56 protein-coding genes and 1 tRNA gene (2 of these 57 cut by a window edge) are annotated in these 54,499 nt (G+C 70.9%); 28 read left to right on the top strand and 29 right to left on the bottom strand.

The features are described 5' to 3' along the window. The 4 genes in view from ccoP to ccoN are tightly spaced (at most 13 nt apart) and all read right to left on the bottom strand, a layout consistent with a single transcriptional unit that may run on beyond the window. Nucleotides 1-318 carry the 5' end (the start) of a cytochrome-c oxidase, cbb3-type subunit III gene (gene ccoP / locus G3576_RS19935; protein ID WP_164696189.1) on the bottom strand. The gene continues 555 nt to the left of window position 1, outside the view, so the window shows 318 of its 873 coding nt (coding positions 1-318); the start codon lies at nucleotides 316-318; its stop codon lies off the left edge, out of view. 13 nt (nucleotides 319-331) lie between these two features. Then, complete coding sequence (locus G3576_RS19930; RefSeq protein ID WP_164696188.1) at nucleotides 332-499, bottom strand: cbb3-type cytochrome oxidase subunit 3; 168 nt, start codon at nucleotides 497-499, stop codon at nucleotides 332-334. 11 nt (nucleotides 500-510) lie between these two features. After that, a complete protein-coding gene (gene ccoO, locus G3576_RS19925) occupies nucleotides 511-1,239 on the bottom strand; it encodes a cytochrome-c oxidase, cbb3-type subunit II (RefSeq protein ID WP_164696187.1) in 729 nt (242 codons plus the stop codon). 13 nt (nucleotides 1,240-1,252) lie between these two features. Further along, a complete protein-coding gene (gene ccoN, locus G3576_RS19920; protein WP_164696186.1) occupies nucleotides 1,253-2,752 on the bottom strand; it encodes a cytochrome-c oxidase, cbb3-type subunit I in 1,500 nt (499 codons plus the stop codon). A gap of 169 nt (nucleotides 2,753-2,921) precedes the next feature. Between ccoN and G3576_RS19915 the strand changes: the two genes are divergently transcribed. Then, nucleotides 2,922-3,701: a DUF2189 domain-containing protein gene (locus tag G3576_RS19915; RefSeq protein WP_164696185.1), complete on the top strand. Its 780-nt coding sequence runs from the start codon at nucleotides 2,922-2,924 to the stop codon at nucleotides 3,699-3,701. Here G3576_RS19915 and G3576_RS19910 read toward each other — a convergent pair whose 3' ends face one another. Together G3576_RS19910 and G3576_RS19905 are read right to left on the bottom strand one after the other, a co-directional pair. After that, nucleotides 3,702-6,239 carry a calcium-binding protein gene (locus tag G3576_RS19910; protein WP_164696184.1) on the bottom strand — a complete coding sequence of 846 codons (2,538 nt, stop codon included), beginning with the start codon at nucleotides 6,237-6,239 and terminating at the stop codon, nucleotides 3,702-3,704. A 72-nt stretch (nucleotides 6,240-6,311) separates the two neighbouring features. Next, entirely contained in the window at nucleotides 6,312-7,082 is a 771-nt protein-coding gene (locus tag G3576_RS19905) for a sulfite exporter TauE/SafE family protein (protein WP_164696183.1), read from the bottom strand. Nucleotides 7,083-7,206: 124 nt separating this feature from the next. Between G3576_RS19905 and pdxA the strand changes: the two genes are divergently transcribed. Continuing rightward, the gene (gene pdxA / locus G3576_RS19900) at nucleotides 7,207-8,193 is read left to right on the top strand and encodes a 4-hydroxythreonine-4-phosphate dehydrogenase PdxA (RefSeq protein ID WP_328729391.1); all 987 of its coding nucleotides are present in this window, start codon (nucleotides 7,207-7,209) and stop codon (nucleotides 8,191-8,193) included. Continuing rightward, nucleotides 8,190-8,921, top strand: coding sequence for a pyridoxine 5'-phosphate synthase (locus tag G3576_RS19895; RefSeq protein ID WP_456237349.1), 732 nt, complete (start codon nucleotides 8,190-8,192; stop codon nucleotides 8,919-8,921). Before pdxA ends, G3576_RS19895 begins: the two co-directional genes overlap by 4 nt. A gap of 6 nt (nucleotides 8,922-8,927) precedes the next feature. Here G3576_RS19895 and G3576_RS19890 read toward each other — a convergent pair whose 3' ends face one another. Beyond that, nucleotides 8,928-9,281: a hypothetical protein gene (locus G3576_RS19890; RefSeq protein ID WP_164696181.1), complete on the bottom strand. Its 354-nt coding sequence runs from the start codon at nucleotides 9,279-9,281 to the stop codon at nucleotides 8,928-8,930. A 258-nt stretch (nucleotides 9,282-9,539) separates the two neighbouring features. Between G3576_RS19890 and G3576_RS19885 the strand changes: the two genes are divergently transcribed. Next, nucleotides 9,540-10,562 carry a dipeptidase gene (locus G3576_RS19885; protein WP_164696180.1) on the top strand — a complete coding sequence of 341 codons (1,023 nt, stop codon included), beginning with the start codon at nucleotides 9,540-9,542 and terminating at the stop codon, nucleotides 10,560-10,562. Between the two features lie 154 nt (nucleotides 10,563-10,716). On the opposite strand, the gene G3576_RS19880 is transcribed toward G3576_RS19885, so the two are convergent. Both G3576_RS19880 and G3576_RS19875 read right to left on the bottom strand, forming a co-directional pair. Next, complete coding sequence (locus tag G3576_RS19880; RefSeq protein WP_164696179.1) at nucleotides 10,717-13,077, bottom strand: xanthine dehydrogenase family protein molybdopterin-binding subunit; 2,361 nt, start codon at nucleotides 13,075-13,077, stop codon at nucleotides 10,717-10,719. Nucleotides 13,078-13,133: 56 nt separating this feature from the next. Further along, nucleotides 13,134-14,120, bottom strand: coding sequence for an NAD-dependent epimerase/dehydratase family protein (locus G3576_RS19875; protein WP_164696178.1), 987 nt, complete (start codon nucleotides 14,118-14,120; stop codon nucleotides 13,134-13,136). Between the two features lie 74 nt (nucleotides 14,121-14,194). On the opposite strand from G3576_RS19875, the gene G3576_RS19870 reads away from it, so the two are divergent. Next, nucleotides 14,195-15,382, top strand: a complete 1,188-nt coding sequence (locus G3576_RS19870) for a BaiN/RdsA family NAD(P)/FAD-dependent oxidoreductase (RefSeq protein ID WP_164696177.1) — start codon at nucleotides 14,195-14,197, stop codon at nucleotides 15,380-15,382. Nucleotides 15,383-15,515: 133 nt separating this feature from the next. Here G3576_RS19870 and G3576_RS19865 read toward each other — a convergent pair whose 3' ends face one another. Further along, nucleotides 15,516-15,989, bottom strand: a complete 474-nt coding sequence (locus G3576_RS19865) for an Lrp/AsnC family transcriptional regulator (protein WP_164696176.1) — start codon at nucleotides 15,987-15,989, stop codon at nucleotides 15,516-15,518. 117 nt (nucleotides 15,990-16,106) lie between these two features. Here G3576_RS19865 and hppD point away from each other — a divergent pair, with 117 nt between their 5' ends. From hppD to G3576_RS19840, 5 genes are all read left to right on the top strand, one after another. Further along, on the top strand, nucleotides 16,107-17,213 hold the full coding sequence (hppD, locus tag G3576_RS19860; RefSeq protein ID WP_164696175.1) for a 4-hydroxyphenylpyruvate dioxygenase: 1,107 nt from the start codon (nucleotides 16,107-16,109) through the stop codon (nucleotides 17,211-17,213). 118 nt (nucleotides 17,214-17,331) lie between these two features. Then, a complete protein-coding gene (locus tag G3576_RS19855; RefSeq protein ID WP_164696174.1) occupies nucleotides 17,332-18,480 on the top strand; it encodes an acyl-CoA dehydrogenase family protein in 1,149 nt (382 codons plus the stop codon). Between the two features lie 91 nt (nucleotides 18,481-18,571). After that, on the top strand, nucleotides 18,572-18,856 hold the full coding sequence (locus G3576_RS19850; RefSeq protein WP_164696173.1) for a hypothetical protein: 285 nt from the start codon (nucleotides 18,572-18,574) through the stop codon (nucleotides 18,854-18,856). A gap of 75 nt (nucleotides 18,857-18,931) precedes the next feature. Next, entirely contained in the window at nucleotides 18,932-20,332 is a 1,401-nt protein-coding gene (locus G3576_RS19845; RefSeq protein ID WP_164696255.1) for a M20/M25/M40 family metallo-hydrolase, read from the top strand. 244 nt (nucleotides 20,333-20,576) lie between these two features. Next, complete coding sequence (locus G3576_RS19840; RefSeq protein WP_164696172.1) at nucleotides 20,577-21,119, top strand: EF-hand domain-containing protein; 543 nt, start codon at nucleotides 20,577-20,579, stop codon at nucleotides 21,117-21,119. A 66-nt stretch (nucleotides 21,120-21,185) separates the two neighbouring features. Here G3576_RS19840 and G3576_RS19835 read toward each other — a convergent pair. Beyond that, nucleotides 21,186-21,260 (bottom strand) — tRNA-Val (locus G3576_RS19835). 99 nt (nucleotides 21,261-21,359) lie between these two features. Here G3576_RS19835 and G3576_RS19830 point away from each other — a divergent pair. Further along, nucleotides 21,360-22,145, top strand: a complete 786-nt coding sequence (locus tag G3576_RS19830) for a DUF3108 domain-containing protein (protein ID WP_164696171.1) — start codon at nucleotides 21,360-21,362, stop codon at nucleotides 22,143-22,145. On the opposite strand, the gene G3576_RS19825 is transcribed toward G3576_RS19830, so the two are convergent. After that, on the bottom strand, nucleotides 22,119-22,769 hold the full coding sequence (locus G3576_RS19825; RefSeq protein ID WP_164696170.1) for an HAD-IA family hydrolase: 651 nt from the start codon (nucleotides 22,767-22,769) through the stop codon (nucleotides 22,119-22,121). The genes G3576_RS19830 and G3576_RS19825 overlap by 27 nt on opposite strands. Nucleotides 22,770-22,832: 63 nt before the next feature. Between G3576_RS19825 and glmU the strand changes: the two genes are divergently transcribed. The 6 genes from glmU (at nucleotide 22,833) to G3576_RS19795 (ending at nucleotide 30,342) form a co-directional block, all read left to right on the top strand. Further along, entirely contained in the window at nucleotides 22,833-24,140 is a 1,308-nt protein-coding gene (gene glmU / locus G3576_RS19820; RefSeq protein ID WP_164696169.1) for a bifunctional UDP-N-acetylglucosamine diphosphorylase/glucosamine-1-phosphate N-acetyltransferase GlmU, read from the top strand. Nucleotides 24,141-24,197: 57 nt separating this feature from the next. Then, on the top strand, nucleotides 24,198-25,676 hold the full coding sequence (gene gabD, locus G3576_RS19815) for an NADP-dependent succinate-semialdehyde dehydrogenase (RefSeq protein WP_164696168.1): 1,479 nt from the start codon (nucleotides 24,198-24,200) through the stop codon (nucleotides 25,674-25,676). Nucleotides 25,677-25,689: 13 nt separating this feature from the next. After that, complete coding sequence (locus G3576_RS19810) at nucleotides 25,690-26,331, top strand: hypothetical protein (RefSeq protein ID WP_164696167.1); 642 nt, start codon at nucleotides 25,690-25,692, stop codon at nucleotides 26,329-26,331. An 11-nt stretch (nucleotides 26,332-26,342) separates the two neighbouring features. After that, nucleotides 26,343-27,719, top strand: coding sequence for a glutathione-disulfide reductase (gene gorA / locus G3576_RS19805; protein WP_164696166.1), 1,377 nt, complete (start codon nucleotides 26,343-26,345; stop codon nucleotides 27,717-27,719). A 62-nt stretch (nucleotides 27,720-27,781) separates the two neighbouring features. Next, nucleotides 27,782-29,164, top strand: coding sequence for a class II 3-deoxy-7-phosphoheptulonate synthase (locus G3576_RS19800; RefSeq protein WP_164696165.1), 1,383 nt, complete (start codon nucleotides 27,782-27,784; stop codon nucleotides 29,162-29,164). Nucleotides 29,165-29,166: 2 nt separating this feature from the next. Then, nucleotides 29,167-30,342, top strand: a complete 1,176-nt coding sequence (locus G3576_RS19795; RefSeq protein WP_164696254.1) for a beta/alpha barrel domain-containing protein — start codon at nucleotides 29,167-29,169, stop codon at nucleotides 30,340-30,342. Nucleotides 30,343-30,411: 69 nt separating this feature from the next. On the opposite strand, the gene G3576_RS19790 is transcribed toward G3576_RS19795, so the two are convergent. Further along, the gene (locus G3576_RS19790) at nucleotides 30,412-31,446 is read right to left on the bottom strand and encodes a 2OG-Fe(II) oxygenase family protein (RefSeq protein WP_164696164.1); all 1,035 of its coding nucleotides are present in this window, start codon (nucleotides 31,444-31,446) and stop codon (nucleotides 30,412-30,414) included. A gap of 57 nt (nucleotides 31,447-31,503) precedes the next feature. On the opposite strand from G3576_RS19790, the gene G3576_RS19785 reads away from it, so the two are divergent. The 3 genes from G3576_RS19785 to G3576_RS19775 are packed head-to-tail and all read left to right on the top strand — an operon-like array spanning nucleotide 31,504 to nucleotide 34,506. Then, nucleotides 31,504-32,409: a DMT family transporter gene (locus G3576_RS19785; RefSeq protein ID WP_164696163.1), complete on the top strand. Its 906-nt coding sequence runs from the start codon at nucleotides 31,504-31,506 to the stop codon at nucleotides 32,407-32,409. Nucleotides 32,410-32,440: 31 nt separating this feature from the next. After that, nucleotides 32,441-34,105, top strand: coding sequence for an NAD+ synthase (locus G3576_RS19780; protein WP_164696162.1), 1,665 nt, complete (start codon nucleotides 32,441-32,443; stop codon nucleotides 34,103-34,105). Beyond that, nucleotides 34,102-34,506, top strand: a complete 405-nt coding sequence (locus G3576_RS19775; RefSeq protein WP_164696161.1) for a hypothetical protein — start codon at nucleotides 34,102-34,104, stop codon at nucleotides 34,504-34,506. Before G3576_RS19780 ends, G3576_RS19775 begins: the two co-directional genes overlap by 4 nt. Nucleotides 34,507-34,516: 10 nt before the next feature. On the opposite strand, the gene G3576_RS19770 is transcribed toward G3576_RS19775, so the two are convergent. Then, on the bottom strand, nucleotides 34,517-34,906 hold the full coding sequence (locus tag G3576_RS19770; protein WP_164696160.1) for a hypothetical protein: 390 nt from the start codon (nucleotides 34,904-34,906) through the stop codon (nucleotides 34,517-34,519). Nucleotides 34,907-35,052: 146 nt separating this feature from the next. Here G3576_RS19770 and gltX point away from each other — a divergent pair, with 146 nt between their 5' ends. From gltX to G3576_RS19740, 6 genes are all read left to right on the top strand, one after another. Then, complete coding sequence (gene gltX, locus G3576_RS19765) at nucleotides 35,053-36,387, top strand: glutamate--tRNA ligase (protein ID WP_164696159.1); 1,335 nt, start codon at nucleotides 35,053-35,055, stop codon at nucleotides 36,385-36,387. 5 nt (nucleotides 36,388-36,392) lie between these two features. After that, nucleotides 36,393-37,787, top strand: a complete 1,395-nt coding sequence (gene cysS, locus G3576_RS19760) for a cysteine--tRNA ligase (RefSeq protein WP_164696158.1) — start codon at nucleotides 36,393-36,395, stop codon at nucleotides 37,785-37,787. A 68-nt stretch (nucleotides 37,788-37,855) separates the two neighbouring features. Then, nucleotides 37,856-38,206, top strand: coding sequence for a CopM family metallochaperone (copM, locus tag G3576_RS19755; RefSeq protein WP_164696157.1), 351 nt, complete (start codon nucleotides 37,856-37,858; stop codon nucleotides 38,204-38,206). Nucleotides 38,207-38,285: 79 nt separating this feature from the next. Further along, nucleotides 38,286-39,116 carry an RNA methyltransferase gene (locus G3576_RS19750; RefSeq protein ID WP_164696156.1) on the top strand — a complete coding sequence of 277 codons (831 nt, stop codon included), beginning with the start codon at nucleotides 38,286-38,288 and terminating at the stop codon, nucleotides 39,114-39,116. Further along, nucleotides 39,113-39,979, top strand: coding sequence for an alpha/beta fold hydrolase (locus tag G3576_RS19745; RefSeq protein ID WP_164696155.1), 867 nt, complete (start codon nucleotides 39,113-39,115; stop codon nucleotides 39,977-39,979). Before G3576_RS19750 ends, G3576_RS19745 begins: the two co-directional genes overlap by 4 nt. After that, nucleotides 39,979-40,947, top strand: coding sequence for a Bug family tripartite tricarboxylate transporter substrate binding protein (locus tag G3576_RS19740; protein ID WP_164696154.1), 969 nt, complete (start codon nucleotides 39,979-39,981; stop codon nucleotides 40,945-40,947). Before G3576_RS19745 ends, G3576_RS19740 begins: the two co-directional genes overlap by 1 nt. 70 nt (nucleotides 40,948-41,017) lie before the next feature. On the opposite strand, the gene G3576_RS19735 is transcribed toward G3576_RS19740, so the two are convergent. Further along, nucleotides 41,018-41,218, bottom strand: coding sequence for a hypothetical protein (locus G3576_RS19735; protein ID WP_164696153.1), 201 nt, complete (start codon nucleotides 41,216-41,218; stop codon nucleotides 41,018-41,020). 220 nt (nucleotides 41,219-41,438) lie between these two features. Between G3576_RS19735 and rpsD the strand changes: the two genes are divergently transcribed. Further along, the gene (gene rpsD / locus G3576_RS19730) at nucleotides 41,439-42,056 is read left to right on the top strand and encodes a 30S ribosomal protein S4 (RefSeq protein WP_164696152.1); all 618 of its coding nucleotides are present in this window, start codon (nucleotides 41,439-41,441) and stop codon (nucleotides 42,054-42,056) included. A gap of 253 nt (nucleotides 42,057-42,309) precedes the next feature. Continuing rightward, nucleotides 42,310-43,554, top strand: a complete 1,245-nt coding sequence (locus tag G3576_RS19725) for a GAF domain-containing sensor histidine kinase (RefSeq protein ID WP_164696151.1) — start codon at nucleotides 42,310-42,312, stop codon at nucleotides 43,552-43,554. A gap of 19 nt (nucleotides 43,555-43,573) precedes the next feature. On the opposite strand, the gene G3576_RS19720 is transcribed toward G3576_RS19725, so the two are convergent. The 14 genes from G3576_RS19720 to purB all read right to left on the bottom strand — a co-directional run. Next, the gene (locus G3576_RS19720) at nucleotides 43,574-44,290 is read right to left on the bottom strand and encodes a lysophospholipid acyltransferase family protein (RefSeq protein WP_164696150.1); all 717 of its coding nucleotides are present in this window, start codon (nucleotides 44,288-44,290) and stop codon (nucleotides 43,574-43,576) included. Beyond that, a complete protein-coding gene (locus G3576_RS19715) occupies nucleotides 44,287-45,252 on the bottom strand; it encodes a phosphatidate cytidylyltransferase (protein WP_164696149.1) in 966 nt (321 codons plus the stop codon). Before G3576_RS19715 ends, G3576_RS19720 begins: the two co-directional genes overlap by 4 nt. Continuing rightward, nucleotides 45,249-45,896: a CDP-alcohol phosphatidyltransferase family protein gene (locus G3576_RS19710; protein WP_164696148.1), complete on the bottom strand. Its 648-nt coding sequence runs from the start codon at nucleotides 45,894-45,896 to the stop codon at nucleotides 45,249-45,251. Before G3576_RS19710 ends, G3576_RS19715 begins: the two co-directional genes overlap by 4 nt. A gap of 267 nt (nucleotides 45,897-46,163) precedes the next feature. Continuing rightward, nucleotides 46,164-47,138 carry a glycosyltransferase family 2 protein gene (locus tag G3576_RS19705; RefSeq protein WP_164696147.1) on the bottom strand — a complete coding sequence of 325 codons (975 nt, stop codon included), beginning with the start codon at nucleotides 47,136-47,138 and terminating at the stop codon, nucleotides 46,164-46,166. A 165-nt stretch (nucleotides 47,139-47,303) separates the two neighbouring features. Further along, nucleotides 47,304-47,642, bottom strand: a complete 339-nt coding sequence (gene grxD / locus G3576_RS19700) for a Grx4 family monothiol glutaredoxin (protein ID WP_164696146.1) — start codon at nucleotides 47,640-47,642, stop codon at nucleotides 47,304-47,306. 23 nt (nucleotides 47,643-47,665) lie between these two features. Beyond that, nucleotides 47,666-47,905, bottom strand: a complete 240-nt coding sequence (locus tag G3576_RS19695; protein ID WP_164696145.1) for a BolA family protein — start codon at nucleotides 47,903-47,905, stop codon at nucleotides 47,666-47,668. After that, nucleotides 47,905-50,124, bottom strand: coding sequence for a phosphoribosylformylglycinamidine synthase subunit PurL (gene purL, locus G3576_RS19690; protein ID WP_164696144.1), 2,220 nt, complete (start codon nucleotides 50,122-50,124; stop codon nucleotides 47,905-47,907). Before purL ends, G3576_RS19695 begins: the two co-directional genes overlap by 1 nt. After that, complete coding sequence (gene purQ / locus G3576_RS19685; RefSeq protein ID WP_164696143.1) at nucleotides 50,121-50,819, bottom strand: phosphoribosylformylglycinamidine synthase subunit PurQ; 699 nt, start codon at nucleotides 50,817-50,819, stop codon at nucleotides 50,121-50,123. Before purQ ends, purL begins: the two co-directional genes overlap by 4 nt. 72 nt (nucleotides 50,820-50,891) lie before the next feature. Then, nucleotides 50,892-51,119: a hypothetical protein gene (locus G3576_RS19680; RefSeq protein ID WP_164696142.1), complete on the bottom strand. Its 228-nt coding sequence runs from the start codon at nucleotides 51,117-51,119 to the stop codon at nucleotides 50,892-50,894. A gap of 6 nt (nucleotides 51,120-51,125) precedes the next feature. Further along, complete coding sequence (purS, locus tag G3576_RS19675) at nucleotides 51,126-51,365, bottom strand: phosphoribosylformylglycinamidine synthase subunit PurS (protein ID WP_164696141.1); 240 nt, start codon at nucleotides 51,363-51,365, stop codon at nucleotides 51,126-51,128. Further along, nucleotides 51,362-52,126: a phosphoribosylaminoimidazolesuccinocarboxamide synthase gene (gene purC / locus G3576_RS19670; protein WP_164696140.1), complete on the bottom strand. Its 765-nt coding sequence runs from the start codon at nucleotides 52,124-52,126 to the stop codon at nucleotides 51,362-51,364. The genes purS and purC overlap by 4 nt, the downstream gene beginning before the upstream one ends. A 145-nt stretch (nucleotides 52,127-52,271) precedes the next feature. Beyond that, nucleotides 52,272-53,015, bottom strand: coding sequence for an NRDE family protein (locus G3576_RS19665; protein WP_164696139.1), 744 nt, complete (start codon nucleotides 53,013-53,015; stop codon nucleotides 52,272-52,274). Between the two features lie 16 nt (nucleotides 53,016-53,031). After that, a complete protein-coding gene (locus G3576_RS31305; protein ID WP_207622918.1) occupies nucleotides 53,032-53,352 on the bottom strand; it encodes a hypothetical protein in 321 nt (106 codons plus the stop codon). Between the two features lie 101 nt (nucleotides 53,353-53,453). After that, nucleotides 53,454-54,499: the 3' portion of an adenylosuccinate lyase gene (purB, locus tag G3576_RS19655; protein ID WP_164696138.1), read on the bottom strand. It continues 301 nt past the right edge of the window; the window shows 1,046 of its 1,347 coding nt (coding positions 302-1,347); its start codon lies beyond the right edge, outside the window; the stop codon is at nucleotides 53,454-53,456.

Below are 54,499 nucleotides of genomic sequence, written 5' to 3'. Positions count from 1 at the left end.
GGCGCGGAGTTCCGGATCCGCCGCGATGGTCTTCGGGTCGGAAGCCCGGATGCGCGCCAGCATCGGCTCCATCCGCGACTGCGCGGCGCGCACATCGCCGACCACCGCTTCCCGCGCGATCCAGCCCGTGACGCCCGTCGCGCCCTGGAAAGGGAAGGCGGGGTAGAGCACGACCCAGACGGCGGCGAAGGCGATGGTCGCGTACATCACGTAGAGCCACCACTTCGGCAGCGGCGTGTTCAGTTCCTTCAGCCCGTCCCACTCATGGCCCGTGGTGTCGGTGCCGGTGAGGCTGTCCTTCTCGATCTTGGTGGGCATGGTGTCACACTCCTCAGGACAGGCGGTCGCGCGGGTCGTCGCGGAAGGGGATGTCCCCCGCCTCGTCGAAGCCTCGCTTGCGCTTGGGAGCCAGCACGTAGATCAGGATCCCGGTGAACAGGACGAAGAACCAGACCACCCAGAGGGTGGAGAAGAGCGGTTGCAGCGCGACGAGGTTCATGGCGCCGTCCCTCACTGCTGGCGCAGCTGGTCGGGCGTCACGTCGCTGAAGCGGACGAGCGTCCCGAGCATCTGCAGATAGGCGACCAGCGCATCCATCTCCGTCACCACGCCGGCATTGCCGTCGAACACGCCCTGGCGGGCGCGGGCGTAGCGGGTGCCGAAGCCAGCCGCGTCACGGTCGGGGCGCGCCTGCGTCTCCAGGTCGGCGCGGGCATTGGCGATCATCTCGTCCGTGTAGGGGACGCCGACGCTGCGCTGCGCGCGCAGGTGGTCGGCGATGTCGCCATAGGCCAGCGGCCGGTCGAGGAAGGCGTAGGGCGGCATGATGCTTTCCGGCACCACGGCGCGCGGGCTGCGGAGATGCGCGGCGTGCCAGTCATCGGAATACCGGCCGCCGACGCGCGCCAGGTCGGGACCCGTGCGCTTCGATCCCCACTGGAAGGGGTGGTCGTACATGCTCTCCGCCGCCAGGCTGTAGTGGCCGTAGCGCTCCAGCTCGTCGCGGAAGGGGCGCACCATCTGGCTGTGGCAGGTGTAGCAGCCCTCACGCACGTAGATGTTGCGGCCCATCAGCTCGAGCGGCGTGTAGGGGCGGATGCCCTGCACACGCTCGATCGTGCTCTCCACCGTGAAGAGCGGCACGATCTGCGCGAGGCCGCCGATGGAGACCGTGATGAGCGTGAGCACGCCCATCAGGATCAGGTTCTTCTCGATGATGGCGTGGTTGAACCAGCGCATTGCCCGGTCCTCCTTATTCGGCCGGAGCCGGGACGGGCATGGCGGAGGCGACGGGCAGCGCGGCCGCTTCCTCGCTCTCGCCACGGGTCACGGTCATCCAGAGGTTGTAGACCATGATGAGCGCGCCGCTGAGGTAGAGCACGCCGCCCAGCACGCGGATCACGTAGTAGGGGTGCATCGCGGCCACGGTCTCGATGAAGCTGTACTGCAGGAAGCCGAGCTCGTCATAGGCGCGCCACATCAGGCCCTGCAGGATGCCCGACACCCACATCGCGGTGATGTAGAGGACGATGCCGAGCGTCGCGATCCAGAAGTGCCAGGACACCAGCTTCTCGCTGTACAGGCCCTTCTTCGCCCAGAGGCGCGGGAACAGCCAGTAGAGCGCGCCGAAGGTGACGAAGCCGACCCAGCCCATGGCGCCACTATGCACATGGCCGATGGTCCAGTCGGTGTAGTGCGACAGCGCGTTCACCGCCTTGATGGACATGACCGGCCCTTCGAAGGTGGACATGCCGTAGAAGCCGACCGCGGTGACGGAGAAGCGGAGGCCGGGATTGGTGCGGAGCTTATCCCAGGCGCCCGAGAGGGTCATGATCCCGTTGATCATGCCGCCCCAGCTCGGCATCCACAGCATCACGCTGAACACCATGCCGAGCGTCTGCGCCCAGTCCGGCAGCGCGGTGTAGTGCAGGTGGTGCGGGCCGGCCCAGATGTAGAGGAAGATCAGCGACCAGAAGTGCACGATCGACAGCCGGTAGGAATAGACCGGCCGTTCCGCCTGCTTCGGGATGAAGTAGTACATCATGCCGAGGAAGCCCGCGGTCAGGAAGAAGCCCACCGCGTTGTGGCCGTACCACCACTGGATCATCGCATCCTGCACGCCGGACGCCGCGCCGTAGCTCTTCGCATGGCCGAGCGTGATGGGCAGCGCCAGGTTGTTGCCGATATGCAGCATGGCGACGGTGACGATGAAGGCCAGGTAGAACCAGTTCGCCACGTAGATGTGGGGCTCTTCCCGCCGCAGGATCGTGCCGCCGAAGGCGATGAGGTAGTGCACCCACACGACCGTCAGCCAGAGGTCCACGTACCACTCGGGCTCGGCATATTCCTTGCCCTGGGTGACGCCCAGCACATAGCCGAGTGCCGCGGTGACGATGACGAACTGGTAGCCCCAGAACAGGAACCAGCCCATGTTCTCGCCGCCGAAGAGCCGTGCGCGGCAGGTGCGCTGCACGACGTAGAGGCTGGTGCAGAACAGCGCGTTTCCGCCGAAGGCGAAGATCACGGCGCTGGTGTGGACGGGCCGGAAGCGGCCGAAGGTCGTCCATTCGAGATCGAGGTTCAGCAGCGGCCAGGCCAGCTGCGAAGCGATCACGACGCCCACCAGGAAGCCGACGACTCCCCAGAAGACGGTTGCAATCGCGAAGGCACGGATCGGTGCCTCCACATAGGGCTCGTGCCGCGCAACCGTGGCCGTTCCGGCCTGGTTCGCGGCGTAGCCTGCTACAGCCATCGCATCAGTCTCCCCTGCGCACGCCACGGTCGCGATCGGACCGGCGCTGTGGGGGGGAGATGACAGCTTCCCAGTGTGGGCGTCCTTGATGCGGATCAATTCCCGGGGAGGGGTCGTGCCGCTATGGTCGCGGCCGAGGAAGGCGCCCCCGGAAGATGGAACCCAGACGATGAGCGGCGACACCGCGCCCATGGCGAAGACCAGGATGCCCGACATCGTCCTGGTGCCGAATGACCGGCCCTGGCGGTGGCTCGCGGCCGGGTGGCAGGACCTGATGGCGGTGCCGCATCTCGGCTTCGTCTATGGCGGCGCCATCGTCGTCGCGGGCTGGGCGCTGGTGGTGGTGCTGCTGCAACTCGGCAGCGCCTGGGCGATCCTGCCGGCCACGGCGGGCTTCTTCGTCGTGGCGCCGCTGCTGGGCGCCGGGCTCTACGAGGTCAGCCGGCGGCGCGAGGCGGGGGAGGAGACGAGCTTCATGGCCTGCGCCTCCGCCTTCCGCCGCAACGGCACGCAGCTCGCGCTGATCGGTGCCGCGCTGCTGCTGATCCATCTCTTCTGGATCCGCATCGCGGGGCTGCTCTTCGCGCTGTTCTTCGGCCTCGGCTTCTCGCCGGCGATCGAGACGCTGCCGATCGCCATGCTGCGCTCCGACAATTTGCTGCCCTTCCTCATCATCGGCACGGGCTTCGGCTTCGTCCTGGCCTGCGTCTCCTTCGCCATTTCCGCCGTCTCCATCCCGATGATCATCGACCGCGACATCTCGGCCTTCGAAGCCGTCGTCGTCTCCGTCACCGCGGTGACCCGCAACTGGCGGGCCATGGCGCTCTGGGCCGGGCTGATCGTGGTGTTCACGGCGATGGCGCTGGTGCCCTTCTTCTTCGGCATCGCGCTGGTGCTGCCGCTGATCGGGCATGCGACCTGGCATGCCTATCGCGACGTCGTCAGGTAGTCAGAGGATCACGATGTCGGCGGCGCCGAGCGTCGTCGGCGACACGCCCAGCAGCAGCACGCTGTGGCCCGAACCCAGCGCCAGCAGGGCGCCATCGGCGCTGGCCTGGAAGGCCGCCAGGACGGCGGCGGAGGAGGCGTAGAGGCTGGCCGGCACGCCCAGCCGGTCCTCGCCCCGGGTGAAGTCGGTCACGCGGTCATGCCCGCCGCCGGTCTCCATCAGGAAAAGGTCGTTGCCCGCGCCGCCCGCCAGCGTATCGGCGCCGCCGCCGCCGGCCAGCGTATCCGCGCCACCCAGGCCCAGCAGAAGATTCGCGGCCGCGTTGCCGCGAATGACGTTCGGCAGCGCATTCCCCTGGCCGGTGACCAGGGTGCCCAGCAGCAGCAGGTTCTCCACCTGGGCGGGCAGGATGTAGCCGCCGCCGGTCAGGTCGGCCTGCACCCAGTCCGTGCCGCCGCCAGGCTCCTCCACCACCAGGTCGCGCGTCGAATCGATCAGATAGACATCGTCATCCGCGCCGCCGATCAGCAACGATCCCAGCCTGTCCGCCGCACGGGCATCCAGCGTGTCGTTGCCCGCGCCGCCGCGCAGCTCATCCCCCCCGCCGGCGCCCGCCACCAGCAGGTCGTTGCCCGCATCGCCCTGCAGCCAATCGGCGCCGTCCTGGCCGTCCAGGCTGTCATGGCCGGCGCCGCCCGCCAGCACATCCCGCCCCGTGCCGCCATAGCCGAGATCGTCGCCTTCGCCGCCGGAAAAGCTATCGTTTCCCGCCCCGCCCAGCAGGGTATCCGCCCCCGCACCGCCGAAGCCGCGATCCGCGCCATCGCCGCCGTTCAGCGAATCGGCACCATCGCCGCCTGCCAGCAGGTCCCCTCCGGCGCCGCCATCCAGCGTATCGGCGCCGGATCCGCCGAGCAGCGCGTCATCCCCCGTGCCACCCGCCAGCGAATCGGCGCCATCCCCGCCATCCGCCAGGTCGTTGCCGGCCCCGCCCGAGAGCGCGTTCGCGCCCTCATTCCCGAACAGGCTGTCCCCCCCGGCGGCGCCGAACAGGGCGATGTCGCCCGCGCCGGTGGCGGCACGCAGGCGTTCGATCTCCTCGGGGATCGTCATCGCGCCCGCGGTGACGATCTCGTCGGTCCCGCCACCCGGTAATTCCGCCCAGCTGTCGCCGACGCCGAGGACATAGGTGTCGTTGCCCGCGCCGCCCAGCAGGCTGTCGGCGCCATTCCCGCCATCCAGCCAGTCATGGCCATCGTTGCCCTGCAGGGTATCGAGCCCATCGCCGCCGGAAAGCGTGTCGGCGCCGGTGCCGCCATCCAGGATGTCATTGCCTGCGCCGCCGTTCAGCCCATCGTTGCCGTCGCTTCCGGCCAGCGTGTCGTCGCCGTCCCCGCCGATCAGCCAGTCATCATCCGCGTCGCCGTCCAGGACATCCGCTTCCGTCCCGCCATCCAGCGTGTCGGCACCTGGCCCGCCGCGGAGCGAATCCGCCTCCGACCCGCCGGAGAGGGAATCCGCGCCGGCGCCGCCATCCAGCGTATCCGACTGCGACTGGCCATCCAGCATGTCGTTGCCGTCCTCGCCCAGCAGGCGATCGGCGTCGGACCCGCCGCGCAGGGTATCGTTCCCCGTGCCACCAAGCACGGTATCGGCGCCGCCGCCGCTGATGACGATGTCGTTGCCCGCTCCGCCATCGATGGAATCGGTGCCCGTATTGCCCAGCAGCGAATCATTGCCGTCGCCGCCCAGCAGGGTGTCGTTGCCGGTGCTGCCGTCCAGGCTGTCGGCGCCCGCGCCGCCGGCCAGGCTGTCATTGCCGGCGCCCGCGGCGACGGTATCGTTCCCGCCATGGCCGAAGATCGCATCGGCCCCGGCGCCACCGGCGATCGACTCGGCGGCATTGGTGCCGTCCGTGACCGTGAAGGCGGGCAGGGGGCCGGGCGCCAGGATGGTGACGGCGATGGTGAAGGCCGAGAGGTTCCGGCCATCGGAGACCTCGATCATCACCTCCCGCACCGTGCCGCCCTGGCCGACCAGGTCGATGCCCGGCTTCAGGCGCAGCGTGGTGCCGATGATCTCGAACCAGGCGGAATCGGGCCAGGCGACGCTGTATTCCAGCGGCCCCGCGCTGTCCGGGTCATCCGCGGCCAGGATGCCGATATCGGCGCCGACATCGGTGGCCAGCACGACGCCGCCGCTGAAGAAGCGGAGGTTCTGCGGCGGCGTGTCGTCGATGCCGACCAGCTGCACCGCGTAGGTGGCGGGCAGCGCGACCCAGCCCGAAGTGGTCCGGACGGACAGGCCGAAGCGGAAGACGAAGCCCTCGCCCAGGCTTTCCGCATCGAAGACGGCAGCGGGGGCGAGGCGGATGCGGGTGCCCGATGCCTCCAGCGTGGCGGAGAAGGCCTGGGCGCCGTCACCCGTCAGGGCAACGTCCAGCACCCCGGCGGAAAGGGCCAGGGTGGCGGACCAGTCGGCGGGTCGGGCATTCTCGAAGATCGTGGCCGGCACCGCGCCGGTCACCACCACTGACATCAAGCGGGCCCCATCCTGGTGGCCCCGCCATAAGGCCGATGTCGGGTTGATACCCCGTCAACGGGGCGCCGGTCAGGCGGCCAGCCGCAGCGCCGCGCCGGCCAGCACCACGGCATTCAGCGCGAACAGCGCGGCGCCCAGCACCTGCAGCCGGGGGCCGAGCGCACGCAGGAAGAAGCGGCCGAGGAAGGCGACCCCCACGAGGGAGGGGATGGTGCCGAGGCAGAAGGCCAGCATCGCCACCGCCCCCGCCAGCGCGCTGCCCGTCGCCGCCGCGGCGGCGAGCGCGGCATAGAGCAGCCCGCAGGGCAGGCCGGAGAGCAGCAGGCCGAGCCCGAAGCCGCGCCTGCCCCCGGGCGACGCCAGCAGGCCGCCCATGCTGGCGGTCAGCCAGGCCGTCAGGCCCTCCGTCGCCCCGGCCAGCCGGCGGGGAAGCAGGGGGGCGTGCGCCAGGCGCCAGCGTCCGGGCAGGCGCTGCAGGGCCTGCAGCGCCATCAGGACGGCGGCGGCCAGCAGCAGGGCGGCCAGCACATGGCGCAGCCCCGTGACCTGGTTCAGCGCCCCCGCCGCCAGCCCGCTGACGGCGCCGAGAGTCGAATAACCGACGATCCGCCCGGCGTGGTAGGGCAGCAGCGCCGCCCCCGCGAGGCGCGACAGCGTGCCGCCGGTGCCGGTGGCCGCGCTGGCCTGGGCGATGACGAAGGGCGCGCACATGGCCGCGCAATGCGTCAGCCCGCCCGCCAGCCCCGCCAGGAACAGGGCCATCGCCACCACGGGAAGGCCGCCCGGGCCGATGGCGGTCAGGTCATGCAGGCAATTCGCGATCATGTCCCACCATGGCATGGTTGCCGCCGGCCCGGCTTGCGCCAGATCAAGCCGCGGATCGGGTCGCCGGGGGTGACGGCGGGCGCGCCGGGTGCTTTGAGGCCCTTCACGCCGACGGAGGATGATCGTGCAGGACGGGAGGGTGCAGGGCCCCCCGCTGGCCCTCACCATGGGGGAGCCCGCGGGGATCGGCGGCGAGATCGCGGCCAAGGCCTGGTGGGCGGTGCGCGCCGCGGGGCCGGCCTTCTTCCTGATCGGCGACCCGGCCCTGGTGAAGGACGCCCCCGTGGCGCTGATCGAGGTGCCGGAGCAGGCGGCCGCCGCCTTCCCGCAGGCGCTGCCCGTGCTGCCGCTGCCGCTCGCCGCGCCCGTGCTGCCGGGGGTGCTCAACCCCGCCAATGCCCCCGCCGTCATTGCCTCCATCGAACAGGCGGTGGCCTTCGCCCTGGCCGGGCGCGCGGGCGGCGTCGTGACCAACCCCATCCAGAAATCGGTGCTGACCGCCGCGGGCTTCCCGCATCCCGGGCATACGGAGTTCCTGGGGGAGTTGGCGGGCGATGGCGTGCCGCCCGTGATGATGCTGGCCTGCCCCGGGCTGCGGGTGGTGCCGGTGACCGTCCACCTCTCGCTCCGCGCGGCGCTGGCCACGCTGACCACCGACCTGATCGTGGAGCATGGCCGCATCGTCGCCGCCGCACTCGCCCGGGATTTCGGCCTGGCGCGCCCGCGCCTCGCCATCGCGGGCCTCAACCCCCATGCGGGGGAGGCCGGCACGATGGGGCGCGAGGATATCGAGGTCGTGGCCCCGGCGATCGAGGCGCTGCGCGCGTCAGGGATCGAGGCGCGCGGCCCCTATCCGCCCGACACCCTGTTCACGCCGCGGGCGCGCGCCACCTATGACTGCGTGCTCGGCATGTATCACGACCAGGTCCTGATCCCGATCAAGACGCTCGACATGGATGGCGGCGTGAACGTCACGCTCGGCCTGAAGATCGTCCGCACCAGCCCGGACCACGGCACCGCGCTCGACATCGCCGGCCGCGGCCAGGCGGATGCCGGCAGCCTGGTCGCGGCGCTGCGCATGGCGGCGGAGATCGCCGAGACAAGAGGAAAGGCCACCCGCCCGTGAACCATCTGGTCCTGTCCATCAATGTCGACCACGTGGCGACGCTCCGTAACGCCCGCGGCGGCCACTTCCCCGATCCCGTGGCGGCCGCGCAGGCCTGCATCGAGGCGGGGGCGGAGGGCATCACGATCCATCTGCGGGAGGATCGGCGCCACATCCGCGACCGCGACGTGGAGCGGATGAAGGCCGAGGTCGCGGCGCCCCTCAACCTTGAGATGGCGGCGACTGAGGAGATGGTGGCGATCGCGCTGCGCGTCATGCCGCATGCCGTCTGCCTGGTGCCGGAGAAGCGGCAGGAACTGACCACCGAGGGCGGGCTGGATGTGCTGAACGCCGGCCCCTTCCTGGCGGAGGCGCTGAAGCGCCTCAACGGCGCGGGCATCCGCACCTCGCTCTTCGTGGAGGCCGATGCCGCGCCGATCGAGCGCGCGGCGGCACTCGGCGCGGCCTGCGTCGAACTCCACACGGGCCTCTATGCCGATGCGGCGCCGGACTCGCGCGCGCCGCATCTGGCGCGGCTTCGCGCCGGTGCCGCGGTGGCGGTGGGGGCCGGGCTGCAATGCCACGCCGGCCACGGGCTGGATTATGGCTGCGTCGGCGGCGTCGCCGCGATCCCGGAGGTGACCGAGGTGTCCATCGGCCACTTCCTGATCAGCCAGAGCGTCTTCGAGGGGATCGGCAGTGCCGTCCGCCGCATGCTCGCCCTGATCGACGAGGCGCGCGCGGGTTAGGCGGCGTCAGGCCACCCGACGCTGGTCGGCAAGTTCCGCATTGGCGGCGCGGACGGAGGCCGCCCAGCGCGGCGCCGCGGCCAGGAAGGCATCCAGCTGCTGGACCGACAGTGCTTCCAGGTATTCGGTCGCCGTGGTCGTGCTGGGGTCCCAGCGCAGGGCGAGGTCGGAGACGATGGGCTCCACCGGCCCGGCGGCGTCCAGCTTCAGCGTCACCGCGCGGCGCGCGATGGTGAGGATGCGGGCAGCGGCATCGATGCGCATGCGCTCCGCCAGGCCGTCCCCGGCCAGGTCGGCGATGGATCGCAGCGCGCGGATTTTCGCCGCCTCCGGCTGCCGATCCCTACCCGTATCCGCCATGTCTCGCATTCTCCTGCTATCGAACCGCGCCAGGGGCGACGCGTCGGCCACCGCGGCTCCCCCCGCGGCCTGGAAGGGATGGGGAGGGAGCGTGCTCGATACAAGGCCGGAGCGTACCCGGGCGGTTGCACGACTGCGAAAATCGCAAGGACACCCGCCTGTCGGCCAGTGTGACACCCGAATTGTGTCGAAGAGGTTGACGCTTTCCGTCGCCAGACACAGCCTCGCGCGAAATCCGAAGCGAGTGTGACGACAATGATGAATGACGCCGACGCGGCACGGATCCATGCGGAGACGCTGACGCTCGACACGCATGTGGACATCCCCTGGCCGGCGATGTCGGACCCGGCAACGGCCACCACGCGCTGCGTCGATTTCGGCAAGATGCGTGCCGGCGGGCTGAAGGCCGTGGTCTTCATCGCCTATGTGCCGCAGGGCCCGCTGACGCCCGAAGGCCATGCCGCGGCCAGCGCCCGCGCGGAGGCGATGCTGCTCGCGCTGCGCGGCACGGCGGGCGAGACGCCGATGCGCCGCCGCCTCGTCACCACGCCCGACGAGCTGGAAGCCTGCGCCGAGGCCGGCGACCTTGCCGTGCTGCTGGCGGTCGAGAACGGCTATGCGATGGGGGAGGACCTCTCGCGCCTGGCGCGGTGGCGGGAACTCGGCGCGATCTACCTGACCGTGACGCATGACGGGCACAACGCGCTGTCCGACTCCGCGCGGCCCAAGCCCGCGCTGGGCGATGGGCCGACCCTGCATGGCGGCCTCTCCGCGCTCGGCCGCGCCGCGGTGCGGGAGATGAATTGCGTGGGCCTGATGGTCGATGTATCCCATGTCGCCAAGCCCGCGATGCTGGAGGCCGCGTCGCTCTCCACCACGCCCGTCGTCGCGACCCATGCCTGCTGCCACGAGCTGCGCCCGCATCCCCGCAACCTGGATGTGGAGCAGTTGCGCGCGCTGCGCGATTGCGGCGGGCTGATCCAGATCACGGCGGTGCCGAGCTTCCTGGTGGCGCCGGGGCCGGATGGCCATGCGCGCGCCACCATCCGCGACTATGTCGATCACGTGGACCACGCCGTGCAGCGCATCGGCCTGGACCATGTCGGGCTGTCATCGGATTTCGATGGCGGCGGCGGTTTCCCCGGCTGGATGGATGCCAGCACGACCGGCGCGGTGACGGAGGAGCTGCACCGCCGCGGCTATGGCGCGCGGGAGATCGGCCTGCTGTGGTCGGGGAATTTCCTGCGCGTCTGGCGCAGCGTGCTGCGAGCGGCGGGGTAGGGGGCACAACTCCACAGCCCCCACCCCGACCAGCCTTCGGCCTCGCAGCAGCGCCGCAAGCCCCCGCAAGCGCGGGGGAGGGCGTAATGGCCCCTCCCTCCCCCGCGCTTGCGGGGGAGGGTCGGGGTGGGGGATCACGGCAACTCGGGTGACCTCACCCCGCGTGGATCGCCCGCCACACCCGCTCCGGCGTCGCCGGCATGTCGATGTGCCGCACGCCATGCGCGGAGAGCGCGTCCACGATCGCGTTCATCACCGCCGGCAGCGAGCCGGCGCAGCCGGCCTCCCCGCAGCCCTTGGCGCCGAGCGGGTTGGTCGTCGCCGGCACCGCGTGGCTGACGAAGCCGATATCGGGCAGGTCGCCGGCGCGGGGCAGGGCATAGTCCAGGTAGCTGCCGGTCAGCAGCTGCCCATCCTCGCCGAAGCTGACATTCTCCATCAGCGCCTGGCCGATGCCCTGCGCGATGCCGCCATGCGCCTGGCCCGCGACCAGCAGCGGGTTCACCATGACGCCGAAGTCGTTGACCGTGACGTAGCGATCGACGGTGACGATGCCGGTATCCGGGTCGATCTCCACCTCCGCCACATGGCAGCCATTCGGATAGGCCTGCGGCGCCTGGTCGAAGACGTGGGTGACGTCGAGCGTGTTCGGCACCCCTTCCGGCAGCCCCTTCGCGCCGCGCAGCTTCACGGCCAGGTCCATGATGCCGATGCCGCGGTCGGTGCCCGCGATGCTGAAGCGCCCCTGGCCACCCTCGGCATGCGGCTCGTATTCGATGTCGGAGGGTGCCGCTTCCAGTGCCCAGGCCGCGGCCTCGCGGCCCTTCTCGATCACCAGGGCGGAGGCCTCCAGGATCGCCGCGCCCGACGCCATCATGGACTTCGACCCGCCCGTGCCGCCGCCCGCGATCAGCTGGTCGGAATCGCCCTGCAGCAGCCGCACCTTCTCGAAGGGCACGCCGAGGCTCTGGTGCAGCACCTGCGCGAAGGCGCTCCAATGGCCCTGGCCGTAGTCGAGCGTGCCGGTGATGATCGTCACCGTGCCCTCTTCGTCGAAGCGGATGCCGCCCTGTTCCTTGGTCGGCGGCGCGGTGCACTCAAGAAAATTGCCGATGCCGCGCCCGCGCAGCATGCCCCGCGCCTCGCTCGCCGCCTTGCGCGCGGCGTAGCCGGGCAGGTCGGCTTCCTGCAGCGTGCGTTCCAGCACGGCGGTGAAGTCGCCGCCGTCATAGACGCTGCCGGAGGCCGCGGAATAGGGGAACTGGTCGGGCCGGATGTGGTTGCGGCGGCGGATCTCCACCGCATCGATCCCCATCTCCACCGCGGCGGCTTCGATCAGCCGCTCCATGAAGTAGTTGCCTTCCGGCCGCCCGGCGCCGCGATAGGCGGAGACGGGCGTGGTGTTCGTCACCAGGCTGCGGGTGGAAACCTCGATCAGCGGCGTGCGGTAGTTGGACTGCACGTTCTTCATGAAGTTCGCCGTGCCCATCAGCGGCGCGACGGGCGAGAGGAAGGCGCCCATGTTCGCGAAGCTGGTCAGCCGCACCGCGAGGAAATGGCCGTCCTTGTCCAGCGCCAGCTCGGCCTCGACCTCATGGTCCCGGCCATGCTGGTCCGACAGGAAGCTGCCGCTGCGCTCATCCGTCCACTTCACGGGATGGCCGAGTTCCTTCGCGGCATGCAGCAGGCAGGCATATTCGGGATAGGCGTTCGCCTTCATGCCGAAGCTGCCGCCGACATTGCCGGTCAGCACGCGGACCTTGTCGGTCGGGACCTTCAGGATCTCGTTGGCCAGCTGGTTGCGCAGGCCGAAGACGCCCTGGCAGCCCACCCGCAGCACGTAGCGGCCATCCTCGAAGGACCCGATCGCGCTGCGCGGTTCCATCGCGCAGACGACGATGCGGTTGTTGCGGATGGAGAGCTTGGTGACATGGGCGGCTTCGGAGAATGCGCGGGCCACCGCCTCGCGGTCGCCGTGCCGAAAATCCAGCACCTCATTGCCCGGGATGTCGTCGTAAAGCTGCGGCGCATCCGGCGCGGCGGCGGCGGAGGCGAGCGTCACGGCGGGCAGTGCATCGATGTCGAGTTCGACGGCCTCCGCCGCATCCTTCGCCTCGGCCTTGGTGGTGGCGACGACGAAGGCCACGGGATCGCCGACATAGCGGACGCGGTCGGTCGCCAGCGGCAGGCGCTGCGTGCTGCGCAGCGGCGTGCCATCCGCGTTCTTCAGCGGCATGGCGCATTTCATCGGGCCGAAGCCGGCGGAGACGAGATCCGCCCCGGTCCAGACGCCCGCCACGCCCGGCATGGCGCGGGCCGCCGTGGTGTCGATGCCGCGGATCACGCCATGGGCATAGGGGCTGCGGACCATGACGGCCCAGAGCTGGCCGGGGAGGGCGATGTCATCGGTATAGCGGCCGCGGCCGGTCAGCAGGGTCGGGTCCTCGGCGCGGGGGACGGGCTGGCCGATGCCGAATTTCAGGCGGGTGGGATCGAAGGGGAGGGTATCGGGCATGGGCATCCTCGCGAGCGTCACAGGGGAGGTAAGCGTGATCGCAACCCCGGGAAGGGTCAGGCAGCGGCAATCCAGGCGGCATAATCGGCATAGGCGGCTTCCGGCGCAAAGCGCGGCGCCCAGCCGAGGCCGCGCGCCCGGCCGATATGCATCACGCCACGAGGGCGGATTTCCGGAAAGGTGATGCCCGGTGTTTCGCCAGCCGCAGCGCGCCGCCAGCGGAATCCGGGCAGGGCCCGCGCCATCTCGGCACAGCAGCCGTCGAGATGCGGCGCCCAGTCGCGGCCGGAGGCCAGGTTGAAGACGCGATGCGCCGGCGCCTCCGCCTCCATCAGCGCCAGCAGCCCGGCCGCGAGGTCCCGCACATAGACCCAGTCATAGCCATGCACGGTCGCGGGCAGCACGGCCTCCCGCCCTTCCCGAGCGGCGGTGGCGATGGCGAGGTGCGGGCTCAGCGTGTCCCGCACCCCTGTATCGCGCTCCCACGGCCCGAAGGTGGCGCCGATGCGCGCGGCGACGGCATCGAGCCCCCACTGCCCGGCAAGCCGCAGCCCGGCGCGCTCCACCGCGTATTTCGTCACGCCGTAGAGGCTAATCGGCACGCAGGGCGTCGTCGCCTCGTCCAGCAGCGCATGGTCATAGGCGGCCTCGCCATAGACGGCGGCGGAGGAGGGCAGCACCACGCGCTTCACGCCCCCGGCATCCCGCGCCGCCTCCAGCGTCGCGATCAGGCCCTTGAGGTTCACATCGATGATGGCGCCAGGGACGGAGGCCTCCCGCGCCGGGCCCGCCGTGATGGCGGCGAAGGGGAAGATGCGGTCGATGCGGTGGGCGGCGAACAGCGCCTTGAGCGCCGATGCGTCCATCACGTCGCCCTGCACCAGGGTCAGCTGGCCCGGCAGCCTGGCGAAGGCGGTGGCGGCGGCCGGCGGCAGCGCCTCCTCCCGCCCGAAGGCCACGACCGACTCGCCCCGGCCGAGCAGCGCCTCCAGCAGGTTCAGCCCGACGAAGCCGGCACCGCCGGTGACCAGGACAGACGCCATCGAACCCTCCGAACCAGGTCAGCCGATCTGACCTGCCTCTGGATAACCCGGCTCATCCCGGTCAGAAAGCCGGCATGACCCCCGATATCATCGTCATCGGCGCCGGCCCCGCGGGCCTGATGGCGGCCGAAACCCTCGCCCAGGCCGGGCTTCGCGTCGTGGTGCATGACCAGATGCCCTCGGTCGGGCGGAAATTCCTGATGGCCGGGCGGGGCGGGCTGAACCTGACGCATTCGGAACCGCTGGAGCCCTTCCTCGCGCGCTATGCGCCGGCGGCGGCGCCGCTGCTGGACGCCGTGCGCGCCTTCCCGCCGGCCGCGCTGATCGCCTGGTGCGAGGGACTCGGCATCCCGACCCTGGTCGGCAGCAGCGGCCGCGTCTTCCCGCAGGGCATGAAGGCCTCACCGTTGCTGCGCGCCTGGCTGCGGCGGCTGGCGGCGATGGGCGTGGAGGTGCGGCCGCGCAGCCGCTGGCTCGGCCGCGATGCCGATGGCGGATGGCGCTTCTCGACCGAGGAATCGGCGCTGCATCCGAAGGCCGTCGTGCTGGCGCTGGGCGGCGCCTCCTGGCCGCGGCTCGGCAGCGATGGCGCCTGGCCGGCGCTGCTGCCCGGCGTGCCGGTCCTGCCCTTCGCGCCTTCCAACATGGGGGTGACGCTGCCCTGGTCTGCGCCCCTGCTGGCGAAGCATGAGGGTGCGGCGGTGAAGCGGATCGCGATCACCTTCGAAGGCGCCACCGCCCGTGGGGATGCGGTGGTGACGCGCGACGGGCTGGAGGGCGGCGCCATCTATGCGCTGTCCGGCCCGATCCGGGATGCGGTGGCGCGGGACGGCTTTGCGATGCTCTCCATCGACCTCCGCCCGGATCTGACCGCGGCGTCGGTCGCGGAGAAGCTGGGCGCGCGGGGGCGGGCCGAATCGGTCTCCACCATGCTGCGCAAGGCCGCCGGCCTGTCGCCCGTCGCGATCGGCCTGGTGCAGGAAGCGCTGCATGCGGGTGGCGCGGGGCGGGGCGACCTCGCCGCGCTGGTGAAGGCGCTGCCGCTCCGCGTCACCGGCGTCTCGGGCCTGGCGCGCGCCATCTCCTCCGCCGGCGGCCTGGCCTGGGAGGCGCTGGACGAGAACTTCATGCTGAAGGCGATGCCCGGCACCTTCGCCTGCGGCGAGATGCTGGACTGGGAGGCCCCGACCGGCGGCTACCTGCTGCAAGGCTGCTTCGCCACCGGCGTCGCGGCGGCGAAGGGCGTGCTGGCGCGCCTTTAGCCGGCAAGGTCAGCGCAGGCGGGATGGCGGCCGGGCGGCGCCGCGGCTTTGCCGCGGCAACGCAGTGCAACCGTGGAGGACCGGCACCAATCCGGGGTCCCCGCAAAACTGCGAAGCGGTTTTGTGGGGCGTTCTACAGGGGTAGCGCGCCGGGTGGCTTGAGGGCCGTCAGCACGAAGGAACTCCGCGTCTCCTTCACCCCCGGCATGCGCAGCAGCGCCTTCAGCGCGAACTCTGCATAGGCGTCGAAATCTGCCGCCATGACATGCAGCATGTAGTCCATGCCGCCGCTCATGGCGTAGGCCGCGATCACCTCCTCCCGCGCCGCCAGGGCCTTGTGGAAGGCGGAAGCGACATCCTCCGCGTGGGACGACAGCGCCACCTGCACGAAGGCCTGGATGGGCAGGCCGACGCGGGCCGGGTCGACCACCGCGGCGTAGCGGGCGATCACGCCCGTCTCCTCCAGCCGCTTGATACGCCGCAGGCAGGGGGTGGCGGAAAGCCCCACCTGCTCCGCGATCGCGGTCACGGCCATGCGGCCATCGCGCTGCAGGGCGCGCAGGATGCGGCGATCCGTCGCATCCAGCTCGATGGTGGATTTCGCCATCTCAGGGCCATCCTTGAGTGAAAAGCTGCGCTGGCCCGCATCCTGGCAGCAAATCCAGCGGGATTCACCCCTTTCCCCGCCCTACCATGATGGCATCCCAAGCGAGGAAGCCGAACCATGGACATCCCCCCCGATCGCACCGCCTATGCTGGCGAGATCTCCGACGCCAACCCGATGGGCACGGATGGCTTCGAATTCGTGGAGTTCACGGGGCCGGATACCGCGGCGCTGGAATCCCTCTTCACCCGCATGGGCTTCGCCGCCGTGGCGAAGCACCGGTCCAAGGCCGTCACGCTGTGGCGCCAGGGGGACATCAACTTCATCCTGAACGCGGAGCCCGAGAGCTTCGCGCAATCCTTCGCCCGCGTGCACGGCCCCTGCGCCTGCGCCATGGCCTTCCGCGTGGCCGACGCCGCCGCGGCCTACCAGCGCGCCATCGCGCTCGGCGCGAAGCCGGTGACGCACCGCGTGGGCCCGATGGAACTCAACATCCCGGCCATCGAGGGCATCGGCGGATCGCTGCTCTATTTCGTCGATCGCTACGGCCCGCGCGGCACGATCTATGACGTCGATTTCCGCTGGACCGGCGCCCCGAACCCGGCGCCGAAGGGCCAGGGCCTCACGGTCATCGACCACCTCACCCACAACGTGCATCGCGGCCGCATGGATGTCTGGTGGCAGTTCTACGCGAAGCTCTTCAACTTCCAGGAAATCCGCTACTTCGACATCGAGGGGAAGCTGACGGGCCTCAAGTCCCGCGCGCTCACCTCCCCCTGCGGCCAGATCCGGATCCCGATCAACGAAAGCAGCGACGACAAGTCGCAGATCGAGGAATACCTCCGCGTCTACAATGGCGAGGGCATCCAGCACGTCGCACTCGGCACCACCGACATCCATGCGAGCGTCGAAGGCATGCGCGGCGGCGGCATCCGCTTCCTCGACACGCCGGAGACCTATTATGAGCTGCTGCCCGGCCGCATCCCGTCCACGGCGGCGGATATCGATCGCCTCCGCCGCAACCGCGTCCTCGTCGATGGCGCGCCGACGCCGGAAGGCGGGCGCCTGCTGCAGATCTTCACCGAGAACGTCATCGGCCCGATCTTCTTCGAGCTGATCAAGCGCGAAGGCGACCAGGGCTTCGGCGAGGGGAACTTCCGCGCGCTGTTCGAGAGCATCGAGCTCGACCAGATCCGCCGCGGCGTGCTGAAGGCGGACGCGGCCTGACGGGACGCAGGGGGACGCCGTCCCCCTGCAACCCCCTGCCAGGGGCGAGACGCCCCTGGACCGTCGGGGGATGGGCGTGGCGGGCGGGGGCGGCCATAGTCGCGGGGGAGGAACCGCCATGTCCGACAGCCTGTTCGAGCTGCCCGAAGCCACCCGCGAACTGCGCGACACCGCACTCGCCTTCGCGGCCGATCGCCTGGCGCCCCATGCCCTCGAATGGGACGAGAAACGGCACCTGCCCCTGGACGTGCTGCGGGAAGCGGCCGCGCTCGGCATGGCCGGGCTCTACGTCCGTGAGGAATCGGGCGGCGCCGGCCTCACGCGGCTCGACGCGGCGGTGGTGTTCGAGGCGCTGGCGACGGGCTGCCCCACCATCTCGGCCTTCCTCTCAATCCACAACATGGTCGCCTGGATGATCGACCGCTACGGCAGCGACGCGCAGCGCGCGGCATGGCTGCCCTCGCTCCTCACCATGGAACACATCGCCAGCTACTGCCTGACGGAGCCCGCCGCCGGCAGCGATGCGGCGGCGCTGGCCACGCGCGCCACGCGGGACAACCAGGGCTATGCCCTCAACGGGACCAAGCAGTTCATCAGCGGCGCAGGCGTCTCCGACCTCTATCTCGTGATGGCGCGGAGCGGCGGCGCGGGGGCGGGCGGCGTCTCCGCCTTCCTGGTGCCGAAGGACACGCAAGGCCTCTCCTTCGGGGCGAACGAGAAGAAGATGGGCTGGAACGCCCAGCCGACCCGCCAGGTGATCCTTGAGGAGGCACGCATCCCCGCCGATGCGCTGCTGGGCGAGGAAGGTCAGGGCTTCCGCTACGCCATGAGCGGCCTCGATGGCGGCCGCCTCAACATCGCCGCCTGCTCGGTCGGCGGCGCCCAGGCGGCGATCGACAAGGCGCTGGCCTATGTCCGCGACCGCCGCGCCTTCGGGCAGGAAATCGCCCGCTTCCAGGCGACGCAGTTCCGCCTGGCCGACATGGCGACGGAGCTGGAGGCGGCGCGCACCCTGATGTGGCGCGCCTGCGCCAAGCTCGATGCCGGCGCGCCGGACGCCACCGCCTTCTGCGCCATGGCCAAGCGCTTCGCGACCGATACCGGCTTCCGCGTGGCGGATGAGGCGCTGCAGCTCCTCGGCGGCTATGGCTACCTCGCGGATTACGGGATCGAGAAGATCGTGCGGGACCTTCGCGTCCATCGCATCCTGGAAGGCACCAACGAGATCATGCGCCTGATCATCGCCCGCTCCATGCTGGGCCGCTGACCCCCGCGGCTTAGTGCTGGCTTGGCCGAGGGCGCTGTTCTATCCTGGCGCGATGATCGTGCGGTCCTTTATTGTCGCGCTGGTTGTGGTGATGCCGGCTGGCGCCCAGCCGCTGCGCAGCATGGTCGTGCCGGCGGATGAGGTAGTGGTGGTCGCCCCGCGCGGCCAGGCATTGCCCCGGCCCGCGGCCCCGGTCCGCGTCCCGCCGCCGCCCCCGCCCCCGGTCGTCGTCCCGCCGCCTGCCGTGGTCCTGCCGGCCGGCCCGGGCCTCGGCGCCTTCCTGCCCGCCCTGTTGCCGGTGGCCGGCGCGGTGCTGCTGGGCGCGACCAGCCCGGGTTCCGGCGGCGGCACCGGCGCGCCCGCCAGCACGCGGTAAAGGGGCCTCGCTGGACCCGTCCGGCCGGCTGGGCCATCCTCCCGGCCTCTTCACCACTCGGAACTGATCATCGTGATGGGCACACGCGGCGGGGCCATCGGGCGCGCTTTGACCTTCTTCGACGAGGGGGGGTTCGAGCAGTTACTCCGCTCCCTCGTCGCCATCCCCTCCACCTCGCAGGAGCCGGAATCGGCCCCCGCCCTTGATGCCTACCTGGCGCAGACGATGGAGCCCTGGCTGAAGCGCCTCGGCTTCGCCGTCTCCATCCACCCGAACCCGCTGCCGGGCTTCGGCCCCATCCTGATGGGCGCGCGGATCGAGGATCCCGCCCTGCCGACCGTCCTCCTCTACGGGCATGGCGACACGGTCCGCGGCCTGGCCGACCAGTGGCGCGAGGGCCTCGACCCCTGGACCGTCACGACCGAGGATGGCCGCTGGTACGGCCGCGGCACCGCCGACAACAAGGGCCAGCATGCGCTGAACATCGCGGCGCTGGAGGCGGTGCTGGCGGAACGCGGCGGGCGGCTCGGCGCCAACATCAAGCTGGTGATCGAGACGGCGGAGGAACGCGGCTCCAAGGGCCTGCGCGAATTCGTCGCCGCCCATGCATCGGAACTCTCGGCCGATGCGCTGATCGCCTCCGACGGCCCCCGCGTGGAGCCCGGCGTGCCGACCATCGCGACCGGCACGCGCGGCACCTTCCATTTCGACCTGGCGGTGCGGCTGCGCGCGGGCGGCGTGCATTCCGGCCATTGGGGCGGGCTGACGACCGACCCCGCCATCATCCTCGCCCATGCGCTCTCCACCATCATGGACCGGGAGGGGAAGATCCTGGTGCGGGACTGGCTGCCGAAGAACGGCGTGCCGGCCGCGGTGAAGGGCGTGCTGGATGGCTGCCCGGTGGGCGGCGGCGACGGCGCGGCCACGATCGATGCGGGCTGGGGCGAGCCCAATTTGACCGCGGCCGAGAAGATCTATGGCTGGAACAGCTTCATCGTCCTCGCAATGACCTCCGGCCGCCCGGACAATCCGGTGAATGCGGTGGCGCCCGATGCCCGCGCGCATTGCCAGATCCGCTACACCGTGGACAGCGACCCGGCCGATTTCCTGCCCGCGCTGCGCGCGCATCTCGATGCGCATGGGCTGCGGGAGGTTGCGATCGAGAACCCGGGCATCCGCATGCCCGCCAGCCGCACGGCGCCGGACCATCCCTGGGTGCGCTGGGCGCATGAATCGCTGATGCGCACCCTGGACAAGCCGGTGCAGATCATCCCGAACAGCTCCGGCGGCCTGCCGGGCGATGTCTTCGTGGACCATCTCGGCGTGCCGCTGGTCTGGGTGCCGCACAGCTACAATGGCTGCAAGCAGCACGGGCCCGATGAGCACCTGCTGATCGCCGCGGCGCGGGAAGGCATCGCGGGCTTCGCGGGGATGTGGTGGGACCTGGGCGAGGGGGGCACGCCACCCCGAGGCTGAACGGCTTGGCGGCCGCCTCAGGCGGCCGAGGCCGCGAATGCGGCCCGCCGGTAGTCCGTCACGCCGGAGGCGTGCCTTCGGCACGACGAGCCAAGCGCGCGGAGCGCGCGCCCGGCGCCTGAGGGCTGATAAGCCGGTTACCGTTCCTCACGCACCGACACCCCGCCGGACACGCCCCTGTTTCAAGCCATGCCCATCTTCCTCCTCGTACCGGCGTTAGGCCGGCAACAAGGAGAACTGGACCATGGCATCGAAGACGAAGATCGGCCTGCTGGCCGGCGCGGCGCTCATCCTGGCGGCCGGCGCGCTGCCCGTCCTGGCGCAGCCCGCGCCGGGCGCTGGCGGCCCGCCCCCGGGCGGTGGCCGCGGCTTCGCGGTGGGGGAGGCCTTCGCCCGCGCCGACGCCAACAATGATGGCCGCGTGACGCTGGAGGAAGGCCGCGCCTGGCTCGCCGGACGTTTCCAGGAAGTGGACGCCAACCGCGATGGCGGTGTCTCGCTGGAGGAGTTCAAGGCCTACGCGCAGGCCCGCATGGGCGGGCGGGCGCCGTCACCGCGGGCGGAACAGCATGGCGCCGCCATGTTCCGCGCTGTGGACGCGAATGGCGATGGCCGCGTGACGCTGCAGGAGATCTCCCCCTTCGCGGAGGCGATGTTCCGGGCGCGTGACACGAACGCCGATGGCGCGCTGACCCGGGAGGAGGTGCGGCCGGAGCATCGCGGCCCGCGCCACCACCATGCGGGCCCTGGCGAGCGCCGCGGCCCGGGCGCGCCGCCGGCCAACTGAGCGTAACCTGGGGAAGCCCTTCGGGGCTTCCCTGCCACGCCATCGATGTGAGGAACCCTGGGGGAATGGTGGGCGCGACAGGGATTGAACCTGTGACCCTTCGCGTGTGAAGCGAATGCTCTCCCGCTGAGCTACGCGCCCATCCCCGGGTGCGGCTGGATAGGGCGACGGGGTGGGGGGTGTCAAGCGCCCGGCAAGTTGATGCTTGGCATCCGCGCCGCGCCGCCGATATGGGGCCTCATGCGCCACATCCTGCCTGCTGCCGCCGCCATCCTCGCCGCGCTGCCCGCCACGGCGCAGCCGCTTCGCGCGACCTATGAGGTGCATGCGGCCGGCATGGTCGTGCTGACCATGGAGGCGGAGATGGAGGTCACGCCGGGCGGCTATCGCCTGGCCACCGCCATCCGCACCCGCGGCATCGCCGCCGTCTTCGCGCCCGGGGAGCAGGTGACGCGCGTCGCCGGCGCCTGGCAGGGCGCCCTGGCCACGCCGGCCTCCTACGTCTCGGAAGGTGCCTGGCGCGGCCGGCCACGGCGCACGGCGCTGGATTGGCGCGGCGGCGAGCCGGTGGTGCGGGAGATGGTGCCCCCGAATGCCGAGGAGCGGGAGGAAGTGCCCGCCGAGCTCCAGCGCGGCACCGTCGATGCGCTCTCCGCCCTCGCGCAGCTGTCCCGCGCCATCGCGGCGACGGGGCGCTGCGACGGCCAGGCCGCCGTCTTCGATGGCCGCCGTCGCAGCGACTACACCAGCCGCAGCGCCGGCTGGGAACGCATCTTCCCCTCCCGCAATGCCTGGCATGGGGATGCGCTGCGCTGCGGCTTCGAGGCGCGGGTGGTCGCGGGCTTCCGCAAGGATGGCAGCGGCGATGAAGGCCGTCCGACGCCTGGCACCGCCTGGGTAGCATCCCCCTTTGCCGGCGCGCCGCCCATCCCGGTGCGGGTCGAGATGCCGTCCCGCTGGTTCGGCACCGCCACGGCGGTGCTGCTGAAGGCGGAACCGCTAGGCCAGCAGGCCCGTGCGCAGTAGCGGCAGCAGGTCGGCCGGCGTCGCGGCCACCGGCGCGCCCGCGGCCATGCTGACCGGCCCATAGCCCCAACCCGCGAAGATCACCGGCAGCCCGGCACCGGTGCCGGCGGCGACGTCGTTGTGGTGGTCGCCGATCATGATGGCGTCCCGTGCCTCGCCGCCCGCGTCCCGCAGCGTCGCCAGCAGATGGGCGGGATCGGGCTTGCGGACGGGGTAGGAATCGCCGCCGCCGATGGCGTCGAAATAGTGGTCGATGCCGAGCCCGGCCAGCAGCGTCCGGGCGGGTGCAACCGGCTTGTTGGTGCAGACCGCCATCCGCCAGCCCTCGGCCTTCAGCGTGGCCAGGACCTCCGCGATCCCGTCGAAGGCGGCGGTCTCCACCATTGCGTTGGCGCCGTAATCCTCCAGGAACCACGCCAGCGCCGCCGGGTCGAAGGGCTGGCCACGGGCGGCGAGGGCGCGTTCCACCAGCACCTTGGCGCCATCGCCGATCATGGCGACCACCTCCGCCCGCACGAAGCCCGGCAGGCCGCGCAGCGCCATCAGCCGGTCGAGCGAGGCATGGAGGTCCGGCGCGCTGTCCACCAGCGTGCCATCGAGGTCGAAGACGGCGATGCGTGTCATGCCCGCCCTCCTACGGTCGGGGCGAGGGTTGCGGAAGGGGGCGTGGCGGGATTACGCGTGGACATGCCCAGCACCGCCCTGATCCTCGCCGCCGGCCTCGGCACCCGCATGCGGTCCCGCCTGCCGAAGGCGCTGCACCCCATCGCGGGGCGCCCCATGGTCCAGCATTTGCTGGCCGCCGCGACGCAGGTCTTCGACCGGGCGGTGGTGGTGGTGGGACCGGACATGCCGGGGCTCGAGAAGGCCGTGGCACCCCATGCCACGGTGGTGCAGGCGGAACGCCTCGGCACCGGGCACGCGGCCTTGCAGGCGGCGGGGCTGCTGGACGGGGCCGAGGGTGATGTCGCGGTGCTCTACGCCGACAATCCGCTGATCACGGTGGAGACGCTGCGGCGCCTGGTCGCGGCGCGGCAGGAAGCGGGGCTGGCGCTGGTCGCCATGCGTCCCGCCAATCCGGGCGCCTATGGCCGCGTGGTCACCAATGCCGCCGGCGATGTGGAGCGCATCGTCGAATGGGCGGATGCGACGGAGGCCGAGCGCGCCATCCCCCTCTGCAATGCCGGCGTGGTCTGCGCCCCGGCGAAGGACCTCTTCGCCTGGCTCCGCGCCGTGCGGAACGACAATGCCAAGGGCGAATACTACCTGACCGATGTCGTGGCCCTCGCCGTCGCGGCCGGCCGCCGCGTGGTCGCGGTGGAATCGCCGGAGGCGGAGCTGCGCGGCATCAACAGCCGGGCGGAGCTGGCGGGGGCGGAGGCGGAGGCGCAGCAGGCGATGCGCGCCGCCGCCATGGCCGGTGGCGCCACCCTCATCCAGCCCGAAAGCGTCGTGCTGTCCTGGGACACGCGCATCGGCCAGGACGTCACCATCGGCCCGAACGTCGTCTTCGGCCCCGGCGTCACGGTGGAGGACAATGTCGAGATCCGCGCCTTCAGCCACCTCGAGGGCTGCGTGGTGAAGTCGGGTGCCGTCATCGGCCCCTTCGCCCGGCTCCGCCCCGGCACGCTGGTGGAGAATGACGCGCATGTCGGCAATTTCGTGGAACTCAAGGCCGCAGTGCTCGGCCGCGGCGCCAAGGCCAACCACCTGAGCTATCTCGGCGATGCCGAGATCGGCGCGGGCGCCAACATCGGCGCCGGCACCATCACCTGCAATTACGATGGCGTGAACAAGCACCGCACCGTCATCGGCGCGGGCGCCTTTATCGGCTCCGACAGCGCGCTGGTCGCGCCCGTCACCATCGGGGACCGCGCCCTGGTTGCCGCCGGCAGCGTGGTGGTCGAGGATGTGCCCGCCGACGCCATGGCGCTGGCGCGGGGCCGCCAGGTCAACAAGCCCGGCCGCGGCTTCAAGGGCAAGCAGCCACGCTGAAAATGCAGGGCGCCGCGCCTATCTGACGCGCTTGGGGAAGGGACGAAGGAACACACCATGCTCGACGTCACAGCCAGCCTGCCGCTGAAGGACCCCGACCTGTTCCGCCAGGCCAATCTCATCGGCGGGCAGTGGGTCCAGGCCGATAGCGGCAAGACCATCGCGGTGCGCAACCCCGCGACCGGGGAGGTGGTGGGCCATGTCCCCGCCATGGGCGCCGCGGAGACCCGCCGCGCCATCGATGCCGCCGCCGCCGCGCTCGGCGCCTGGCGCGCCATGCTGGCCAAGGAACGCGCCGCGATCCTCCGCAAGCTCAACGACCTGATGCTCGCCAATGCCGATGACCTCGCCGCGATCATGACGGCGGAGCAGGGCAAGCCGCTGGCGGAAGCGAAGGGGGAGGTCGCCTACGCCGCTTCCTTCATCGAATGGTTCGCGGAGGAAGCGAAGCGGATCTACGGCGACACCATCCCGCAGAACGCGAAGGGCCGCCGCGTGCTGGTGCTGAAGGAGCCGATCGGCGTCTTCGCCGCCATCACCCCCTGGAACTTCCCGGCCGCGATGATCACCCGCAAGGCCGGCCCCGGCTGGGCCGCGGGCTGCACCGGCGTGATCCGCCCGGCCTCCCAGACCCCCTTCTCGGCGCTGGCGCTGGCCGTGCTGGCGGAACGCGCGGGCATGCCGGCCGGCGTCTGCAACGTCATCACCGGCCCGTCCGGCGAGACGGGAGGCGAGCTGACCTCCAACCCGCTGGTGCGCAAGCTGTCCTTCACCGGGTCCACGGAAGTCGGCCGCAAGCTGCTGGCGCAATGCGCGCCGACCATCAAGAAGACCTCGATGGAACTCGGCGGCAACGCGCCCTTCATCGTCTTCGACGACGCCGACCTCGATGCCGCGGTGCAGGGCGCCATGGCGTCGAAGTACCGCAACACCGGCCAGACCTGCGTCTGCGCCAACCGCATCCTGGTGCAGGACGGCGTCTATGACGCCTTCGCGGCCAAGCTGAAGACGGCGGTCGAGGGTCTGCGCGTCGGCAACGGCATGGAAGCCGGCGTGACCCAGGGCCCGCTGATCAATGCCGATGCGGTCGCGAAGGTGGAGGAGCACATCGCCGACGCCACCGCGAAGGGCGCCACCATCGTCACCGGCGGCAAGCGCCACGCGAAGGGCGGCAATTTCTTCGAGCCCACAATCCTCGCCAACGTGCCCCCCGAGGCCATCGTCTTCCGCGAGGAGACCTTCGGCCCCGTGGCACCGCTCTTCCGCTTCAAGACGGAGGAGGAGGCGATCGCGCTCGCCAATGACAGCGAGTTCGGCCTGGCCGCCTATTTCTATGCCCGCGACATCGGCCGCATCTTCCGCGTCTCGGAAGCGCTGGAGGCCGGCATCATCGGCGCCAATGAAGGCATCATCTCCACCGAAGTGGCACCCTTCGGCGGCGTGAAGCAGAGCGGCCTCGGGCGCGAGGGCAGCAAATACGGGATCGAGGACTACCTCGAGATCAAGTACCTCGCGCTCGGCGGCATCGGGACCTGAGGGGCTGGGCGCCGTGATCCGGAACTGGATCGCGGCGCTGCCGCCGGGGCCGCAGCGCTGGCTTCTGCTGGTGGGGCTGCTGGCCTATCCCTATGGCCTGGCGCTGACGTTCCTGCGGTTCGTGCATGAGGGCGCGGCAGCCGCCTGGGTGGCGCCGAGCCTGCCGGCGATCCAGGAATTGCTGCCCCTGGCCTCCGTGATCCTGGCCGGGCATGCGGCGCAGGGCGATCCTGTGCCGGGCATGGTGAATGCCCACCTGCTGGCGGTCGGCCATCTCTCGGGTCTGGCGCTGGGCTTGCTGTTCATCGCTCGGGTGGCGGCCAAGCCTGCAAAGGCGGCGCTGAACTTCCGCCAAAGCGTGGCAACCTCGCCCCAGACATGGGCGCGGCGGATCAGGCCCTGGGCGATGGCCTTGTTCGGCGTGGTGTTCAGCCTGGCGGTCCTGTGGTCGCTCTCGCTCGATACCGGCGGGTTGCGGGCCGATGGCGGGTTCAAGTTCCGTGCCTCGGCGGGGCTGCCTGGATTGATGCTGGTCGCCTTCGCTCAGATTGCCTGGCTCATGCTGGCGGGCGGCGCGGCCATGCTGGTGGTCTGGATCAAGCGCCGGGACAGTGCCATCTCTGGGCCGAGCGCGGGGCCACCCGCCGGCATCTGAAGGGCACGCCCATGGCCTATGATTTCGACCTCTTCGTCATCGGCGGCGGCTCCGCCGGCGTGCGCTGCGCGCGCATCTCGGCGGGCCATGGCGCGCGGGTCGGGATCGCGGAGGAGCGCTTCTGGGGCGGCACCTGCGTCAATGTCGGCTGCGTGCCGAAGAAGATCATGGTGAACGCCGCGGAATACGGCATGTGGGCGGAAGACGCCGCCGCCTTCGGCTGGTCCGTCACCACCGAAGGGCACGACTGGGCGAAGCTGGCGCAGGCGCGGGACGCGGAGGTCGCGCGCCTGTCCAGCATCTACGACAAGCTGCTGCAGGGCGCCGGCGCCACCATCTTCAACGCCCGCGCGACGCTGGTCGATGCCCACACCATCCAGGTCGGCGACCAGCGCGTGACGGCGGAGCGCATCGTCATCGCGACCGGCGGCCAGGCCGTCCGGCCCGACATCCAGGGCGCGGAGATCGGCCTGATCTCCGACGACCTCTTCACCCTGCCCGAACTGCCGAAGCGCGTGGTGGTGGTGGGCGGCGGCTACATCGCCCTCGAATTCGCCTGCATCCTGAAGGGGCTGGGGGCGGAGGTCGATGTCATGTACCGCGCGGCGCTGCCGCTGCGCGGCTTCGACGAGGATATCCGCCAGGCGCTGGTGGAGGCGATGACGGCGCAGGGCATCCGCCTCAACGCCAATGCCGCGCCGACCTCGCTCGCCCGCGTCGATGGCCAGGTGATCGTCACCGCCGCCGACAACATGATGCGGGAAGCCGATGCGGTGTTCTTCTGCACGGGCCGCAAGCCCTACACCGCGAAGCTCGGGCTGGAAGCGGCCGGGGTGGCGGTGGACAAGGACGGCGCCATCATCGTCGATGACGACCACCGGACCAGCCAGCCGCACATCTACGCCATCGGCGACGTGATCGACCGGGTGAACCTGACCCCCATGGCGACCGCGGTCGGCCATGCGCTGGCGGATACGCTGTTCGGCAACAAGCCCCGCCGCGCCTCCTACCGCAACGTGCCGACGGCCGTCTTCACCTCGCCCCCCATCGGCACCGTCGGCCTTTCGGAGGCCGAGGCCGCCGCCGAGGGCCCGGTCGACATCTACGTCACCCGCTTCACCCCCATGCGGCACACGATCAGCCGCCGCCAGGGCCGCCGGACACTCATGAAGCTCATCGTCTGCCAGCGGACGGACAAGGTGCTGGGTGCGCACATGATCGGGGAGGATGCCGCCGAGATCATGCAAGGCATTGGAATCGCGGTGGTCATGGGCGCGACCAAGGCCGATTTCGACCGCACCATCGGCATCCACCCGACCGCGGCGGAGGAGTTCGTGACGCTCCGCACGCGCACCCGCGAAGCCGGGGTCAAGGCGGCGGCCGAGTAGTCACGTTTTGCGAAAGCCGGGGCTGCCGCTACAGTCCCTGGTTCGGAGTGGAGCCCAGGAACATGAGTGCGCGCGCGTGGACCCCGGACGGCTGGCGGGCGATGCCCATCCGGCAGGTGCCGGAATATCCCGACCAGGCCCGGCTGAAGGCCATGGAGGAGAAGGTCCGGCGATTTCCCCCCCTCGTTTTTGCAGGCGAGGCTGATCGGCTGAAGGCCCAGCTGGCGCGTGCGGGCGATGGGAACGCCTTCGTCCTCCAGGGCGGCGATTGCGCGGAGAGCTTCGCGGAATTCCACGCCAACAACATCCGCGACACCTTCCGGGTGCTGCTGCAGATGGCGGTGGTGCTGACCTTCGGCGCCTCCCTGCCTGTGGTGAAGCTCGGCCGCATGGCCGGGCAGTTCGCCAAGCCGCGCAGCAGCGATACGGAGACGGTGGACGGCATCACGCTGCCCTCCTACCGCGGCGACATCGTCAACGGCCCCGACTTCACGGCCGAGGCCCGCGTGCCCGATCCCGGCCGCATGGAATTCGCCTATCTCCAGTCGGCGGCGACGCTGAACCTGCTGCGCGCCTTCGCGACCGGCGGCTATGCGGACCTGCATGAGGTCCATCGCTGGAACCTCGACTTCGCCGCGCGCAGCCCGCTGGCCGACCGCTACGCCGGCCTCGCGCACCGGATCGACGAGACGCTGCGCTTCATGGGCGCCTGCGGGATGTCCGACCTGCCGCAGGTGCGGGAGACGGAATTCTATACCTCCCACGAAGCGCTGCTGCTGCCCTTCGAGGAATCGCTCACCCGCCAGCCCAGCACGCATCCGGGGCGGCATTTCGCCTGCTCCGCGCACTTCCTCTGGATCGGCGACCGCACGCGGCAGCCGGATGGCGCGCATGTCGAATTCATGCGCGGCATCGCCAACCCGATCGGCATGAAGGTCGGGCCGAGCATGGAGGCCGATGAGCTGGTGAAGCTCACGGAGATCCTGAACCCGGCGAACGAGAAGGGGCGCCTCACCCTCATCTCCCGCATGGGGGCGGAGAAGGTGGAAGCCAAGCTGCCCGGCCTGCTGCGCGCGGTGAAGCGGGCCGGCCGCAACGTGGTCTGGCTCTGCGATCCCATGCATGGCAACGGCGTGAAGGCCGGCGCCTACAAGACGCGGAGCTTCGACGCCATCCTCGGCGAGGTGCGCGGCTTCTTCGACTGCCATGCGGCGGAGGGCACGGTGCCCGGCGGCGTGCATGTGGAGATGACGGGCCAGAACGTGACGGAGTGCCTGGGCGGCGCGCATCGCCTGACCGAGGCCGACCTCTCCGCCAACTACGCCACCTTCTGCGACCCGCGCCTGAACGCCGAGCAGTCGCTGGAACTGGCCTTCCTGATCGCGGAGGAGCTGAAGGCGCGGCGCCCCGGCACCGCCACCCTGCCGGCCAAGGCCGCGCAGTGAGCGTGATCAAGCCGGGGGCGGAAACCCCGTCCCCGGCCGAGGACGCCGTCCAGGCCTGGACCGACACCTATTTCAACCGGACCAAGGCCGTCGTCGCCCGCTTCGGGGATTGCCGCGTCACCTATGCGGTGTTCCTCCGGCGGCCGGTGATCTCCGCCCCGCGCCTGGCCACCGCCTGGCTGGAAGCGGTGGCGCAGGCGCGCGGCACCCGCTTCGACATCGAGCTGATGCACCGGGAGGGTGACTGGGTCGGCGCGGGCGACCCGATCTTCTACCTCTCCGGCTCCTTCGTACAGCTCGCGGACCTCGAGACGCTGCTGCTGCAGAAGCTCGGTGCCGCCTGCGTCGCGGCGCATAACGCCTACCAGATGTGCCTCGAACTGCCGGGCGTGCCCTTCCTCGCCATGGATGCTCGGCACTGCGCGGGGGCGGAGATGCAGGAGATGATGGCCTATGCGGCCGCCATCGGCAGCAACGCCGCCAAGCGGGAAGGGGCCAAGGGCTTCATCGGCAATGCCAATGACGCGACGGCGCATTGGTTCGGCGCGGCGCGGGGGCTCGGCACCATGCCGCATGCCCTGATCGGCTATGCCGGCACCACCGTGCGCGCGGCCGAGATGTTCCACGAGACGTTTCCGGACAGCGACCTGACGGTGCTGGTCGACTACTTCGGGCGGGAGGTGACGGATGCGCTCGCGGTCTGCGCGCGCTTTCCCGAACTGGCCGCGGCGGGGCGGCTCGCCGTGCGGCTCGACACCCATGGCGGGCGGTTCCTGGAGGGGCTGGACCCCGGCGAGAGCTATGCCGTCCTCGAACGTCACGCCCCCCAGGCCGTGCGGCGCTATCGCAGCGAGACGGAGTTGCGCCACCTGGTCGGCACCGGCGTTTCCGCCGCCGCGGTCTGGCGGATGCGGGAGGCGCTGGACGAGGCTGGCTACCCCAAGGTGCGGATCGTCGTCTCCTCCGGCTTCGGCGTCGGCAAGTGCCGCGTGGTGGCGGAGGCCAAGGCCCCGATCGACGTGGTCGGCACCGGCAGCTTCATCCCGGAGGCCTGGAGCGAGACCTACGCCACGGCCGACATCGTCGAATATGACGGCGCGCCGCGGGTGAAGGTCGGCCGCGAATTCCTGCTGCGCCGCAATGGTGCGCGCAAGCGCAACGGCGACGGCCACGCCTGACCTCACGACGGTCCAGGGCCGTCACGGCCCTGGCATGGGGGGTACGGGGGGAACAGCGTTCCCCCCGGGCTACCGCAGCGTCACCCCACCCTGCCCCCGCGCCTTCGCCTCCGCCATCAGCTTCCTTTCCTGCTGCGCCCCTTCCGCATCCGTGAAGAAGGTGAAGATCGCGAAGCGCCGGCCTTTCGTGACCGGCAGCGCCTCATGCAGCAGGTCGCAGCAGAAGATCACGGCGCCACCCGCTTCCGGCTCGTATTCCTCCGGCCCGAACTCCCCGAAGCGCAGCGTGCCCCCCTCGTAGTCGCCCGTGTTCAGGTTCAGGCTCATCGCGAAGCGGCGATGCGCCGTGTAGGGCGTGCGGTTGTCGCGGTGGGCGCCGAAGGCGCCGGCATTGGCGCTGTCGTAGCAGCCGATGCGCGGCACCTCGAAGCTGGCCGCGCGGAAGCGGTAGGCGCGCCACATCTCCGGCACCACGCGACGCTCGATCCGGCGCTGGAAGCCTTCGTAGAGCGTCCGGTCGTCGAGGAAGACATCCGCGCGGCGCTTGATATTCGCGACCTTGCCCGCGCCCGCGCCGCCGGCGGAGGACGCGACGCGATCCTGCGATTTCTCGCCCTTCTCCCAATGCGCCAGCAATGCCGCGATGAAGTCGGGCTCCAGGATGTCCGGGATGATCAGCGCCGGCGCGCCCCCCCGCCGCACCGGTGCCGGCGGGGCAGGGGCCGGCACCAGGGCCAGCGCCGTCCCCAGCGCATCCCCGCCCTGACCCGCATAGGCCAGCCGCCCGCGCGGCGTCACCAGCGCGACGCCGCCCTCCGCCAGGCCGAGCCCCAGGAACAGCTTCCGATCCGCGTCGAAGACCCGCACCGGCCCGGACGCGGCCAGCTTCGATGGCGGGGACTGCGGCAGCACCACGATCGGCACCGCCCCGGCTTTTGCGATGGCGGGATCGCCGGCCTGGCGCCCGGCCTCCTCCCCCAGCAGCAGCACCCGGTAGCGGTCGGCGATGGTCTGCTGGGCCAGGTCGAAGGGCTGGCCGGCGGAATCCGGCAGGGCGAGGGGGGGCAGCAGATCGCCGGGACGGAAGGGGGATGGCGCGCTCATGGCTGCCATTCTCGCATCCCGATGGGCAGGGCGGGAACACCCGCCTACAAGGCGTGAATGGACGTCTCCTCCCCAGAGGCCCGGCGGGAACGCCGGATCGGCTACGCCTGCGCCTTCGCCGTGCTGTTCCTCTGGGTGGCCTTCCTGCTGACGGCGCGGCTTTCCGCCAAGCAGGACCTGACGCCCTGGGACGCGGCGGCGCTCCGCCATGCCGGCGCCTTCCTGGCGGCACTCCCGCTGGTGGCGGTGCTGGGCTGGCCGCGGCTGCGGGGCATCCGGCTCGGCGTCATCCTCGGCACCGCCGCCTTCGGCTTCCCGCTCGCCGCCTATGTCGCCTTCGGCTTCGCCCCCGTGGCCCATGCGGGGGTGCTGATGCCGGGGATGCTGCCCTTCTTCACCGCGGCCCTCGGCTTCTGGCTGCTGGGCGAGGCCTGGACCAGGCGGCGCTTCGCCTCGCTCGGCATCGTCGCCACGGGGATCCTGCTGCTGGCCATCGGCACCTTCGGGGACCATCCCGGCGCCTGGCGGGGCGACCTGTTGTTCCTCTGCGGCAGCCTCTGCTGGTCCATTTACACCACGGCCATAAGGCGCTGGCGGATCTCGGCCGTGGAGGGGACGATGGTGGTCGCCCTCTGGGCCGGGCCGATCTACCTGCCGGTCTGGTGGCTGGCCCTGCCGTCCAACCTGCACGCGGCATCGTGGGGCGTCATCGGCTTCCAGTTGCTGTTCCAGGGCGTCTTCGCGGTGCTGGTGGCGGGGTTCCTCTTCACCCGCGCGGTGACGGCGCTGGGGGCGCCGCGCACCACCACCATCACCTCCCTCGTCCCCGGCATGGCGGCGCTGGCCGCCTGGCCGCTGCTGTGGGAGCCGCTGGGGGCCGCGGCGCTGGCCGGCGTGGCGCTGGTGACGGCGGGGATGGTGATCGGGGTGCTGCAACCCAACCCCGGCGGGCACGCTCGTTGACCCCACCCAGGCTCAACCCTAGCTTCCCCCCATGACCGACCGCCTCCGCATCGCCCTCGCCCAGATCAACCCGCATGAGGGGGCGCTCGACCGGAACGCGGACCGCATCCGCGCCGCGCGCGCCGAAGCGGCGGCGCAGGGGGCGGACCTGCTGGTCACGCCGGAATTCTCCATCGCCGGCTACCCGCCGGAGGACCTCGTCCTCAAGCCCGCCTTCGTCGAGGCCTGCATGCAGCGGATCGAGGCGTTGGCGGCCGAGACCGCCGATGGCGGCCCGGGGGTGGTGGTGGGCGGCCCCTGGCGGGACGGCGACCGTCTGCACAACGCGCTGTTCGTCCTCGAAGGCGGCCGCATCCTGGCCCGCCGCGCCAAGCACGAGCTGCCGAACTACGGCGTCTTCGACGACAAGCGCGTCTTCATGGCCGGCCCCGCGCCGGGCCCGGTGGCCTTTCGCGGCGTCCGCCTCGGCCTGATGATCTGCGAGGATTGGTGGTTCCCCGCGGTCAGCGAGACGCTGCTGGAAAGCGGCGCGGAGATGCTGATCAGCATCAACGGATCGCCTTTCGAGGCCGAGAAGCAGGACACGCGCGTGCAGCTCGCCGTCGCCCGCGTGGTGGAGACGGGCCTGCCCTTCGTCTTCCTGAACCAGATCTGCGGCCAGGACGAGCTGGTGTTCGAGGGCGCGTCCTTCGTGCTCAACGCCGACCGCAGCCTGGCCGTGCAGATGCCGATGTTCGCGGAGCAGGTGCTGGTCACGGAATGGACCCGCGGCCCCAAGGGCTGGTCCTGCGCGCCGCACGCCGTGCCGCCCGCCATGCCGCGCATGGAGCAGATCTACCGCGCCATGATGCTGGGGCTCCGGGACTATGTGGAGAAGAACCGCTTCCCCGGCGTGGTGCTGGGGCTCTCGGGCGGCATCGACAGCGCGCTGTCGGCCGCCGTCGCCGCGGATGCGCTGGGGCCGGACCGGGTGAGGGCGGTGATGATGCCATCCCCCTACACCTCCACCGAAAGCCTGGAGGATGCGGCGGATTGCGCGCGGCTGCTCGGCATCCGCTACGAATCCGTGCCCATCGGACCCGCGATGGAGGCCTTCACCGCCATGCTGGCGCCGGCCTTCGGCAACCGCCCGCCCGACATCACCGAGGAAAACCTGCAATCGCGCATCCGTGGCGTGACGCTCATGGCGATGTCCAACAAGTTCGGGGACATGCTGCTGACCACGGGCAACAAGAGCGAGATGAGCACGGGCTACGCGACACTCTATGGCGACATGTGCGGCGGCTATTCCGTGCTGAAGGACGTCTGGAAGATGACCGTCTTCGCGCTCTGCCGCTGGCGGAACGAGAACTATCCGCAGGGTGCGCTCGGCCCCGGCGGGGCCGTGATGCCCGAACGCGTCATCACCAAGCCGCCCTCGGCCGAACTGAAGCCCGACCAGAAGGACCAGGACACGCTGCCGCCCTATGAGATCCTCGACGCCATCCTGGAAGGGCTGGTGGAGCGGGAGATGAGCGTGGATGCGCTGGTCGCGGCGGGGCATGACCGGGCGACGGTGCTGCGGGTGTGGCGCATGCTGGACCGCGCCGAATACAAGCGCCGCCAGGCGCCGCCCGGGGTGAAGATCACGCCCCGCGCCTTCGGCCGCGACCGCCGCTATCCCCTCACCAACGGCTTCTCGGCGCTGATCGCATGAGTGACGATCAGGAAGACCCGATCTTCGCGGGCGGCGGCTTCGGCACCGTCTCGGGCCTTGCGGTCCGCATCATGGACCTGTCGGGCGCCAACGGCTCCGACCCCGTGGAGGTGGTGAAGGGCTTCGACACCATCGCCCACGCCAACGCCTTCGCGCGCCGCTATGTCCGGGATTCAGTCGATCGCTGCCGCACCCGGGGCATGGATGCCTCCGCCGTGCTGGAAGCCTGGTTCGCCTATGGCGAGGATGCCGAGGTCGCCGGCGCCGGCGACGATGCCTGGAAGAGCGCGACCGAGATCCATGATTTCGCCGCCCGCCGCGCCGCGGATGCCGAGGACCGCAACTGGCGGGTGCTCGACCCCCGGCGCGACGAGGATGACGACGGCGAGGAGGAGGAGTAGGCCGTCCGGCCTACTTCCAGCCACCCCCCTGGACCGGCACCGCATAGGGCGGCGCGGGCGGCACATAGGCCACCGGCGGCGGCGCGTAATAGACGCGGGGCGGCGGTGCGTAATAGACGGGCGGGGGCGCGTAGTAGACCGGCGGCGGCGGCGCATAGACCACCGGCGGGGGCGCGTAATAGACGGGCGGCGGCGCGTAGTAGACGCGGGGCGGCGGCGCCAGCGCGGCACCCAGCGCGACGCCGGCGCCGAGGCCCACGATCGCGCCCAGCGCCACCCCGCCACCGTGGTGATGGTGATGGCCGTAGCCCCGGCCCCGCCAATCCGCCTGGGCAGGCGCCGAGACCGCCGCGACGGCCGTCACCAGCACCGCACCCACCAACAGGAACCGCTTGATCATCTCTATCTCCCCCATGCCTGGGCATGGCGTTTCATCTGCCGATTATCGCGCCAATTGCGCCCAAATGATGGAGAGACCGCCCCGATGACGGGGAGTTGCGCGCCGTGCCTTGCCTTCCGGCGCGTCCTGGCGTTCCTGTGCCCCCGATGAAAGTCCGTTTCGCCCCCTCTCCCACCGGCCTGCTGCATGTCGGCAATGCCCGGATCGCCATCGCCAATTGGTGCCTCGCCCGGCGCCATGGCGGCCATTTCCTGCTGCGCCTGGACGATACGGATACGGAGCGGTCCAAGCCCGAATACGCCCAGGCGATCGAGGAGGACCTCCACTGGCTCGGCCTCGACTGGGATGGCCTGGTGCGCCAGACCGACCGCCTGGCGCGCTACGCCGCGGCGGCGGAGGTGCTGAAGAAGGCCGGCCGCCTCTACCCCTGCCTGGAGACGGAGGAGGAACTCCTCTTCAAGCGGGAACAGCGCCAGCGCCAGGGCAAGCCGCCGATCTATGACCGCGCCGCGCTGAAGATGACGAAGGAGCAACTGGACCGCGCCATCGCCAACGGCAAGTCGCCGCATTGGCGGTTCAAGCTCTCCCACGCCAGCGTCGAATGGCAGGATGGCGTGCTGGGCCGGCGGTCGGTGAAGCTGCCGAGCCTGTCGGACCCCGTGCTGATCCGGGCCGATGGCAGCTTCCTCTACACCTTCACCTCCGTCGTCGATGACCTGGAGATGGGCATCACCGACGTGATCCGGGGCGAGGACCACGTCACCAACACGGGCATCCAGCTCGACATCTTCGAGGCGCTGGGCGGCAAGGCCAACGCCATGCGCTTCGCCCATCTGCCGCTGCTGACGGATAGCGATGGCGGGCCGCTGTCCAAGCGCACGGGCAGCGTGGGGCTCCGGCAGTTGCGGCGGGACGGGATCGAGCCCGCGGCGCTGGTCGGCTACCTCGCCGCGCTCGGCACCTCCACCGATCCGGTGGCGGCCATGCCGGCGGAACTGGCGCCCGGCTACGACCTCGGCCGCGTCTCGCACTCCGCGGCGCGCTTCGACCTCAAGCAGATGCTGGCGCTGAACCGCAAGCACCTGCACGGCCTGCCCTTCGCCGCCGTCCAGCCGCGGCTGCCGGAAGGGGCGGGGGAGGATTTCTGGCTGGCGGTGCGCGGCAATGTCGATCTGTTCCGCGAAACACGGGACTGGTGGGATGTCGTTGCGGGGGATATCGTGCCCCTCTCCGATCCCGCCGATGCCGATCTCCTGCGCGCGGCGATCGGGACCTTGCCTGAGGAACCCTGGAATGAGGCGACCTGGCCGGCCTGGACCGGAGCATTGGCAGCCAGCACCGGCCGCAAGGGCCGCGCGCTGTACCTGCCGCTGCGCCGCGCCCTGACGGGCGAGGAACACGGCCCCGACCTCAAGGTCTTCCTTCCGTTGATCGGCCGCGAGAAGGCGCTTCGGCGCCTCACGCTGGCCATCCCAGGCTGAGCACGATGGACATCCAGCTGCACAACAGCGCCACCAGGCGCAAGGAGCGGTTCGAGCCGCTCGATCCCGCGCATATCCGCCTCTATGTCTGCGGCCCCACGGTCTATGACCTGGCGCATCTCGGCAATGCCCGCCCCGTCGTCGTCTTCGACGTGCTGGCCCGGCTGCTGCGGCGCGTCTTCCCGAAGGTCACCTACGCCCGCAACATCACCGATGTGGACGACAAGATCATCGACCGCGCCCGCGACAGCGGGGAGCCGATCGACAGCGTCACCAGCCGCACCACCGCCGATTTCCACCGCGACATGGCGGCGCTGGGCAATCTACCGCCGGACATCGAGCCCCGCGCGACCGGCACCATCCCGGAGATGGTCGCGCTGATCGAGCGCCTGGTCGCGAATGGCCATGCCTATGCGGCGGAGGGGCATGTCCTCTTCGCCGTCGCCAGCTTCGCGCAATACGGCGCGCTGTCCGGCCGCAGCCCCGAGGAGATGCTGGCCGGCGCCCGCGTGGAGGTCGCGCCCTACAAGCGCGATCCCGGCGATTTCGTGCTGTGGAAGCCCTCCACGCCGGAGCAGCCGGGCTGGGACAGCCCCTGGGGCCGCGGGCGGCCGGGCTGGCACATCGAATGCTCCGCCATGTCGTGGAAGCATCTCGGCCCGGATTTCGACATCCATGGCGGCGGCGCGGACCTGATGTTCCCGCACCACGAGAACGAGGTCGCGCAATCCGTCTGCGCCTTCCCGGGCAGCCATTTCGCCCGGTACTGGATGCATAACGGCATGCTGCTCGTGGACGGCGAGAAGATGTCGAAGTCCCTCGGCAATTTCCGCACCGTGCAGGACATCCTGGCGCTCGGCCCCTGGGCCGGCGAGGCGTTTCGCCTGCTGCTGCTGCGCACCCATTACCGCATGGCGATCGACTACACGGTGGCGGGGCTGGAGGAGGCGCGGCGGGAACTCGACCGCTTCTACCGGGCGTTGGCGAAGATGGAGGATGTGGAAGCGGTGGAGGACGCCGCGCCGCTCCCCTGGGAAGCGCCGTCCTTCGAGGCCGCGCTGGCGGATGACCTCAACACGCCGCTGGCGCTCGCCACGCTGCACCATCTGGTCTCGGCCGCGAATGATGCGTTGGGGCGGGATGCCACCGCCGACCTGCCGGCGCTGAAGGGCCGCATCCTGGCCTGCGGGCGGCTGCTCGGCCTGCTCGGCCAGGCGCCGGCGGCCTGGTTCCGGGGCGAGGGCGGCGACGAGGGCGCGATCGAGGCCGCCATCGCCGCGCGCCTCGCCGCGCGCAAGGCCAAGGATTGGGGCGAAGCCGACCGCATCCGCAAGGAACTGGCGGCGCAGGGCATCCTGCTGGAGGACGGGCCGGCGGGCACGAGCTGGCGGCGGGCGTGACGCCTCTTGCCTTGCCATGGGGGGAAGGCTCCATGTCGGCATCCGGCTTCATCACCGGAGGAACCGCCATGATCCGTCTTGCCCTCGCCGCCGCCCTGTTCGCCGCCACGCCTGCCTTCGCGCAGCAGGGCCATCAGGGCCATGGTTCGCGTCCCGCGCCGGGGGTGCAGGAGCCGGCGAGCACGCGGGAGTTCCGTGCCGCCAATGCGCGGATGCACCGGGACATGGACATCCGCTTCACCGGCAATGCCGATCGCGACTTCGCCGCCGGCATGATCCCGCATCACCAGGGTGCCATCGAGATGGCGCGCATCCAGCTGCGTCACGGCACCGACCCCGACATGCGCAAGCTGGCCGAGGAGATCATTGCTGCGCAGGAGTCCGAGATCGCCCGCTTGAGAGCCTTCCTGTCCCGATGAGGTGCTTGTTTCCCGCGGTCCAGGGTCCCGCTGGACCCTGGCAGGGGGTGCAGGGGGACAGCGTCCCCCTGCTGCTCCCATGACCGGCGGCCGCGGTGACGGCGGCGCGCTGCTGACGCCCGCCCCCGGCGAATCCCCCATCGTCGTGTTGGTCCGCCCCCAGATGGCCGCCAATATCGGCACCGCCGCCCGCGCCATGGCGAATGGCGGCCTTTTCCATCTGCGCATCGTGGCACCCCGAGACGGCTGGCCGCAGCCCAACGCCTATGCCGCCGCGTCCGGTGCCGATGCCATCATCGATGCCGCGCAGGTCTTCCCCGACATCGCCTCCGCCGTCGCGGATTGCCATCGCGTCTTCGGCACCTGCCCGCGCCCGCGGCACGTCATCATCCCCATGCGCGATGCTCGTGCCGCGGCAGAGGACCTCCGCGAGATCAACGGCCGCGGCCTGCGCGTCGCCGTGCTGTTCGGGCCGGAGCGGGCGGGGCTGGAGGCCGATGACCTCGCGCATTGCGACACGCTGGTCCGCTATCCCCTGAACCCGCAGCACACCTCGCTCAACCTCGCCCAGGCCGTGATGATCCTGGCCTATGAGTGGTGGATGCAGGCGGAGACGACGCCGCCGCGCGACTTCCAGATGAACGAGACGCGCCCGGCGACGAAGGGCGAGCTCGAGAATTTCCTCACCCGCCTGATCGACGAACTCGACGCCTCCGGCTTCCTGCACAATGCGCCGAAGCGCCCGGGGATGGTCCGCAACCTGCGCCACTGGTTCGAACGCGGCGAGGTGACGGCGCAGGAGTTGCGCACCATGCATGGCGTGGTGACGGAGCTGTCGAAGGGCCGCATGCGCCGCGGCCGTTTCCAGGACAATGACCCGCCACCCTGGCAGGAGAGCGAGACGCCGTGACGACCCACCCCGATGGCACGCCGGTCACGCCCCTGCCGGACCTCCGCTTCACGGAGGTCGATGGAGGGGCGCTCGGGCTGTCGGGGAGGCGGCTTTCCTACATGGAGGCGGGGCAGGGGCCCGCGACCATCCTCTGCCTGCACGGCATCGGCGCCAATTCCATGGGCTGGCGCTTCGTGCTGGCCGGCCTGTCGGATGTGGCGCGGGTCATCGCCTGGAACGCGCCGGGCTACCTGATGTCCGACCCGTTCGTCGCGGAACGCCCGCGGGCGGAGGACTATGTCGAGGCGGCGGTGGCGCTGCTCGATGCGCTCGGCGTCGCGGGCCCTGTCCATGTGGCCGGGTCCTCCTTCGGCTCCATGCTCGGCGCCTGCCTGGCGGCGCGGCACCCCGCCCGGGTGGCCTCGCTGACCTTGATGGGCACGTCGCGCGGCCAGCGCTGGAAGGGCGAGGAAGGCCGCGCCGCCATGCTCGCCATGCGCAAGGCCAGCGTCGCGGAGGGCGGCGTCGCGCTGGCGCGCACGCGGTCGGACAAGCTGATTTCGCCCAGGGCCGCGCCGCTGGTGCTCGACCTCGTGCGCGGCATGGTGGCGGCGACCAACCCGGCCGGGCTGATGCAATCCGCCCAGGCGACGGACCAGGTGGATGTCGTCGCCGACTACGCGCCCCGTATCACGGCACCGACCCTGGCCATCACCGGCCAGGACGATGTCGTGAACCCGCCCGATGTCGGGCGGCTGATCGCGGAAGCCATTCCCGGCGCCCGCTTCCTCTCGCCCGAGGGCATCGGCCACCTGCCGGAAGTCGAGGCCCCCGCCCAGACGCTCGCGCTGCTGCGCGCCCAGATCCAGGGAGACCGTTGATGCGCCTTCCCCGCCGCACCCTGCTGGCCGCCCTCGCCCTGCCTGCCGTGGCCCAGGCGCAGTCGGACTACCCGACCCGCCAGGTGCGGCTCGTGGTGCCCTTCCCGCCGGGCGGCGGGCTGGATGCGCTGGCGCGCGCGCTGGCGGACCGGCTGCAGGCGGCCTGGCGGCAACCCGTCGTCGTGGACAACCGGCCGGGCGGTTCGACCGTGCCGGGCACCGACATCGTCGCCAAGGCGCCGGGCGATGGCCACACGCTGCTCATCACCGCGGACAATTCCATCACCTCCAACCCGCACCTCATCCGCGCCCTGCCGCATGACCCGATGCGGGACCTGGCACCCATCAGCCTGCTGGTCGATGTGCACCAGATGGTGCTGGTGCATCCCTCGGTCGGCGCGCGGTCCATGGCGGAGCTGGTGGCGGCCGCCCGCGCGGCGCCGGGGCGGCTCAACTTCGGCTCCTACGGCAGCGCCAGCCAGCCGCATCTCTGCTTCGGCGCGCTGATGGCCCGCGAACGGATCGAGATGGTCCACGTCCCCTATCGCGGGCTGACGCCGGCGGTGCTGGCGACCGTGGCGGGCGAAGTGCAGATGACGCTGGCCGGCATCGCCAGCGGCGCCGAATTCATCCGCGCCGGCACGCTGCGGGCCCTCGCGGTCGGCAAGCCCACGCGGTTCGAGGCACTGCCGGAGGTGCCGACCCTGGTGGAAGCGGGCTTCGGGGATATCGACCCGCGCACCTGGTTCGGCGCCTTCGCGCCCGCCTCGACGCCCCCCGCGCTGGTCGCGCGCCTGCACCGGGACATCGCGGCAGCCATGGCGGAACCGGCGGTGCGGGACCGCATCCTGGCGCCGGCGGGCTATACCGTGCATGCGGCGACGCCCGAGGCGACGGCGGCCTTTCTGAGGGACGATCTGGGCTACAAGGCGCGGCTGATTGCGGCGGCGGGGATACAGCCGGATTGAGGAGGAACCGGGGAAGGCGCTGCCTTCCCCAGACCCCATCCGCCAGGGGCGAGACGCCCCTGGACCGTCGTCAGAGCTGCTTCGCCAGCTTGCGCGCCAGCATGTAGCCCAGCAGGCCGGAGAGCGGGGCGGCCGGCAGCAGCAGCAACCAGCCCAGATGCTGCCCGCCGATGATCAACCCCATGCCGATGCCGAGCATCATGCCGCCCACCAGGCTGCCGACGACACCAGCCGTGAGGCCGAGGACCAGGATCTCTTCGCGCTTGACCATGACGCGGGAGTAGGGGGCCCAACCCTGGTTTGACAAGGCGCCCCCCCGCCCCTAGAAGCCCGCCACTTCCGGGAACGTGGACAGGCCTTCGGGGCCTGCGCCCGCCTGCGGCCATCCGGGCCACGGGCCTACCGGGACAACCCGCCGCGATGCCCATAAGGGTGCCGGCACAAGAAGAACCCGCATCACGGCACAAGCCGCGGCGGGGCAGGAGCAGCGCATGACCAAGCGCGCGGAAAGCAAGTACAAGATCAACCGCCGCCTCGGCGTGAACCTCTGGGGCCGTGCGAAGTCCCCCATCGCCAAGCGCGAATACGGCCCCGGCCAGCACGGCCAGCGCCGCAAGCAGAAGCCGACCGACTTCGGCGTCCAGCTGATGGCGAAGCAGAAGCTCAAGGGCTACTACGGCAACATTGGCGAGAAGCAGTTCCGCAAGTACTACGAGGAAGCCGTGCGCCGTAAGGGCGACACCTCGGAGAACCTGATCGAGCTGCTGGAGCGCCGCCTCGACACCATCATCTACCGCATGAAGCTGGCGGTGACGCCCTTCGCCGCGCGCCAGTTCGTGAACCACGGCCACGTGCTGATCAACGGCAAGCGCCTCAACATCCCGTCCTACCTCGTGAAGGACACGGACATCATCGAGGTGAAGGAGAAGTCGAAGTCCCTGACCGCGGTGCTCGACGCCGCCCAGTCCGGCGAGCGCGACGTCCCCGAATACATCGAGATCGACCACCGCGCGATGCGCGGCCGCCTGCTGCGCGCGCCGAAGCTGTCGGACGTGCCCTACCCCGTGCAGATGGAACCGAACCTGGTCGTCGAGTTCTACTCGCGCTGAGGATGATGGAGGCGGGCGATCAGCCCGCCTTGGCGATGGAAGCGGGGACGGGGCGGCGACGCTCCTCCCCGCTTCTTTCGTTATGGCTGCTCACGAAGCTGTCGCTTGCCCGCGGGAGCGTCCTGGCGGACTGACACTCCCTTGGCGGCGGAGTGCGAGCCTCGGTGACGGTTGACTGTGCGACGGCAGGGCGCTTCCGCCTTGTCTGACGGCTTGATGGCCTCCTTTCCGGCACTGTTCGACGGCACGGTCGATGAGTGAGTTCGACGAGGCTGCGGAAGCGACCGCCCTTCGCCTCGCCGCGCTGCAGGACATGGCCATCCTCGACAGCGCGCCGGAGCCGGAATTCGACGACGCGGTGCTGATCGCGACGGCGCTCTGCCAGGCCCCGGTGGCCCTGGTCAGCCTGGTCACGGATCGCCGGCAGTGGTTCAAGGCGCGGCGCGGCTTCCCCGCCTGCGAGACCGAACTGGACCAGTCGGTCTGCAAATACGCCATGAACGCGCCCGGCCTCTTCGTCATCCCCGATCTGAGCCGCGACCCCCGCACCGCCACCAACAGCCTTGTCACGGGCGACCCGGGGATCCGCTTCTACGCGGGCGCACCGCTGGTGAGCGACAGCGGCGTTCCGGTCGGCTCGCTCTGCGTCATCGATACCGTTCCCCGGCCCGATGGGCTGACGGAGGCGCAGGGAAACGGCCTGATGGCGCTCGCGCGCCAGACCATGGCCCTCATCAACACCCGCCGCATGATGCAGCGGCTGGAGGCGGCGAAGGACGCCCATCAGGCCGTCATCACGTCAGAGCTTGCGCATGAACGTCGCCTGGGCAGCCATCGGGAAACCTTCGTCGCGGTGCTGGGCCATGACCTGCGGAACCCGCTGGCGGCGCTCGATGCCGGGATCAGGCTGATCGAGCGCGAGGCACCCGCACCCCGATCGGCGTCGGTCCTGGCCATGATGAAGCTCAGCGTGGGCCGCATGCGGACGCTGATCGAGACGACGCTGGATTTCGCGCGCGTCCGTCTCGGCACGGGGATGGGCGTGACCAGCCATGCCGATGCCGAGCTGGCGCCGATGCTGGAGCAGGTTGTCTCGGAACTGCGCGTGTCGCACCCCAAGGCCAGGATCGTCGCGGATATCCGCGTGACCTGTCCCGTCGCCTGCGACCGGTACAGGATCGGCCAGATGCTGTCGAACCTGCTCGCCAATGCGCTCCTCCATGGCGACAATGCCCACCCGGTCCGGGTGGAAGCAGCCACGGCCGACGGCCGCTTCGTCATGTCCGTCGCGAATGGCGGCAACCCGATCCCGCCCGCCTGGCTCGACACGCTGTTCGAGCCCTTCGTGGGCAGCGCGACCCAGGGGCCGAGGCAGGGCCTGGGTCTCGGCCTCTACATCGCGTCGGAGGTTGCGCGCGCGCATCAGGGCACGCTCAGCGCGACCTCCACGGCGGAGGAAACGCGCTTCACCTTCGAAATGCCGCTACGCCCGGCCTGACCGGAAGGCAGGTACCGACCTAGCCGGGCGGCCGCAGCGCCACCACCGCATCCCGCGCCGCCTGCGCGATCCGCGCCCGTCCCTCCGCATCCGGCGCCACATCCTCGAACACCAGCGGCTTGCCGATCCGCAGCCGCAGCCTCCCCGGCCTTGGCCAGCGCTGCGATGGCGGCCAGCATTCATGCGCGCCCTCGATCCAGCACGGCACCACCGGCACCGGCGTGCCCGCCACCAGCATGGCGAGCCCGGGCTGGAAGGGGGCCATGGTCCCGTCCCGGCTGCGCGTGCCCTCGGGGAACAGGATATAGGCCAGCCGGTCCTCCAGCAGCCGCTCCCGCAGCAGCTTCAACTCGCTGCGCTGGGTGCGGCCGCGCCAGACCGGGAGCGCGTTGATCGCATAGGCCGCGAAGGCGGCGCCGGCGGGCTTGCCGAAGAAGACCTCGCCGGCGGCCAGCGCATGCGCGGCCCGCGCCGCCTCTCCGCGCAGCGCCGCGGCCAGCGTCAGCGCATCCAGGTGGCTGGCGTGGTTGGCGATGATGACGAAGGGCGGCGGGGGCAGGTTCTCCCGCCCCTCCACCTCCAGCCGATGCGCCGCCGCCAGATAGAGGCGGAGCGTGTGGCGCCAGGCGGCGTTCAGCGCCAGGCCGACCAGCCCCCGCTCCCGCGCCAGGCTGCGGAGCCGCTGGCCCAGCGGCAGGCCGAGATCCCGGGCCGGCTTGATCTCCCACGACTTCATTGCGTGAAGATCCGCGTCGGCTCATCCAGCCCGAAGCCCACGAAGTAGCCGATGAAGTGGAACACGGCCGGGGAGACCAGCAGCAGGCTGTTGAAGCGGTCCAGGATGCCGCCATGGCCGGGCAGCACCACGCCCATATCCTTGATGCCGATGTCGCGCTTGATGGAGGACAGCATCAGGTCGCCCGCCTGGCCGGCGACGCTGACCAGCACGCCCAGCAGCAGCAGCCAGAACCAGCCGCCCATCGGCGTGGTGCCGAATAGCGAATGGGCGATCAGCGCGACGACGCTGCCCGTCACCACCACCGCGCCCAGCGCGCCGGCGATGGTCTTGTTCGGGCTGGTCGCGGGCAGCAGCTTCGGCCCGCCCAGGATCTTGCCGCAGGTGAAGGCCGCGACGTCGTTCAGCGCCACCGCCGTCAGCAGCAGCAGCACGATCGGCCGGTAGCCCGGGTCATTCGCCATGTAGCCGAGATGGGCGAGCCCCGCGCCGAACAGCATGTAGCCCAGCACCGCGAGGCCGACGCGCTGGATATAGCCCTCCGGCCGGTCCTGCGGGATGGAGGCCACGGCCAGCAGGCTGACCGTCAGCGGCCAGAGCGCCACGAAGAAGCCGTACCAATGGTCGAGCGCCGCGAAATTCACGAAGAGGATGCCCAGCACCACGACGGCGGACAGCACCCTCTCCCGGAACAGCCCCGTCGCCCGCGCATATTCGCGGTAGCAGAGCAGGCCGAGCAGCGTGACGGCCAGGATGGTCCATTCCCGCCCGGCCAGCACGGGCCCGATCATCAGCGGCAGCAGCACGCACCAGGAACCGAGCCGCAGCCACAGCTCCCGCCGGAATGCCGGCGTGCCGCGGCCGGCCAGGCTCAGCCCGCCGATGACCAGCGCCGCGGTCGCGACCACCGCCAGGGTGGCGCCGACGATCCACACGGTCACTGGATGGGCAAAAGCGCTCATTCGGGGGCATTCCGCTGGGCCAGTTGCGTCCAGGCGCCCTGCAGCCGGCGCCACCCCGTGACGAGGGAGAGCAGCAGGATGACCCAGAGCGCCAGCCCTGGCAGCGCCGCTGTCCAGGCGGCCGGCAGCAGGGCGCAGGCGAGGGCGAGCGCCGTGACCAGCGCCATGCGGTGCTGCTTGGCCATCGGGCCGCGGAAATCGCTCGACGCGCCGGCCGCCTTGCCCACCGCGCGCAGATAGGCCGTCGCCATGGCTGCCAGCGCCGCGCCGAGCCCCAGGGCCAGGTCGCCCGCGGCGATGCCGAGCCCCGCCAGCACGGCGGTGTCGGAGACGCGGTCCGGCACCTCGTTGAACAACTCCCCGGCCGGGGAGGCGATGCCGCGGCCGATCGCCACCATGCCGTCCAGCAGGTTGGCCAGTAGCCGGAGCTGGATGAACAGGGCGCCGGCCAGCCAAAGCGGCATCGCGGCCACGGGCCACCAGGCGGTCCCGGCCAGGCAGAGCCCCGCCAGCAACCCGGCCGCCATGCCGGCCAGGGAGATGCCATCGGCCGAGGCGCCGCGCCGGACCAGCGCGCCCGCCAGGCGCTGCATGACGCTGAGCTCCCGCGCCGCGATCGGCCGCCTGTCACCGCTCTCCGCCATCCGTCCTGCCTGGGGCCGCTACCGTTGCGCCGCCAGCATCGCATGGGCGCACGCCCCCGGGCAGGCTGGCCTGCGAACACAGCCGCATGATTCCGCTGGCTTTCGCGGCGATGTTTTTGTTATGTTCCCGTCACCACGGGGCCGATCCATGTCCGCCGCCTGCCGCCGCGATCCGGCGTGCCCATGCGAGAACGCGACTAAAGGTGCTAAAGCGGCTTAATCGGCTAAATCCGCAGTAGTCCTAAATCCGCAGTATTCTGCAGCCGGTCACGCCTGCCGCGCCTCCGGGTAGCGCGCGAAGGGGCCGTGCAGACGGGCGGGCAGGGCGGGCAGGCTGTGCGCGGCGGCCAGCAGCGCCAGGCGCTTGAGGCTCGGCGCGGCAAGGGCGGCGCCGCGCAGCACGCTCAGCCCCTCCGCCCTTGCGCCATGGCGGAGCAGTTCCTTGCCCACCACCCAGTCATTCTCGGCCTCCGCCCGGCGCCGGATCTGCGCGGCGGTGGTGGCGCCAAGGCGTTCGGTCAGCGCCGGATTCTCCCAGATCGCCGCCATGGCGGGGGCGAAGGCGGCGGGGTCGCGGGCCATGCGGCGATAGGCGCTGCCGCCCCGCTCCCGCACGAACAGCAGGGGATCGCGGCCCTCGACCACGGCGAAGGGACCCTGGAGCGCCAGGCGGATCCAGCACTCCCAGTCCTCGCCATAGCGAAGCGTCGGGCGGAAGCCGCCGGCGGCGTCGAAGGCGCTGCGGCGCGCCAGCAGATGGCCGCCATTGGCGAGCAGGTTCTCCACCAGGAGGCGCCGCAGGATGTCGCCGGCGGGGTAGGGCCCGGCCTTCAGCCGCAGCGGCGGGTCGCCCGGCCGCGCGGCCTCCGCCACCGCGGCCCAGGGGCCATAGGCCGCGACGGCGTCGGGTGCCGCGCGCAGCGCGCCCGAGAGCCGCGCCAGCGCATCCGGCGCCAGCCAGTCATCGGCATCGAGGAAGAGCAGCGAGTCGCCCGACGCCGCTGCGATGCCCGCCATCCGCGCGGCGGAGACGCCCGCATTGGCCTGGCGGAGGATGCGGATGCGGGGATCGCCCTCGGCGGCGCGCTCGGCGGCCAGGGCCGTGCCATCGCGCGATCCGTCATCGACGATGATCATCTCCCACCGCGTCTCGTCCTGGGCGCGGGCGGAGGCGACGGCATCCCCGATGAAGGGGGCGACGTCATAGGCGGGGGTGACGATCGATATCAGCGGCGCGGTCATCACCCCAGAGTGGGGCAGGGGCGCGGGGCGTTGAAATCAACACCCCGCAAGCGACGCTGTGGTGGCGGATCGGCGAAGCCGATCCGAGCGCCCGAACGGGCGCCGCCGCAAGTGCGGCGAAGCCAAGGCCGCGGATGCGGCCGCCCGGCGCTTGAGGGTCGGCTTTTAGGCCGTTGTCTTGGGCATCACGCCCTTTTCGGCCAGCATCGTCTCCAGCTCGCCCGCCTGGAACATCTCGGTGACGATGTCGCAGCCGCCGACGAACTCGCCCTTCACATAGAGCTGGGGGATGGTCGGCCAGTTCGCGAAGGCCTTGATGCCCTCGCGGATTTCCATGTCCTCCAGCACGTTCACGCCCTTGAAGGGGACTCCCACGTGGGAAAGGATCTGCACGACGCGGGCGGAGAAGCCGCACTGCGGGAAGACCGGCGTGCCCTTCATGTAGAGGACGACCGGGTTCGCATCGATATCGGCCTGGATGCGGTCGAAGACGGGGTTGCTCATCGGGCTGGTCCCTCTGGAAGCGGTTAAGCCTGGTCCGGCGCGGAGGTCTGGAGGGCGAGGGCGTGCAGCGCCCCCCCCATCCGCCCCTGCAGCGCGGCGTAGACGATCTGGTGCTGCTTGACGCGCGGGATGCCCTTGAAGGCGGAGGAGACGACCTTCGCGGCATAATGGTCGCCATCGCCGGCGAGATCCTCGATCGTCACCTGCGCATCGGGCAGGGCGGCCTTGATCAGCGCCTCGATCTCCGCGGAATCCATCGCCATCAGGCCGCTCTCCCCTCCATCAGCGCCGGCAGCGTGGCCTCATGGGCCATGCGCAGCGAGGCCACGGATATGGAGGAACCATCGGCCAGAACCAAGTCCCCGCCGCCGCTCCGCCCGATGATGGCGGCCGGCACGCCGGCGGCCTGGGCGGCCGCGACCAGCGCGGCGCCATCCGTCACGGCCAGCAGGTAGCGGCCCTGATCCTCCCCGAACCACCAGCCATGCGGCGCCTGGCCCGCGGGGGGCGCGGCCAGCGTGGCACCGGTGCCATCCGCCATGGCCATCTCGGCCACGGCCACGAGCAGCCCGCCATCCGCCAGGTCATGGCAGGCCGCGACCTGGCCTTCCAGGATGCGGGCGCGGACGAAGTCGCCGTTGCGGCGCTCCACCGCCAGATCCACCGGCGGCGGCGCCCCTTCCTCCCGCCCCGCGATCTCCCGCAGCCAGAGCGACTGGCCAAGCCAGCCCTGCGTCGCGCCGACCAGCACCAGATCGAGGCCCGGCGTCAGGGCGAGGCCGACGGCATGGGCCGCATCCTCCAGCACGCCGACGCCGCCGATGGCCGGGGTGGGCAGGATCGCGCGGCCCTCGGTCTCGTTGTAGAGCGAGACATTGCCGCTCACGACGGGGAAGTCGAGTGCGGTGCAGGCCGCCGCCATGCCGCGCACCGCGGCGGCGAACTGGCCCATGATCTCCGGCTTCTCGGGGTTGCCGAAATTCATGTTGTCGGTGATGGCGAGCGGCGTCGCGCCCACCGCCGTCAGGTTGCGCCAGGCTTCCGCCACGGCCTGCGCGCCGCCCGCTTCCGGGTCCGCCTGGCAGTAGCGGGGCGTGCAATCCGTGGTGATGGCGAGTGCGCGCTTGAGGCCATCGAGCTTCACCACCGCCGCATCCGCGCCGCCAGGCCGCTTCACCGTCTGGCCGCCCACCGTGCTGTCATACTGGTCCCAGATCCAGCGGCGGGAGCAGAGGTCGAGGCTGCCGACCAGCGTCTCGAGCGCCGCCAGCGGGCCCACGGGATCGGCGATGGCGGCGGCGTCCAGCACCGCCCGCTTCGGCGTCTCCGCCGTCGGGCGGCGGTAGAGCGGCGCCTCGGACTCCAGCGGCGCCAGCGGGATGTCCGCCTCCACCACGTCCTTGTGCCGGATGACGATATGGCCGGTATCGGTCAGGTGGCCGATGACGGCGAAATCCAGCTCCCACTTGTGGAAGATCGCCTGCGCCTCGGCCTCGCGGCCGGGCTTCAGGATCATCAGCATGCGCTCCTGGGATTCGGAGAGCATCATCTCATAGGCCGTCATGCCCTGCTCGCGCTGGGGGACGTTGTCCATCACCAGCTCGATGCCGACGCCGCCCTTGCCCGCCATCTCGACGGAGGAGCTGGTCAGGCCGGCCGCGCCCATGTCCTGGATGGCGACGATCATGTCGGTCGCCATCAGCTCCAGGCAGGCCTCGATCAACAGCTTTTCCGTGAAGGGGTCGCCGATCTGGACGGTGGGGCGCTTCTCCTCGGAATCTGCGGAGAATTCGGCGCTGGCCATGGTCGCGCCATGGATGCCGTCGCGGCCGGTCTTGGAGCCGACATAGACCACGGGGTTGCCGATGCCGGCCGCGGCGCTGAGGAAGATGCGGTCCTTCGGCGCGATCCCGACGGTCATGGCGTTGACCAGCGGGTTGCCGTTGTAGGCCGGATGAAAATTCACCTCGCCGCCCACGGTCGGCACGCCGACGCTGTTGCCGTAGCCGCCGATGCCGCGGACCACGCCATCGATCACGCGCTTCATCCGCGGCGCCTCGGGCGCACCGAAGCGAAGGGCGTTCAGATTGGCGATGGGCCGCGCCCCCATGGTGAAGACGTCGCGCAGGATCCCGCCGACGCCCGTCGCCGCGCCCTGATAGGGCTCGATGAAGCTCGGATGGTTGTGGCTCTCCATCTTGAAGATGGCGGCCAGCCCGTCGCCGATATCGATCACGCCCGCATTCTCGCCGGGGCCATGGATGACCCAGGGCGCCTTGGTCGGCAGGGTGCGCAGCCAGACGCGGCTCGACTTGTAGGAGCAGTGCTCCGACCACATGACGGAGAAGATGCCGAGTTCCGTCAGGGACGGCGTGCGGCCGAGGATCGACAGCACGCGGTCATACTCATCCGCCTTCAGGCCGAATTCGGCGGAAAGCTGCTTCGCCCGCGCGGCGTCGAGGGAAGTCGGGGCGGTGCTCATGCGGTGGCCAGGCTCTCGACGAGGGAGGTGAACATCGGCAGCCCATCCGTGCCGCCCATCAACGGGTCCACGAGGTCCTCGGGATGCGGCATCAGCCCGCAGATGCGGAGGTTGGGGGAGAGGATGCCGGCGATGTTCTGGCGCGCACCGTTGCGGTTGGCGGCGTCCGTGATCTCGCCGGCGGGGGTGCTGTAGCGGAAGGCGACCAGGCCTTCCCCGTTCAGGCGGGCCAGCGTCTCGTCATCGCAGAAGTAGTTGCCGTCGCCATGGGCCATGGGCGCGCGGAACACGGCGCCCTTCTGCCAGTGGGCGGTGTAGGGCGTGCCCGACCGCTCCACCCGCATGTGGCAGTCCATCGACAGGAAGCGGAGCGTGGCGTTGCGGAGCAGCGCGCCGGGCAGCAGCCCGGCCTCGGTCAGGATCTGGAAGCCGTTGCAGACGCCGAGCACATGGCCGCCCTTGGCCGCGAAGTCCCGCACCGCCTGCATGATGGGCGACTGCGCGGCCATGGCGCCGGAACGGAGGTAGTCGCCATGGCTGAAGCCGCCGGGCAGCACGACCAGGTCCGTGCCGGCGGGCAGCGCATCCGCGCGATGGAACAGCAGGGTCGGCTTGCGGCCGCTGGCGCGTTCCAGCGCGATGGCCATGTCCCTTTCCCGGTTCGTGCCGGGGAAGACGATGATGACGGCGTTCATGGTGACACCCGTTCGCCCGCCGGTCGCGGGCCTTGACTGTAGAGGGATGCCGCCGTCGTCACGGCCGCGTCCTCAACCCACCCAGATCCGTAGCCAGTGCAGCCCGCCCACGACGATCAGCGTCGCGAGCGTCGCCAGGGCCGCGGCCGTCACCCAGCGGTCCAGGCCCTTCTTGCCCCGCGCCACCAGGCCCAGGCGCTTTGCCTGCGCCACCGCCGGCATGCGCTGTTCGCGCCAGCGGAGCCCCATCGAGATGAGGACCGTCAGCACGAGCATGACAAGGAGGGAGACCTTGACCATGGAGGGTCAGACCACCTCGACCCGGAAGGATTCGATCACGGTGTTGGCCAGCAGCTTGCGGGCCATCTCCTCCGCGGCCGCCTTGGCCTTGGCCGGGTCGGTTTCCGCCAGTTCCAGCTCGATCACCTTGCCCGCGCGCACATCGGCGACGCCGGCGAAGCCGAGGGAAGAGAGGGCGTGGCCGATCGCCTTGCCCTGGGGGTCGAGGACGCCGGCCTTCGGCATCACGGTCACAAGCGCCTTCACTGGACGGTCTCCGGCCCCTTCATGTCGCGAACGCCGGCCTCGGGCAGGATGCCGAGGCGCTTGGCCACTTCCTGGTAGCCTTCCTCGACCTTGCCGAGGTCCCGGCGGAAGCGGTCCTTGTCCATCTTCTCCCCGGTCTTGACGTCCCAGAGGCGGCAATTGTCGGGGCTGATCTCGTCGGCCAGGACGATCCGCATCTCGTCATTCTCGTAGAGGCGGCCGAATTCCAGCTTGAAGTCCACCAGGGTGATGCCGACGCCGAGGAAGAGGCCGGTGAGGAAGTCGTTCACGCGGAGCGACAGCGCCACCATGTCGTCGAGGTCCTGGGTGGAAGCCCAGCCGAAGCAGGTGATGTGCTCCTCCGACACCATCGGATCGCCGAGCGCGTCGTTCTTGTAGTAGTATTCGAGGATGGAGCGCGGCAGCCGCGTGCCTTCCTGGATGCCGAGGCGCTTGGCCAGGCTGCCGGCGGCGACATTGCGGATGACGATCTCGAGCGGGATGATCTCCACCTCGCGGATCAGCTGCTCGCGCATGTTCAGCCGGCGGATGAAGTGGGTCGGGATCCCGATCTCGGTCAGCTTCATCATCAGGTATTCGCTGATGCGGTTGTTGAGCACGCCCTTGCCGGTGATCGTGCCCTTCTTCGCGCCGTTGCCGGCGGTCGCGTCGTCCTTGAAATACTGCACCAGGGTGCCGGATTCCGGGCCCTCGAACAGAATCTTGGCCTTGCCCTCGTAGAGCTGACGGCGGCGCGCCATGGTGCTGAAACTCCTCGACTGCCGCGGCCGCCAGGGAATGGGGCGCGCGGGTGCGCCCGGGCGCGGGGCCCGGTGCTTGGGGCCGCTATAGCAGGGGAAGAACGAGCCCGCCACGCCGCCTGCGGGATGCAGCCCGGCAGCCGGTTCAAGGACCGGGAAGGGCGACCGGGACGAAGGGGGCGGTGCCGGGCGGGCCTGGGCAGAAGCGCCAGCGCCGGCGGCCATCCGCCGCCAGGGCGACCAGGCTGGCGCTGACGGTGCCGAAGCCGCCGACAGGCGGCACGCGCAGCGCCTCCGCCCCCATGCCCGGGCGGGAGGTATCGTCCGACAGCAGAACCTCCCAGGCCTGCCAATCGTCATGGTCGGGGTCGGGGGGCGGCGCGGCCTGGAAGCGGGGCAGGTGCCGGGCGGTGCGGGGGCTTGTCAGGTCGTTCGGGTCATGGGCGGTGACCATGGAGACGCCCGGGGGGAGCCGGCTCGCCAGGGGGCGTCCCTCGCCCAGGCCCTTCACGAACCAGGCGCTGTCGCGGTCGGCGATCACCATGTTGAAGGGCCGCCAGTCGGCAGCCTCGATGGCGGTGATGGCCTCGACGCCGGCCCTGGCGGAAGGGGTGGCGGCGGCGCGCAACGGCAGGTCGCCCCGGCTGCGCTTGCCCGCGGCGGGGCCGAGGCTGCCGGGCCGGTTCAGGATCGCCGCCATCACGCCCTGCGGCCCCATCGCCATCCAGGTGCCGCCGGCCGTCAGGTCCCGCCCGCCGACCACGCCCGGGTGGCCCGGCCAATGCGCGGCCGGGCCCTGCCAGGCGCGGTCCACCCTCTCGTCGCGATTGGCCGCGACCAGGACCGGCCATGCATGGCCCGGGCGCCACAGGCAGATGACGGTGCACACGGGCGGGCGGTGGTCCTTAGAAGCGGAAGTGCAGGCTCACCCCCGGGGGCGGCGGCGGCCGATGATAGCGCGGCCGTGGCGGTGCGTAGTAGTAGACCGGCGGCGGCGCGTAGTAGCGCGGCCGCGGCCGGGGCGGCGGTGCGTAGTAGTAGTAGCCCGGCGGCGGGGCGTAATAGGCGGGCGGCGGCGCGTAGTAGCCGCCGCGGTAGCGCCAATCCACCGTGGTCGCCTCCAGCTTGCCGCCTTCCGGTTCGCCCCCTTGGGCACCGGCCGGCGCCGACAGCGCCAGGCCCGCACCGAGGATGGCGGCCGTCATCATGCGCGTCATCGCTCGCATCACACTGGCCTCCTCATGGGTGAAGGATATAGGCACCACCCATGGCGAAACCGGGGCAGGACGGCCCCGCGGCGATGACGGAAGCGCGATCAGCCCCGCGATCAGCCCGGGGACTTGCCGCCCATCACCCGCGCGAAGCTCTGGTCCACATGGACGAAGTCCCGCGCCGGATCCATGGCGCGGTCCAGCGCCTCCGCCGTCATGCAGGCCGCCACCTCCGGGTCGCTCAGCAGATTGGTGCGGAAGTCCTTGGCGTCCGGCTTGCCCAGCTTCTGCCAGGTGGCCATGGCGGAGCGCTGCACGGCGGCATAGGCGCCTTCCCGGCTCATGCCCGCCTGGGTCAGCGCCAGCAGCACCTTCTGGCTGTGGACGACGCCGCCGAGGCTCTCGAGATTCTCCGCCATCCGCTCGGGATAGACGGTGAGTTTCTCCATCATCCCCGTCAGGCGCATCAGCGCGAAGTCGAGGGTGATGGTCGCGTCCGGGCCGATCACGCGTTCCACGCTGCTGTGGCTGATGTCGCGCTCATGCCACAAAGCGACATTCTCCAGCGCCGGCATGGCATAGCCGCGGACGATGCGCGCCAGGCCTGTCAGGTTCTCGCTCAGCACCGGGTTCCGCTTGTGCGGCATGGCGCTGCTGCCCTTCTGGCCGGCATGGAAGAACTCCTCCGCCTCCCGCACCTCGCTGCGCTGGAGGTGGCGGACTTCCGTCGCCAGGCGCTCCACGCCGCTGGCGACGACGGCGAGCGCGCAGAAGAATGCCGCGTGGCGGTCCCGCGGGATGACCTGGGTCGAGACCGGCTCGACGGCGAGTCCCAGGTGCTTCGCGACATGCGCCTCCACCCGTGGATCGACACTCGCGAAGGTGCCGACGGGGCCGCTGATGGCGCAGGTCGCGACCTCCGCCCGCGCGGCGAGGAGGCGGGCGCGGTTGCGCTCGAACTCCGCGACGTAGCCGAGCAGCTTGAGGCCGAAGGTGGTGGGCTCCGCATGGATGCCGTGGCTGCGGCCGATGGTCGGCGTGTGGCGATACTCCTCCGCGCGCTTGCGGAGCGCCACCAGCAGCGCGTCCACATCGGCGATCAGCAGGTCCGCGGCGCGCGTCATCTGCACGGCGAGGCAGGTGTCGAGCACGTCACTGCTGG

The sequence above is a fragment of the Falsiroseomonas algicola genome (assembly GCF_011040385.1).
Lineage (GTDB): Bacteria > Pseudomonadota > Alphaproteobacteria > Acetobacterales > Acetobacteraceae > Falsiroseomonas > Falsiroseomonas algicola.
The sequence above is the reverse complement of the archived record's forward strand: the minus strand, read 5'-3'. Positions and strand labels throughout refer to the sequence as shown.

What these genes read in the sequence shown, in the direction of transcription:
- G3576_RS19910 (WP_164696184.1), bottom strand. Translation starts at nt 6,239, where the DNA reads ATGTCAGTGGTGGTGACCGGCGCGGTGCCGGCCACGATCTTCGAGAAT.
- G3576_RS19680 (WP_164696142.1), bottom strand. Translation starts at nt 51,119, where the DNA reads ATGGTCAAGGTCTCCCTCCTTGTCATGCTCGTGCTGACGGTCCTCATC.
- G3576_RS19715 (WP_164696149.1), bottom strand. Translation starts at nt 45,252, where the DNA reads ATGAGCGCTTTTGCCCATCCAGTGACCGTGTGGATCGTCGGCGCCACC.
- G3576_RS19705 (WP_164696147.1), bottom strand. Translation starts at nt 47,138, where the DNA reads ATGACCGCGCCGCTGATATCGATCGTCACCCCCGCCTATGACGTCGCC.
- glmU (WP_164696169.1), top strand. Translation starts at nt 22,833, where the DNA reads ATGCCCAGCACCGCCCTGATCCTCGCCGCCGGCCTCGGCACCCGCATG.
- G3576_RS19915 (WP_164696185.1), top strand. Translation starts at nt 2,922, where the DNA reads ATGAGCGGCGACACCGCGCCCATGGCGAAGACCAGGATGCCCGACATC.
- G3576_RS19800 (WP_164696165.1), top strand. Translation starts at nt 27,782, where the DNA reads ATGAGTGCGCGCGCGTGGACCCCGGACGGCTGGCGGGCGATGCCCATC.
- G3576_RS19890 (WP_164696181.1), bottom strand. Translation starts at nt 9,281, where the DNA reads ATGGCGGATACGGGTAGGGATCGGCAGCCGGAGGCGGCGAAAATCCGC.
- hppD (WP_164696175.1), top strand. Translation starts at nt 16,107, where the DNA reads ATGGACATCCCCCCCGATCGCACCGCCTATGCTGGCGAGATCTCCGAC.
- gltX (WP_164696159.1), top strand. Translation starts at nt 35,053, where the DNA reads ATGAAAGTCCGTTTCGCCCCCTCTCCCACCGGCCTGCTGCATGTCGGC.
- G3576_RS19875 (WP_164696178.1), bottom strand. Translation starts at nt 14,120, where the DNA reads ATGGCGTCTGTCCTGGTCACCGGCGGTGCCGGCTTCGTCGGGCTGAAC.
- G3576_RS19825 (WP_164696170.1), bottom strand. Translation starts at nt 22,769, where the DNA reads ATGACACGCATCGCCGTCTTCGACCTCGATGGCACGCTGGTGGACAGC.
- G3576_RS19750 (WP_164696156.1), top strand. Translation starts at nt 38,286, where the DNA reads ATGACCGGCGGCCGCGGTGACGGCGGCGCGCTGCTGACGCCCGCCCCC.
- G3576_RS19845 (WP_164696255.1), top strand. Translation starts at nt 18,932, where the DNA reads ATGGGCACACGCGGCGGGGCCATCGGGCGCGCTTTGACCTTCTTCGAC.
- G3576_RS19695 (WP_164696145.1), bottom strand. Translation starts at nt 47,905, where the DNA reads ATGGCGATGGATTCCGCGGAGATCGAGGCGCTGATCAAGGCCGCCCTG.
- purQ (WP_164696143.1), bottom strand. Translation starts at nt 50,819, where the DNA reads ATGAACGCCGTCATCATCGTCTTCCCCGGCACGAACCGGGAAAGGGAC.
- G3576_RS19905 (WP_164696183.1), bottom strand. Translation starts at nt 7,082, where the DNA reads ATGCCATGGTGGGACATGATCGCGAATTGCCTGCATGACCTGACCGCC.
- purL (WP_164696144.1), bottom strand. Translation starts at nt 50,124, where the DNA reads ATGAGCACCGCCCCGACTTCCCTCGACGCCGCGCGGGCGAAGCAGCTT.
- G3576_RS19770 (WP_164696160.1), bottom strand. Translation starts at nt 34,906, where the DNA reads ATGATCAAGCGGTTCCTGTTGGTGGGTGCGGTGCTGGTGACGGCCGTC.
- G3576_RS19830 (WP_164696171.1), top strand. Translation starts at nt 21,360, where the DNA reads ATGCGCCACATCCTGCCTGCTGCCGCCGCCATCCTCGCCGCGCTGCCC.
- G3576_RS19710 (WP_164696148.1), bottom strand. Translation starts at nt 45,896, where the DNA reads ATGGCGGAGAGCGGTGACAGGCGGCCGATCGCGGCGCGGGAGCTCAGC.
- cysS (WP_164696158.1), top strand. Translation starts at nt 36,393, where the DNA reads ATGGACATCCAGCTGCACAACAGCGCCACCAGGCGCAAGGAGCGGTTC.
- G3576_RS19855 (WP_164696174.1), top strand. Translation starts at nt 17,332, where the DNA reads ATGTCCGACAGCCTGTTCGAGCTGCCCGAAGCCACCCGCGAACTGCGC.
- gorA (WP_164696166.1), top strand. Translation starts at nt 26,343, where the DNA reads ATGGCCTATGATTTCGACCTCTTCGTCATCGGCGGCGGCTCCGCCGGC.
- G3576_RS19740 (WP_164696154.1), top strand. Translation starts at nt 39,979, where the DNA reads ATGCGCCTTCCCCGCCGCACCCTGCTGGCCGCCCTCGCCCTGCCTGCC.
- G3576_RS19785 (WP_164696163.1), top strand. Translation starts at nt 31,504, where the DNA reads ATGGACGTCTCCTCCCCAGAGGCCCGGCGGGAACGCCGGATCGGCTAC.
- G3576_RS19780 (WP_164696162.1), top strand. Translation starts at nt 32,441, where the DNA reads ATGACCGACCGCCTCCGCATCGCCCTCGCCCAGATCAACCCGCATGAG.
- G3576_RS19930 (WP_164696188.1), bottom strand. Translation starts at nt 499, where the DNA reads ATGAACCTCGTCGCGCTGCAACCGCTCTTCTCCACCCTCTGGGTGGTC.
- copM (WP_164696157.1), top strand. Translation starts at nt 37,856, where the DNA reads ATGATCCGTCTTGCCCTCGCCGCCGCCCTGTTCGCCGCCACGCCTGCC.
- G3576_RS19840 (WP_164696172.1), top strand. Translation starts at nt 20,577, where the DNA reads ATGGCATCGAAGACGAAGATCGGCCTGCTGGCCGGCGCGGCGCTCATC.
- G3576_RS19775 (WP_164696161.1), top strand. Translation starts at nt 34,102, where the DNA reads ATGAGTGACGATCAGGAAGACCCGATCTTCGCGGGCGGCGGCTTCGGC.
- G3576_RS19865 (WP_164696176.1), bottom strand. Translation starts at nt 15,989, where the DNA reads ATGGCGAAATCCACCATCGAGCTGGATGCGACGGATCGCCGCATCCTG.
- purC (WP_164696140.1), bottom strand. Translation starts at nt 52,126, where the DNA reads ATGGCGCGCCGCCGTCAGCTCTACGAGGGCAAGGCCAAGATTCTGTTC.
- G3576_RS19870 (WP_164696177.1), top strand. Translation starts at nt 14,195, where the DNA reads ATGACCCCCGATATCATCGTCATCGGCGCCGGCCCCGCGGGCCTGATG.
- G3576_RS19850 (WP_164696173.1), top strand. Translation starts at nt 18,572, where the DNA reads ATGCCGGCTGGCGCCCAGCCGCTGCGCAGCATGGTCGTGCCGGCGGAT.
- grxD (WP_164696146.1), bottom strand. Translation starts at nt 47,642, where the DNA reads ATGAGCAACCCCGTCTTCGACCGCATCCAGGCCGATATCGATGCGAAC.
- G3576_RS19725 (WP_164696151.1), top strand. Translation starts at nt 42,310, where the DNA reads ATGAGTGAGTTCGACGAGGCTGCGGAAGCGACCGCCCTTCGCCTCGCC.
- gabD (WP_164696168.1), top strand. Translation starts at nt 24,198, where the DNA reads ATGCTCGACGTCACAGCCAGCCTGCCGCTGAAGGACCCCGACCTGTTC.
- G3576_RS19720 (WP_164696150.1), bottom strand. Translation starts at nt 44,290, where the DNA reads ATGAAGTCGTGGGAGATCAAGCCGGCCCGGGATCTCGGCCTGCCGCTG.
- G3576_RS19880 (WP_164696179.1), bottom strand. Translation starts at nt 13,077, where the DNA reads ATGCCCGATACCCTCCCCTTCGATCCCACCCGCCTGAAATTCGGCATC.
- G3576_RS19885 (WP_164696180.1), top strand. Translation starts at nt 9,540, where the DNA reads ATGAATGACGCCGACGCGGCACGGATCCATGCGGAGACGCTGACGCTC.
- G3576_RS19790 (WP_164696164.1), bottom strand. Translation starts at nt 31,446, where the DNA reads ATGAGCGCGCCATCCCCCTTCCGTCCCGGCGATCTGCTGCCCCCCCTC.
- ccoN (WP_164696186.1), bottom strand. Translation starts at nt 2,752, where the DNA reads ATGGCTGTAGCAGGCTACGCCGCGAACCAGGCCGGAACGGCCACGGTT.
- ccoO (WP_164696187.1), bottom strand. Translation starts at nt 1,239, where the DNA reads ATGCGCTGGTTCAACCACGCCATCATCGAGAAGAACCTGATCCTGATG.
- G3576_RS19735 (WP_164696153.1), bottom strand. Translation starts at nt 41,218, where the DNA reads ATGGTCAAGCGCGAAGAGATCCTGGTCCTCGGCCTCACGGCTGGTGTC.
- G3576_RS31305 (WP_207622918.1), bottom strand. Translation starts at nt 53,352, where the DNA reads ATGCGAGCGATGACGCGCATGATGACGGCCGCCATCCTCGGTGCGGGC.
- rpsD (WP_164696152.1), top strand. Translation starts at nt 41,439, where the DNA reads ATGACCAAGCGCGCGGAAAGCAAGTACAAGATCAACCGCCGCCTCGGC.